56 protein-coding genes and 1 pseudogene (2 of these 57 cut by a window edge) are annotated in these 55,657 nt (G+C 66.0%); 35 read left to right on the forward strand and 22 right to left on the reverse strand.

All coding sequences use genetic code 11. The annotated features are described in order from the left end of the window. Window positions 1-167 carry the start of a tetratricopeptide repeat protein gene (locus ACPUER_RS03875; protein WP_175959815.1) on the reverse strand. 421 nt of this gene lie to the left of the window's left edge, so 167 of the gene's 588 nt are visible here — the first part of the coding sequence; the start codon lies at window positions 165-167; its stop codon lies off the left edge, out of view. A gap of 476 nt (window positions 168-643) precedes the next feature. On the opposite strand from ACPUER_RS03875, the gene ACPUER_RS03880 reads away from it, so the two are divergent. From ACPUER_RS03880 to ACPUER_RS03900, 5 genes are all read left to right on the forward strand, one after another. Continuing rightward, entirely contained in the window at window positions 644-1,255 is a 612-nt protein-coding gene (locus tag ACPUER_RS03880; RefSeq protein ID WP_425130401.1) for a TetR/AcrR family transcriptional regulator, read from the forward strand. Window positions 1,256-2,240: 985 nt separating this feature from the next. After that, the gene (locus tag ACPUER_RS03885; protein WP_072438009.1) at window positions 2,241-2,627 is read left to right on the forward strand and encodes an ectoine synthase; all 387 of its coding nucleotides are present in this window, start codon (window positions 2,241-2,243) and stop codon (window positions 2,625-2,627) included. Window positions 2,628-2,734: 107 nt separating this feature from the next. Beyond that, on the forward strand, window positions 2,735-3,955 hold the full coding sequence (locus tag ACPUER_RS03890; protein ID WP_175959819.1) for an MFS transporter: 1,221 nt from the start codon (window positions 2,735-2,737) through the stop codon (window positions 3,953-3,955). Continuing rightward, entirely contained in the window at window positions 3,945-5,468 is a 1,524-nt protein-coding gene (locus tag ACPUER_RS03895) for a class I adenylate-forming enzyme family protein (RefSeq protein WP_208457408.1), read from the forward strand. The genes ACPUER_RS03890 and ACPUER_RS03895 overlap by 11 nt, the downstream gene beginning before the upstream one ends. Then, window positions 5,363-6,502 carry a class I SAM-dependent methyltransferase gene (locus ACPUER_RS03900; protein WP_425130402.1) on the forward strand — a complete coding sequence of 380 codons (1,140 nt, stop codon included), beginning with the start codon at window positions 5,363-5,365 and terminating at the stop codon, window positions 6,500-6,502. Before ACPUER_RS03895 ends, ACPUER_RS03900 begins: the two co-directional genes overlap by 106 nt. Before the next feature lie 41 nt (window positions 6,503-6,543). On the opposite strand, the gene ACPUER_RS03905 is transcribed toward ACPUER_RS03900, so the two are convergent. Further along, on the reverse strand, window positions 6,544-6,681 hold the full coding sequence (locus tag ACPUER_RS03905) for a hypothetical protein (protein WP_233465565.1): 138 nt from the start codon (window positions 6,679-6,681) through the stop codon (window positions 6,544-6,546). Here ACPUER_RS03905 and ACPUER_RS03910 point away from each other — a divergent pair. The 4 genes from ACPUER_RS03910 to ACPUER_RS03925 all read left to right on the forward strand — a co-directional run bounded on the left by ACPUER_RS03910 (window position 6,667) and on the right by ACPUER_RS03925 (window position 9,507). Next, the gene (locus ACPUER_RS03910) at window positions 6,667-7,734 is read left to right on the forward strand and encodes an acyl-CoA dehydrogenase (RefSeq protein WP_425130403.1); all 1,068 of its coding nucleotides are present in this window, start codon (window positions 6,667-6,669) and stop codon (window positions 7,732-7,734) included. The genes ACPUER_RS03905 and ACPUER_RS03910 overlap by 15 nt on opposite strands. Then, complete coding sequence (locus tag ACPUER_RS03915; RefSeq protein ID WP_425130404.1) at window positions 7,731-8,291, forward strand: RidA family protein; 561 nt, start codon at window positions 7,731-7,733, stop codon at window positions 8,289-8,291. The genes ACPUER_RS03910 and ACPUER_RS03915 overlap by 4 nt, the downstream gene beginning before the upstream one ends. Window positions 8,292-8,534: 243 nt before the next feature. Continuing rightward, complete coding sequence (locus tag ACPUER_RS03920) at window positions 8,535-9,152, forward strand: LysE family translocator (RefSeq protein WP_425130405.1); 618 nt, start codon at window positions 8,535-8,537, stop codon at window positions 9,150-9,152. A gap of 106 nt (window positions 9,153-9,258) precedes the next feature. Then, a complete protein-coding gene (locus ACPUER_RS03925; RefSeq protein ID WP_175959823.1) occupies window positions 9,259-9,507 on the forward strand; it encodes a hypothetical protein in 249 nt (82 codons plus the stop codon). A 57-nt stretch (window positions 9,508-9,564) separates the two neighbouring features. Here the strand turns inward: ACPUER_RS03925 and ACPUER_RS03930 are convergent, their stop codons facing one another. From ACPUER_RS03930 to ACPUER_RS03960, 7 genes are all read right to left on the reverse strand, one after another. Then, window positions 9,565-10,923, reverse strand: coding sequence for an MFS transporter (locus ACPUER_RS03930; protein WP_425130406.1), 1,359 nt, complete (start codon window positions 10,921-10,923; stop codon window positions 9,565-9,567). Window positions 10,924-11,163: 240 nt separating this feature from the next. Next, window positions 11,164-11,550, reverse strand: coding sequence for a 4-carboxymuconolactone decarboxylase (gene pcaC / locus ACPUER_RS03935; RefSeq protein ID WP_096475453.1), 387 nt, complete (start codon window positions 11,548-11,550; stop codon window positions 11,164-11,166). Window positions 11,551-11,560: 10 nt separating this feature from the next. Beyond that, window positions 11,561-12,346 carry a 3-oxoadipate enol-lactonase gene (pcaD, locus tag ACPUER_RS03940; RefSeq protein ID WP_175959826.1) on the reverse strand — a complete coding sequence of 262 codons (786 nt, stop codon included), beginning with the start codon at window positions 12,344-12,346 and terminating at the stop codon, window positions 11,561-11,563. Continuing rightward, the gene (locus tag ACPUER_RS03945) at window positions 12,346-13,719 is read right to left on the reverse strand and encodes a 3-carboxy-cis,cis-muconate cycloisomerase (RefSeq protein ID WP_425130407.1); all 1,374 of its coding nucleotides are present in this window, start codon (window positions 13,717-13,719) and stop codon (window positions 12,346-12,348) included. Before ACPUER_RS03945 ends, pcaD begins: the two co-directional genes overlap by 1 nt. 88 nt (window positions 13,720-13,807) lie before the next feature. After that, window positions 13,808-14,464, reverse strand: coding sequence for a CoA transferase subunit B (locus ACPUER_RS03950; protein ID WP_047903702.1), 657 nt, complete (start codon window positions 14,462-14,464; stop codon window positions 13,808-13,810). 13 nt (window positions 14,465-14,477) lie between these two features. Beyond that, complete coding sequence (locus ACPUER_RS03955) at window positions 14,478-15,194, reverse strand: 3-oxoacid CoA-transferase subunit A (RefSeq protein WP_310130217.1); 717 nt, start codon at window positions 15,192-15,194, stop codon at window positions 14,478-14,480. Window positions 15,195-15,336: 142 nt separating this feature from the next. Next, window positions 15,337-16,569, reverse strand: coding sequence for a 4-hydroxybenzoate 3-monooxygenase (locus tag ACPUER_RS03960; protein WP_425130408.1), 1,233 nt, complete (start codon window positions 16,567-16,569; stop codon window positions 15,337-15,339). A 116-nt stretch (window positions 16,570-16,685) separates the two neighbouring features. Here ACPUER_RS03960 and ACPUER_RS03965 point away from each other — a divergent pair, with 116 nt between their 5' ends. From ACPUER_RS03965 to ACPUER_RS03975, 3 genes are all read left to right on the forward strand, one after another. Continuing rightward, window positions 16,686-17,612: a LysR family transcriptional regulator gene (locus ACPUER_RS03965; RefSeq protein WP_425130436.1), complete on the forward strand. Its 927-nt coding sequence runs from the start codon at window positions 16,686-16,688 to the stop codon at window positions 17,610-17,612. A gap of 98 nt (window positions 17,613-17,710) precedes the next feature. Next, the gene (gene folE / locus ACPUER_RS03970) at window positions 17,711-18,340 is read left to right on the forward strand and encodes a GTP cyclohydrolase I FolE (RefSeq protein ID WP_034181462.1); all 630 of its coding nucleotides are present in this window, start codon (window positions 17,711-17,713) and stop codon (window positions 18,338-18,340) included. Next, window positions 18,340-19,143 carry an SDR family oxidoreductase gene (locus ACPUER_RS03975; protein ID WP_175959830.1) on the forward strand — a complete coding sequence of 268 codons (804 nt, stop codon included), beginning with the start codon at window positions 18,340-18,342 and terminating at the stop codon, window positions 19,141-19,143. Before folE ends, ACPUER_RS03975 begins: the two co-directional genes overlap by 1 nt. 36 nt (window positions 19,144-19,179) lie before the next feature. On the opposite strand, the gene epsC is transcribed toward ACPUER_RS03975, so the two are convergent. Together epsC and ACPUER_RS03985 are read right to left on the reverse strand one after the other, a co-directional pair. Continuing rightward, window positions 19,180-20,100 carry a serine O-acetyltransferase EpsC gene (gene epsC / locus ACPUER_RS03980; protein WP_175959831.1) on the reverse strand — a complete coding sequence of 307 codons (921 nt, stop codon included), beginning with the start codon at window positions 20,098-20,100 and terminating at the stop codon, window positions 19,180-19,182. A 139-nt stretch (window positions 20,101-20,239) separates the two neighbouring features. Continuing rightward, a complete protein-coding gene (locus ACPUER_RS03985) occupies window positions 20,240-20,473 on the reverse strand; it encodes a hypothetical protein (RefSeq protein ID WP_034181465.1) in 234 nt (77 codons plus the stop codon). A 278-nt stretch (window positions 20,474-20,751) separates the two neighbouring features. Between ACPUER_RS03985 and ACPUER_RS03990 the strand changes: the two genes are divergently transcribed. The 3 genes from ACPUER_RS03990 to fnr all read left to right on the forward strand — a co-directional run bounded on the left by ACPUER_RS03990 (window position 20,752) and on the right by fnr (window position 23,078). Continuing rightward, complete coding sequence (locus ACPUER_RS03990) at window positions 20,752-21,162, forward strand: DUF3005 domain-containing protein (protein WP_175959832.1); 411 nt, start codon at window positions 20,752-20,754, stop codon at window positions 21,160-21,162. Window positions 21,163-21,760: 598 nt separating this feature from the next. Further along, window positions 21,761-22,228: a universal stress protein gene (locus ACPUER_RS03995; protein ID WP_425130409.1), complete on the forward strand. Its 468-nt coding sequence runs from the start codon at window positions 21,761-21,763 to the stop codon at window positions 22,226-22,228. Window positions 22,229-22,331: 103 nt separating this feature from the next. Beyond that, entirely contained in the window at window positions 22,332-23,078 is a 747-nt protein-coding gene (gene fnr, locus ACPUER_RS04000) for a fumarate/nitrate reduction transcriptional regulator Fnr (protein WP_034181468.1), read from the forward strand. Between the two features lie 48 nt (window positions 23,079-23,126). Here the strand turns inward: fnr and ACPUER_RS04005 are convergent, their stop codons facing one another. Further along, the gene (locus ACPUER_RS04005) at window positions 23,127-24,020 is read right to left on the reverse strand and encodes a LysR family transcriptional regulator ArgP (RefSeq protein ID WP_174416869.1); all 894 of its coding nucleotides are present in this window, start codon (window positions 24,018-24,020) and stop codon (window positions 23,127-23,129) included. Between the two features lie 109 nt (window positions 24,021-24,129). Between ACPUER_RS04005 and ACPUER_RS04010 the strand changes: the two genes are divergently transcribed. From ACPUER_RS04010 to ACPUER_RS04025, 4 genes are all read left to right on the forward strand, one after another. Continuing rightward, a complete protein-coding gene (locus tag ACPUER_RS04010) occupies window positions 24,130-24,750 on the forward strand; it encodes a LysE/ArgO family amino acid transporter (RefSeq protein ID WP_034181470.1) in 621 nt (206 codons plus the stop codon). A gap of 381 nt (window positions 24,751-25,131) precedes the next feature. Next, window positions 25,132-26,079, forward strand: a complete 948-nt coding sequence (locus ACPUER_RS04015) for an aldo/keto reductase (RefSeq protein WP_425130410.1) — start codon at window positions 25,132-25,134, stop codon at window positions 26,077-26,079. A gap of 249 nt (window positions 26,080-26,328) precedes the next feature. Then, a complete protein-coding gene (locus ACPUER_RS04020; RefSeq protein WP_425130411.1) occupies window positions 26,329-27,297 on the forward strand; it encodes a helix-turn-helix domain-containing protein in 969 nt (322 codons plus the stop codon). A gap of 152 nt (window positions 27,298-27,449) precedes the next feature. Continuing rightward, entirely contained in the window at window positions 27,450-29,015 is a 1,566-nt protein-coding gene (locus tag ACPUER_RS04025) for a GMC family oxidoreductase (protein WP_425130412.1), read from the forward strand. Window positions 29,016-29,100: 85 nt separating this feature from the next. On the opposite strand, the gene ACPUER_RS04030 is transcribed toward ACPUER_RS04025, so the two are convergent. After that, window positions 29,101-30,081 (reverse strand): helix-turn-helix domain-containing protein, encoded by a 981-nt coding sequence (locus ACPUER_RS04030; RefSeq protein ID WP_425130413.1) that lies wholly within the window; start codon window positions 30,079-30,081, stop codon window positions 29,101-29,103. 184 nt (window positions 30,082-30,265) lie between these two features. Between ACPUER_RS04030 and ACPUER_RS04035 the strand changes: the two genes are divergently transcribed. The 6 genes from ACPUER_RS04035 to ACPUER_RS04060 all read left to right on the forward strand — a co-directional run bounded on the left by ACPUER_RS04035 (window position 30,266) and on the right by ACPUER_RS04060 (window position 36,104). Next, a complete protein-coding gene (locus ACPUER_RS04035) occupies window positions 30,266-30,799 on the forward strand; it encodes a 2,4'-dihydroxyacetophenone dioxygenase family protein (protein WP_175959843.1) in 534 nt (177 codons plus the stop codon). An 18-nt stretch (window positions 30,800-30,817) separates the two neighbouring features. Continuing rightward, window positions 30,818-32,122, forward strand: a complete 1,305-nt coding sequence (locus ACPUER_RS04040; RefSeq protein WP_425130414.1) for an MFS transporter — start codon at window positions 30,818-30,820, stop codon at window positions 32,120-32,122. A 1-nt stretch (window position 32,123) separates the two neighbouring features. Beyond that, window positions 32,124-33,245 carry a 2,3-butanediol dehydrogenase gene (locus ACPUER_RS04045; protein WP_204422171.1) on the forward strand — a complete coding sequence of 374 codons (1,122 nt, stop codon included), beginning with the start codon at window positions 32,124-32,126 and terminating at the stop codon, window positions 33,243-33,245. Then, complete coding sequence (locus ACPUER_RS04050) at window positions 33,223-33,945, forward strand: SDR family NAD(P)-dependent oxidoreductase (RefSeq protein ID WP_425130415.1); 723 nt, start codon at window positions 33,223-33,225, stop codon at window positions 33,943-33,945. Before ACPUER_RS04045 ends, ACPUER_RS04050 begins: the two co-directional genes overlap by 23 nt. 176 nt (window positions 33,946-34,121) lie before the next feature. After that, complete coding sequence (locus ACPUER_RS04055) at window positions 34,122-35,213, forward strand: porin (protein ID WP_425130416.1); 1,092 nt, start codon at window positions 34,122-34,124, stop codon at window positions 35,211-35,213. A 318-nt stretch (window positions 35,214-35,531) separates the two neighbouring features. Then, complete coding sequence (locus ACPUER_RS04060) at window positions 35,532-36,104, forward strand: AidA/PixA family protein (protein WP_175959848.1); 573 nt, start codon at window positions 35,532-35,534, stop codon at window positions 36,102-36,104. 137 nt (window positions 36,105-36,241) lie between these two features. On the opposite strand, the gene ACPUER_RS04065 is transcribed toward ACPUER_RS04060, so the two are convergent. The 5 genes from ACPUER_RS04065 to ACPUER_RS04085 all read right to left on the reverse strand — a co-directional run bounded on the left by ACPUER_RS04065 (window position 36,242) and on the right by ACPUER_RS04085 (window position 44,375). Further along, window positions 36,242-38,479, reverse strand: a complete 2,238-nt coding sequence (locus tag ACPUER_RS04065) for a TOMM precursor leader peptide-binding protein (RefSeq protein WP_425130417.1) — start codon at window positions 38,477-38,479, stop codon at window positions 36,242-36,244. Window positions 38,480-38,570: 91 nt separating this feature from the next. Further along, complete coding sequence (locus ACPUER_RS04070; protein WP_425130418.1) at window positions 38,571-38,933, reverse strand: BMA_0021/BMA_0022 family TOMM bacteriocin; 363 nt, start codon at window positions 38,931-38,933, stop codon at window positions 38,571-38,573. Window positions 38,934-38,949: 16 nt separating this feature from the next. Further along, window positions 38,950-39,294 (reverse strand): BMA_0021/BMA_0022 family TOMM bacteriocin, encoded by a 345-nt coding sequence (locus ACPUER_RS04075; RefSeq protein WP_175959851.1) that lies wholly within the window; start codon window positions 39,292-39,294, stop codon window positions 38,950-38,952. 33 nt (window positions 39,295-39,327) lie between these two features. Beyond that, window positions 39,328-43,377, reverse strand: coding sequence for a TOMM system kinase/cyclase fusion protein (locus tag ACPUER_RS04080; protein ID WP_425130419.1), 4,050 nt, complete (start codon window positions 43,375-43,377; stop codon window positions 39,328-39,330). After that, window positions 43,374-44,375 (reverse strand): FHA domain-containing protein, encoded by a 1,002-nt coding sequence (locus tag ACPUER_RS04085; RefSeq protein WP_425130420.1) that lies wholly within the window; start codon window positions 44,373-44,375, stop codon window positions 43,374-43,376. Before ACPUER_RS04085 ends, ACPUER_RS04080 begins: the two co-directional genes overlap by 4 nt. 215 nt (window positions 44,376-44,590) lie before the next feature. Here ACPUER_RS04085 and ACPUER_RS04090 point away from each other — a divergent pair, with 215 nt between their 5' ends. The 4 genes from ACPUER_RS04090 (at window position 44,591) to ACPUER_RS04105 (ending at window position 47,202) form a co-directional block, all read left to right on the forward strand. After that, window positions 44,591-44,833, forward strand: coding sequence for a hypothetical protein (locus ACPUER_RS04090; RefSeq protein ID WP_425130421.1), 243 nt, complete (start codon window positions 44,591-44,593; stop codon window positions 44,831-44,833). A gap of 360 nt (window positions 44,834-45,193) precedes the next feature. Then, window positions 45,194-45,904 (forward strand): PadR family transcriptional regulator, encoded by a 711-nt coding sequence (locus tag ACPUER_RS04095; protein WP_175959854.1) that lies wholly within the window; start codon window positions 45,194-45,196, stop codon window positions 45,902-45,904. Between the two features lie 37 nt (window positions 45,905-45,941). Beyond that, a complete protein-coding gene (locus ACPUER_RS04100) occupies window positions 45,942-46,763 on the forward strand; it encodes a siderophore-interacting protein (RefSeq protein WP_175959855.1) in 822 nt (273 codons plus the stop codon). A 205-nt stretch (window positions 46,764-46,968) separates the two neighbouring features. Next, on the forward strand, window positions 46,969-47,202 hold the full coding sequence (locus ACPUER_RS04105) for a hypothetical protein (protein WP_034181811.1): 234 nt from the start codon (window positions 46,969-46,971) through the stop codon (window positions 47,200-47,202). A 26-nt stretch (window positions 47,203-47,228) separates the two neighbouring features. Here ACPUER_RS04105 and ACPUER_RS04110 read toward each other — a convergent pair whose 3' ends face one another. Next, window positions 47,229-47,810: an undecaprenyl-diphosphatase gene (locus tag ACPUER_RS04110; protein WP_425130437.1), complete on the reverse strand. Its 582-nt coding sequence runs from the start codon at window positions 47,808-47,810 to the stop codon at window positions 47,229-47,231. Between the two features lie 392 nt (window positions 47,811-48,202). Between ACPUER_RS04110 and ACPUER_RS04115 the strand changes: the two genes are divergently transcribed. Both ACPUER_RS04115 and ACPUER_RS04120 read left to right on the forward strand, forming a co-directional pair. Beyond that, window positions 48,203-48,943, forward strand: coding sequence for an acetoacetate decarboxylase (locus tag ACPUER_RS04115; RefSeq protein ID WP_166955753.1), 741 nt, complete (start codon window positions 48,203-48,205; stop codon window positions 48,941-48,943). 50 nt (window positions 48,944-48,993) lie between these two features. Next, complete coding sequence (locus ACPUER_RS04120) at window positions 48,994-49,779, forward strand: 3-hydroxybutyrate dehydrogenase (RefSeq protein ID WP_105391308.1); 786 nt, start codon at window positions 48,994-48,996, stop codon at window positions 49,777-49,779. Between the two features lie 61 nt (window positions 49,780-49,840). Here ACPUER_RS04120 and ACPUER_RS04125 read toward each other — a convergent pair. Continuing rightward, window positions 49,841-49,969, reverse strand: a pseudogene (locus ACPUER_RS04125) (RNA-guided endonuclease InsQ/TnpB family protein); the annotation flags it as partial. A gap of 86 nt (window positions 49,970-50,055) precedes the next feature. Here ACPUER_RS04125 and ACPUER_RS04130 point away from each other — a divergent pair. Together ACPUER_RS04130 and ACPUER_RS04135 are read left to right on the forward strand one after the other, a co-directional pair. Then, a complete protein-coding gene (locus ACPUER_RS04130) occupies window positions 50,056-51,270 on the forward strand; it encodes a patatin-like phospholipase family protein (protein WP_175959858.1) in 1,215 nt (404 codons plus the stop codon). 67 nt (window positions 51,271-51,337) lie between these two features. Beyond that, on the forward strand, window positions 51,338-51,802 hold the full coding sequence (locus tag ACPUER_RS04135) for a signal peptide protein (RefSeq protein ID WP_425130422.1): 465 nt from the start codon (window positions 51,338-51,340) through the stop codon (window positions 51,800-51,802). A 40-nt stretch (window positions 51,803-51,842) separates the two neighbouring features. Here the strand turns inward: ACPUER_RS04135 and ACPUER_RS04140 are convergent, their stop codons facing one another. Further along, window positions 51,843-52,727 carry a LysR family transcriptional regulator gene (locus ACPUER_RS04140; protein WP_175959860.1) on the reverse strand — a complete coding sequence of 295 codons (885 nt, stop codon included), beginning with the start codon at window positions 52,725-52,727 and terminating at the stop codon, window positions 51,843-51,845. A gap of 120 nt (window positions 52,728-52,847) precedes the next feature. Between ACPUER_RS04140 and argC the strand changes: the two genes are divergently transcribed. After that, window positions 52,848-53,786: an N-acetyl-gamma-glutamyl-phosphate reductase gene (argC, locus tag ACPUER_RS04145; protein ID WP_425130423.1), complete on the forward strand. Its 939-nt coding sequence runs from the start codon at window positions 52,848-52,850 to the stop codon at window positions 53,784-53,786. A 110-nt stretch (window positions 53,787-53,896) separates the two neighbouring features. On the opposite strand, the gene ACPUER_RS04150 is transcribed toward argC, so the two are convergent. Then, window positions 53,897-54,820, reverse strand: coding sequence for a LysR substrate-binding domain-containing protein (locus ACPUER_RS04150; protein WP_425130424.1), 924 nt, complete (start codon window positions 54,818-54,820; stop codon window positions 53,897-53,899). A gap of 116 nt (window positions 54,821-54,936) precedes the next feature. Between ACPUER_RS04150 and ACPUER_RS04155 the strand changes: the two genes are divergently transcribed. Then, window positions 54,937-55,657, forward strand: partial view of a tartrate dehydrogenase gene (locus ACPUER_RS04155; protein ID WP_425130425.1) — the 5' portion only. Its footprint extends 365 nt past the window's final position; only the first 721 of its 1,086 coding nucleotides appear in the window; its start codon is at window positions 54,937-54,939; the stop codon falls past the right edge of the window.

The following is a 55,657-nucleotide window of genomic DNA, read 5'->3' on the forward strand; positions in this document are numbered from 1 at the left end:
TCGCGATCTTCCGCATCGTCCTTCTTTTGATAGGAGACCTGATCTTTAGGACGATCGGAACAGCCGGTGTCGTCGCAGATCCGCACCGTGTTGCTGGTCACGGACGGATCCTGCGCGCATGCGGCCAGCAGCAACAGCAGCCCCGGTGCGAGTAAACGGCGGTACATGGGTCTTTCCTCGAGTTTTATTTGCGCCGACTGCTGCGCGCGATCCCGCCCCGCGAGCGCGCACCGGTTTGCGCGCGGCGCGGCGAATACCATCCGCCAGCACCGACACGTAGCCCAAGGCTCTCTCAGGTTCTCTTTTCGTCTTGCATTACCACTGCACCGTCAGAAGCCGGCGAGGCGCACCGGGCGCCGCTCCGGCATTCTTTCAATTCCGCCACGGTGCCCGCTGCGGCACCGTCGAGCGGTAAATCGACGGCTGGCGTTCCTGTTTTTTCAAAGCACGCATCATCGACCGTCATTTTCCAGTTTCAAATGATACATATCGGTCTATATCATAGTCAAGACAACTTGCGAACGCATATCAAGGCCAGGCCCGCCAAGTCAGGGAGGTCGGTGGCCAGACCGGATGTGACCGAGCGGTACGATGCTAGAATGTTCAATCTACGCAGTCGGAAGGATCAAGGAGGGAACCGTTCGTGCGAGCCAGCAAACGCCAGTTGGTGGTAGATAAAGCTACTGAACTGTTCTCGAAGCACGGTTTTCACCCGGTCGGCGTCGACTGGATCATCGACGATTCTCGCGTCGCCCGCATGACGCTATATCGGCATTTTCCGAGCAAGGACGAACTGATCCGGGAAGTGCTGGTCCAGCGTTACGACCTGATCGTAGGCAGTATCGACGCGCAGTTGCAGCACGTCGCCGATCCGGTCGAGCGGGTCAAGACGATCTTCGACTGGTACGAAGCGTGGTTCAATACGCGGGCATTCGCTGGTTGCCTGTTCGAGCGCGCGTTGGCCGAATTCGGAACGGCGTATGCGCCCATCTCGGATGTCGCGATCCGCTATCGCCGCAAGATGGTCGAATGGATCGCCGAACTGCTCGCGGATCTCGTTTCGCCCGAAACCGCACAACGGCTGGCGGCCGTTTATATGATGCTGCTGGACGGTGCGACAGTCGAAGCGAGAGCGTTCAACGATTCGGCGTCTGCGGGGCGAGCGTGGCAAGCCGCGAAAGCGCTTCTGGAACAGGAAATACGTGGCGGCACCGGACACGCGAAACATGCGGACGCCGATACGCAACGCGCGTGACGGGTTGTCCTGATAGGTAGATAACTTGCTTCGCTATGTTGTTCGCTCGAAGCAGCGGCGACCGGGTAACGCGGCAAACACGCTTTGCGGGTCTACAAAAAGACCACCTGTGGGCTCTCAGAAAAGGTGTCTTTGGCACCCTATTGAAATCAATAACTCGGACATCTTTTCCGAGATGACTCGATATCGCCCGTCTCAGAAATGACGTCCTTGGGTGCGGGAATTCCCAGAAAAGTTGTCTTTGGAAAAATCTCCCGCATAGTCACGCCGCCTCGCGGCTGATGACTGTCATCGGCCGTCAAAAGACGTCCACACCGTGAGATCTAATGACCGAAGCTCGGCGTAGGTGGTCCTGCAGTCGCGCGCGGTCCTCCCGCCTGATCTGCCACGGCCTCAGAATTCCGCTCACGCCCTTGTCGATCGTTTCCCGGAATCTGACTATCAGTTCTTCACCCGCTAACTGCATGTCCATGGTTTTCCCCCGCCAACGGAAGACGTTCAGGAAATGCGATTGTCGCCTATGTCGTCGCGGCGAATTGCGGCACGTCAGATCCGGCCACGCCATTCGATGCCAATCACTGGAGGAACTCCGAGTTGGCCTCGGCCGGCCGTGCCCACACGAGAACGTCTTGGTACGCACCGGAAATCGCTCTGCTTGTTCGCTACGTCGCGATCGCAAGGCAGTGTCGCTGCCAGGGAACACCGCCACGGATTATGTCGGCAAGCCAGGCAACCCACAAAAAATGTAGATAAACTACATTGCGCCTGCCCAGCCTCACCCCAAACACCTCCAAGGTAGATTTACACAATCACCGGAAATTCCCCCATATCCCGCTCTTGACCAGCCACGCCATCAGCGGTTAATGTTGAAAAACTACATGATTTAGCCGGCCATTCTGTTACGGGCACTGGCTTGCTTTTTCGTGGCTTCGCTTCCGCTGAGAGCAGGACAATAATTTCTTACACAAAAGAAAGGAGTGCGAATATGTTCGTCAGGAACCTGAGAGACGTCGAAAAGGATGGGCTGCTTGTCGAATGGGGCTCCGGCACAAGCCATCGCTTGTTGACGGAAAAGGACGGCATGGGCTACGGCGTGTGCCATACGGTGGTGCGTGCGGGTACAGAATCGCTCCTGCAATACCGCAACCATCTCGAAGCCTGCTATTGCATTGCAGGCGAAGGTGAGGTCGAGGACATGAACGGTAACGTCTTTCCGATCCGCCCGGGCACCATCTACGTGCTCGATCGACACGACCAGCATTACCTGCGCGGCGGCAAAGACGGGGATCTGGTGCTTGTCAGCGTCTTCAATCCCCCACTCAAGGGACACGAACGGCATAACCTGGGGTCTGCAGAAGCGTCCGCTTACTGAGGCTCGATACGCTCATTCCGGGAGGCCCCGGGGTACCAGACCTCCCGGCAACGTCCGCAGGAGCGCGCATGCATCGCGTGCTCCGCGCAAAAGAAAGGTGATTGTTCGTGCGCGCCCAGCATCAAGCCTTTTTCCATTCGCTTTTCCTTGCCCGCCTCGCCGACCAGATTCTGTTGTTTCTCGTGCCGCTGGTCATCTTTCAGATGACAGGACGCGTGTCCTGGTCGGGCATCGCGTTTTCGCTCGAAACACTGCCGAGATACCTGTGCTTCCCGTTTCTAGGCGCGCTTTGCGACCGGTATTCGCCCACGAAACTGATGCGAGTCAGTCAGGTTCTCCGCGCGGCAGTATGCGTCGCGGGCGTCGTCGCCTACGACCTCGTCGGCGGCATCGGATGGCTGATCGCGCTGTCCGCGTTGTGCGGCATGCTGACGAGTCAGGGCATCGTTGCGCGCGAGGTGATGCTGCCGCAGATATTCAGCAACCATCGCTTCGAAAAAGTGTTGTCGTATTCGCAATTGGCCGACCAGCTTGGTCTGGTGCTCGGCCCCATGCTCGCGGCGATCCTGCTGTCGTGGTGGCGCTGGGAATTCGTCGTGGTGGCCGCGGCCGTGCTGTTTGTCACAGCCGACGTCGCGCTCGCCTATTGGCAAAAGGCCAGCGCGTTCGAATTCGTGATGCCGGAAGGGACGCACGGCACCTGGTTCACGCCGATCAAGACGGCCTTGTCTCACGTCATCCGTCTCCCTGGCCTCAAGTCCGTCATCATGTTGGCTGCCGCGGAGAACCTCGTGATCGGCGTCACGCTCGCGACATCCGCCGCGATGGTCACCGGCTTTCATCACGAAAGCGGACGCTATTACGCAGGACTGCAAACGGCAGGCGCGTGCGTGACGATCGCGATTCTGCTGATGACGGCGAGGTTGCATGTCCCGAGGCGCGTCCTCGGCCTCGTCGGCTTCGGTTCGATCTGTATCGGCGGCGTTATCGCGGCAGCCAGCCCGGGAATTGCAGGGTACGTTTTCGGCTTCCTCCTGATCGTCGGATTCGACAAGATGTTCAACGTGTACATCCGGAGCACGCGGCAGAAGATCATCCCCGCGCGCGACTACGGCAAGACGACGGGAGTCGTCATCCTCCTCAACAACATGACACAGCCGCTCGCGGGCGTCGCGGTAGGCGCGTTCTCGACGCGTTTCGGACCAGACACGGTAATCATGGTGCTATCCGTGTGCATGGGTTGCCTCGGGTTGCTGGTCTCGCTCGCGCCCCGCATTCGAAAAGGCCACAGCCCCTCGTCGGCCTCGGTGTCCTCACATGAAGGCTGATGCCATGATTGAACGATTCCCGCAATACTTCGAGCGCAGCGCGAGCAGCCGGCGAGACAAAGTCGCGCTGGTGGTCGACGGACGTTCGGCAACCTACGGCGAATTGCTGGACGTGATGTTGACGATAGCCGATACGCTTCACCGTCTCGGCATTCCCGCCGGCGCGCGCGTCGCGATCTATTCGGAGATGTCCGTGCATGCGGTGGCGGCTGCATTCGGCATCCTGAAGGCCGGATGCGTACTGGCATGCATCAGGCACACGATCGACACCGCCGAACTGGAGCAGCAGATCGCGGATTGCGGCGCCAGCGCGCTCGTGGCATCGCGATCGACCTCGCCCCGCATCGCGTCCCGTCATCGCGCGGTCACGATCGACGCGACCCGCGGCGACCTGTCGGAATATGTCGTCTGCTTCGCGGCCGACGGCGCATCCGAAGCGGGCAATCCCTCCATGGATGACGCAGCAACGATCTTCTACACATCCGGCTCGACCGGCGATTCGAAGGGCGTGCTCGTCACGCACCGGAACATGATTGCCGCGTTCCGCTCGGTCTCCGGCTATCTCGCCAATAGCGAACGCGACATCGTGCTCAGTTTCTCCCCGGGCTTGAGCTCGGACTACGGCTTTTACAACACGGTCATGCCGCTGCTGTTCGGGGGCCGTGCCGTGGTCGAGACGGCGTTGCCAGCTTCAGCCGCCGCCATCGTCGACATCATCGAGCGACACGGCGTAACCGGCCTGCATGTCTTTCCGCCGGCGCTTTTCCGTCTGTGCGAATCGGGCGACCTGCCTGCCTCGAGGCTGCAATCGCTGCGGTATGTCTCGACCAGCGGACAGGCGTTGCCCGGCAAGTACATTCGCCTGCTCAGGCGTGCGCTGCCCGCTGTCCTGATCTACTGCAACTACGGTTCGACCGAGTGCAAACGCATCGCCTACCTGCCGCCCGCCGAACTCGATCGACGTATCGGCTCGGTCGGCAAAGCCATTCCGGGCATCAGAACCTACCTCGTCGGCAACGACAATGCGCTCGTGGTCCAGCCCTGGCAGGTCGGTGAACTGGCGGTAGCCGGCGATCTGCTGATGGAGAAATACTGGGGGCGCGAAAGCGATACCGCCCGCGTCATTCGCAAAGGATGTTTCGGTGAATCGCGCGTGTTCATGACCGGTGATCTGTTCGCGATGGACGAGGACGGATTCCTGTTCTTTCAATGCAGGAAGGGCGACCTGTTCACTCGAGACGGCGTGCCGGTGAATCCGCGCGCCGTCGAGCGGGTATTGCTCGACCACGAATCCGTTGCGGAAGCGCTCGTCGTACCGGTTTCTCGGTCAGACGGCGCACGCGTCCCCAAAGCCTATGTCGTTCCGGCTGCGATATCTGCGGCCAACGCAATCGAGCTGCTCGATCATTGTCGCCGCCATCTGGATTCCGCCGCGGTTCCGGCAAGCATCGACTTCCTGCGAGCGCTGCCAAGAACGTTCGGCGGCAAGGTGTCCGCCCAGGGTTTGAACTGATACCACATGCGAAGAGGTCAACCATGACGTCAAGCGGAATCGAGGACGGCGCGGAGCAATACCTGGAAAGCGCGCCGATGATCCGGATGGCAAGTTATTTTCACAGCCTTGCGACGGGCGCGACGCAGGTGCCGAAGCAATCGGTCGCGAGCCGCATCCGCCATTTGCTGCGCGATCCGGACGTGCTTGCGTATCACGACCTGATGGTCGCCGAAGCCGGTCCGCTGTTCACGCATTTTCTTGCCAGCGTGCCAGCCATACTGGAGGAAATGTCGCGCGTCGGCGTCGCGCTCACGCGGTATTCCGAACGTCGCAGGCGGCACGCGGATCAGCACTTCGAGTTTTACGAAGTCGATGCCTTCGACGGCACCAACGGCAGAACGCTGGCAAAACGATCGAACGGCCTGATCCGCACTTTCACGAACTCGCCCAATCCGGCCAACGAAACGGCGTTCAACCAGTTCGCCAATCACGACTTCTCGACGTTCCACCCGCAGGCATTCGCCCACGTCACCCCTCGGCTGTTCCGGGAGCATGCGCGCCTCGACCGCTTCTCCGGCACGTTCGACTACATCTACGAGACCGCCGCATTTCAGTTCTATGGCGTGGATCGCGCGGACCAGATTCGTCATGTCGCGCGTCTGCTCAAGCCGAACGGATTGATCTTCTTCCTCGAGAAGCTCAACTGCGATTCGCTCGACGAGTACGACAAGCGCGAGAGCGTCAAGGACGAACTGCACAAGAGTCGTTACTTCAGCCGCGAGGAAATCGACTGGAAGCGCAACCAGATGCTTTCGCAGATGCAAAACGGACAGGTGACGTTCGATACGCTCGTCGCGTCGATCCACGAGCGGTTCGAACATGTCTATCTGCTCTGGAACGGGACGAATTTTCACGAGTTCGTCGCCTCCAACGACGCACGATCGATCGAGGAATTCGTCTCGCTGCTCGGCGAACCCTGCATCGAGCCCGTGTTCTGCTTCGATCACCCCGTACCGCGCAGAGTGGCCGGGCCGCGAGGAGACGCGACGTGATGCAACTGCATGATGACCTCCTGTCAATGGATACGATCCGGTCATGCGTGGACGGGCTCGAACTCGAGCGCACGCAGATCGGCCGACGCATCGAACAACTGCTCCCGCGCTGGCAGGCTCGCGCACAGGCGGCCGATCAGTTCGCGCGCCTGTCGTCCGAGACAATGGCCGAACTGCACGACGCCGGGCTCCTCCACCTGCTGACACCGCGCCGCTACGGCGGATTGCAACAGGACTTCCCGACACTTGTCGAAGCTGCGCGGCTCGCAGCCACCGCGTGCGCGTCCACGGCCTGGATGTTAAGTGTCGTCGGCGGACATGTGACGACTGCGGCGCGCCTGCCCGCCGCCTGTCAGGACATCATCTTCGCGAACGGGCCGCGACAGCTGTTCGCGACGGCCACGGTTCAGAACGGCACGTTCGTCAGGGACGGCAGCGGATTCCGGTTGAACGGCATCTGGCGCTACAGCTCGGGCATCGATCACGCAACCTGGGTGATCGTCTCGGCACGACTCAGCGGGACGGACGCACCGGAGGCCCAGGAGATCTTCAAGGTCGTGGTTCGACGCGAAGACGTCCGTGCGCTCGACACGTGGCACGTGTCCGGCATGCGCGCGACAGGTTCCAGGGATATTGCATTCGACAATCTGTACGTATCGGACGAGTGGATCTTCGCTCGTTCGAACTATTTTGGCCCGCATCCCGCCGGCGCCGACCTGCATCCCGACGCGTATCTGTACGACGTGCCGCTCATCCCGTACAGCACGACGTGGATCATCGGACCGATTCTAGGCTGCGCACAGGGCGCGTACCGGCACTGCATCAATACGCTCCGCAGCCGCGGTAGAAGCTGCGACGCGATGCTTTGCGGGCACATCGCGAAAAGCGACGCGGAGCTCACCTGCGCGGGTCGTCTCTACGACGCGCTGGTCCGCACCTTGCACACGGCCGGCACCGCGCGGCGCGCGGTGTCGCCTGCCGAGACGGTCCGCATCAGGCGTGATCGCGCATTCATCGCGCAGCTTTGCGTCGACGCGATCCGACGACTGATCGGCAGCATGGGCACCGCCGCGGCATTCGACGCCCATCCTGCACAACGTCACTGGCGCGACCTGCAGGTCATGGCATCGCACATCGACGTCGGCTGGGACGCGGCGGCTGTTGCGTATGGCGGCCACGCGATCACGCATTCGACGGGCACCTCCCGCGATTCCCCGCCGGTGTATCAATGAATACCACAGCGCCGGACGGCGAAACGGAGATGATCGACATGAACCGGGACGCGATATTCCGCGGAATTGCCGATGCGCTGGGACTCGCCGTAGACGACGACTTTGGTGCGGCCGGGCGGTACGCTCCGCTCATGCGCTGTGACAACCAGATCTTCGTCAGTGGACAAATTCCGAAGCTTAACGGCGAAATCACCATTCGCGGTTTGATCGGATCGGAAGTGTCGGTGGACAATGGTCGGCGCGGCGCGATGATCTGTGCCGCACGCTGCATCGCGCTATTACAACGGTCACTCGGCACCCTCGATCGGGTCCGGGCAGTTCCGCGCATCGGCGTCTACATGCAAAGCGACCCTGCATTCGAAGAACACAGTGCCGTCGCCGATGGCGCATCGGAGGTGGTGTATTCCGTGTTCGGCGAAGCGGGCGTACACGCCAGAACGTCACTCAGCGCATTCCGGCTGCCTCGATACGCTGCGGTCGAAGTGGATCTGGTTGCATTCGTCTGGCAGGATTCCGCTGAAGGCGGCCTCATGGCGAGGGGTAAGGCGCAGACGTAAAATTCCAAAAATTGCGCGGGTTGAAGCGGATTATTCCAAGATGTTTTCATCATCAATTCAAAGACAACATATTGAGACTGCGGACATCTTTTCTGAGAAACAACAACACCCACCTCCCGAAAACCACCCCCACCCCCACCCTCGCCGTACAGGCAATCGTCAACCAAACTGTACCGGTACTGTACCGCAAACCGTCGCTAAACTGACCTCCATCCCAGTCTCGAACCGAATGGAGAATCCGCGATGGAATTCCTCACCCTGAGCGCGTTGCCCGCCGGCATGCTGTTCGCGCTCGTCACGTCGATCACGCCCGGCCCGAACAACACGATGCTGCTCGCATCCGGCGTGAATTTCGGTTTCCGCCGCACGATGCCGCACCTGTTCGGCATCAGCATCGGCGTCGCGATCCTGATGCTTTGCGTCGGCTTCGGCCTCGGCGAAGCGTTCAGGCGCCTGCCGCTGCTGTACACGATCCTCGAAGCCGCGAGCGTCGCGTACCTGCTCTATCTCGCCTGGCGCATCGGCACGTCGGGCGAAGTGAAAGCGCACGGCGCCAAGCCGCGACCGATGACGTTCATCGAAGCCGCCGCGTTCCAGTGGGTCAACCCGAAAGCCTGGATGATGGTGCTGACCGCCGCGACGACGGTCCGCCTGTCCGCCGACTACGGCATGAACGCCGCGTGGATGGCCGTCGTATTCATCCTGATCGGCTTTCCGTGCATCTGCCTGTGGGCCGCGTTCGGCCTCGGCCTGCGCCGCTTCTTGTCGAATCGCCGCGCGTTGCGCATCTTCAACGTGACGATGGCCGTGCTTCTGATCCTGTCGCTGTATCCACTCATCGCGCACCTGCTGCCGCAGTGAGCGCTCACAGCGCGCCCGTTGAGATTCATGTGATGCAGGCGTACCCTTTCGGTACGGGCGCGCGCAGCCGCTTCGCGGTCGCGCCGCTGCTGCCGGGAGAAAGCCGATGAAACCCATGCTGAGGACGGGCGAGCATATCGAGGGGATGCACTGGATCGCCGAGTATCGCCCGCTCACGCACGACATCCGCGTGCTGCGCGAGAACATCGAAGTCGGCACTTACTGCGCGCCGCCCACGCTGTTCGGCGACGAGGAAGAGATGGGCGCCGCGAACCTCGCCGATCATCGCGGCCGGGAGGCCGCGCTGCGCGCGTATCTGCGCAACTTCGTCAAGGAACACGACGCGGAGGAATAGCGGCGCGAATGGCGCCGTTCGCAAAGGGCCGGAGCATCGCACCGGCCCGCGCTGCGCTCAATGCCCGAGCGATTCGATCTTGCCTGCCGGCTGCGCGACGCCATGCGGCCGCGCCATCTGCTTGATCAGCAGCGCGACACACGCGAGCACGCCCGCGACGGCGATCGTCGCGAACACGCCCGCGAACGTGAAGTGCCGGCGCGTCAGTTCGGCGACGAGGAACGACCCGGCAATCCCGCCGAAGCGGCCGACGCCGAGCATCCACGCGACGCCGGTGCCGCGCCCCTCGGTCGGATAGAACGCGGCGGCAAGCGCCGGCATCGACGATTGCGCGGTGTTCATCAGCACGCCGGCCACGAACACGACCAGCACGAGCAGCCCGACGTTGCCGGCCGCCTGCCCGATCGCATACACGCTCACCGCCGTCAGCGCATAGCACACGGCGATCACGCGGTTCGCGTTGAAGCGGTCCATCAGCACGCCGCACAGCACGGCGCCCACGCCGCCGAGCGGGAACAGCGCCGAGATCAGCGTCGCGCTCTTCGGCGTCAGGCCGGCATCCTTCAGCAGGATCGGCATCCAGTTGATCGACGCGTAGAAGATCACGAGGCCCATGAAGTACGCGATCCACAGCATCGCGGAGCCGACGATGTACGAGCGCGACAGCACGACGCCGAGCCCCTTGCCGCCCGTCTGCGGCGCGGCTTCGGTCATCGCGAACGAGCCGGCATTCAGCGCGTCGCGCGAGATGCGCGCGAGCGTTGCGCGGATCTTGTCGACGGCCTGGCCGCTCGCGACCATGAAACGCACCGATTCAGGCATCTTCAGCAGCAACAGCACGCCGAGCAGCAGCGGCGTCACGCCGCCGAGCATCAGCACGCTGCGCCAGCCGAAATGCGGAATCATCCACGCAGCCAGGAAACCGCCGAACGCGGCACCGAGCGGGAAGCCGCAGAACATCAGGTTGATCACGGTCGCGCGGCGCTTGTCCGGGCAGAATTCGCCCATCATCGTGACCGCGTTCGGCATCGCCGCGCCGAGCCCGACGCCGGTGATGAAGCGCAGGATCGTCAGGTGTCCGATGGTCGTCGAGAACGCGGACACGAAACACGCGACGCCGAACAGGAATACCGAGCCGAGCAGCAGCGAGCGGCGCCCGAGCCGGTCGGACAGCGGGCCCGACACGAGCGCACCGCACGCGAGGCCGAACAGCGCGGCGCTCAACACGGGCGCGAGATCGGGCTTGGTCAGGTTCCATTCGCCGAGCAGCGACGGCGCGATGAAGCCGATCGCGGCCGTATCGAAGCCGTCGAGCAGCACGATCACGAAACACATGAGGAACACGAGCCACTGAAAGCCGCCGAACGGCTGCTCGTTGATGAAGGTCTGGACATCGACCGTGGTTGCGCGATTCATCGCGAGTCTCCTGTGTCGACCGGAGTTGGCGCTTCAGCGCTTACTCCGGTCCCATATATGTATGAGCAATGCGGCATGGCAGCCGCGCCCTTCCTTTGTTCGCCCACCGGCCATCCGGTGTGCCGCGCGCCGATGCTCTGCCGGCGCGTTCATCGATCCCGTCGTCGACGGCACGCTTGCGACAGCGGGCCACACGATCGGTTGCGGTCGCCCTCAGCCGGCCGCTCCTGACCGGCCGTCTTACGCGGCCTCGTCCTGCTCCTTGAAGATCTTGTCCGCGAGATGGAACGCGGAATTCGCAGCCGGCACGCCGCAATAGATCGCGGTCTGCAGCAGCACTTCCTTGATCTCGTCGCGCGTCACGCCGTTGTTGCGCGCGGCGCGCAGATGCAGCGCCAGTTCCTCGCCGCGGTTCAGCGCCACCATCATCGCGATGGTCAGCAGGCTGCGCGTATGGCGCGGCAGGCCGTCGCGCGTCCAGATCTCGCCCCATGCATAGCGCGTGATCAGGTTCTGGAATTCGTCGGTCACCTCGGTGCGGTTCTCGAGCGAACGGTCGACGTGCGCATCGCCGAGCACCGCGCGGCGCACCTTCATCCCTGCTTCGTAACGTTCCTGGTCGTCCATCGCCGGTGCCTCACGCAGTCAGGAAATCGAGCAGCGCGCGGTTGAAGCCGCCGGTGCACTCGATGTTCGAAATGTGCGCGGCGTCGAATTCGACGTGAAGCGCACCGGGAATCGCGGCAGCCAGCGCACGGCCCTGGTCGGGCGGCGTCGACATGTCCTTCGCGCCGGTCACGACGAGCACCGGCAGCGTGATGCCTTTCACCTCTTCGCGCAGGTCGGCCGCGTTCAGCGCGTCGCAGTTCGCCGCGTAGCCGTCCTTGTCGGTATGCACGAAGGTGTCGCGGATCGCGTCGAACAGGCGCGGCTCGCGTTCGACGAACGCGTCGGTGAACCAGCGCGGCAGCACGGCGTCGGCAAGCGCGGCCATGCCTTCGGCGCGCGCCTTCTGCGCACGCGGCGCCCACACTTCCGGCGAACCGATCTTCGCGGCGGTGTTCGACAGCACCGCACGAACGATACGCGACGGGTAGCGCGCGGCCAGCGCGGCGCCCGTCAGCCCGCCCATCGAGATCCCGCAGAAATGCGCGCGCGCGATGCCGACGTGGTCGAGCAGGCCGATCACGTCGCCCGCGAGCTGGTCGATCGTGTACGAACCGGCCGGCGCGTCGGAATGGCCGTGGCCGCGCGTGTCGTAGCGCAGGATGTTGAAGTGCTGCGTGAGCGGACGGATCTGCGGCGCCCACATCTGCAGGTCGGCGCCGAGCGAGTTCGAGAAGACGAGCCACGGCGCGTCGTCGCGCGCGGCACGGTCGATCCGGTAATGCAGTTTCACGCCGTTGACAGTGGCGAAAGGCATCAATGTTCTCCTGGTTGGGTCGTGCCCGCATGCAGCGCGAGCACGGCGTCGACATAGGCCTGCGCCTCGCCGACGTAATGTGCGGGATCGAGCAGCCGCGCGAGCGCGTCGCGCGACAGGTGGGCGGACACGGCTGCATCGGCGGCGAGCACGTCGAACAGCGTCGCGCCGGTGCGCACGGCTTCCTTCGACGCATGCTCGACGACATGATGCGCATCGAGCCGGCCGATCCGGTCGCCGAGCGCGAGCATCACGGCTTCGCCGAGGATCAGCCCGTGCGTCAGGTCGAGGTTCGCGGCAAGGCGTTCGGTATTGACGTCGAGGCCCGCGACGATCTGCGCGATCTGCGCGAGCGCGCCGCCCGTCAGCCGCGCGAGGTCGGGCAGCGCATCCCATTCGGCCTGCCAGCCGCCGAGCGCGCGCTCGTGCTCCTGGACCATCCCCGCGAACACCGTCGCGACGAGGTTCGGCGCGCGTACGGCGGCGGTCAGCACGGCCGCGCAGCCGACCGGGTTGCGCTTGTGCGGCATCGTCGACGAGCCGCCCTTGCCGGCGGCGGCCGGCTCGCCGAGTTCGCCGACTTCGGTCTGCATCTGCAGCGACACGTCGCGCGCGATCTTGCCGAGCGTACCCGTCAACATCCCGAAGCATGATGCGGCTTCCGCGATGCGGTCGCGCTGCGTATGCCACGGCACGGCCGGCACGGCGAGCTTCAGGTCGGCCGCGAGTGCGGCCGTGACGCCACGCGCGTGCTCGCGCAGGCTCGCGAGCGTACCGGCCGCGCCGCCGAATTGCAGCACCAGCATGCGCTCGCGCAATTCGGCGAAGCGCGCGCGATGGCGCAGCAGCGCATCGAGCCATTGGGCGAATTTCAGGCCGAGCGTGATCGGCAGCGCCTGCTGCAGCCAGGTGCGGCCGATCATCGGCGTCGCGCGATGCGTGCGCGCGAGCGCCGCGAGCGATGCGCACGCCTGGTCGAGCATCGGCTCGAGCACGTCGAGCGTGTCGCGCAGCTGCAGCACGGTGGCGGTATCGATGATGTCCTGGCTCGTCGCGCCCCAGTGCACGAATTTCGCGGCCTCGGGGTCGTCGGCCTTCACTTGCGCGGTGAGCTGCCTGACGAGCGGAATCGCAAGATTGCCGCCAAGCGCCGCGCCGTGTGCGAGCGCGTCGGCGTCGAGCCGGCTTGCGTCGCACGCCCGTTCGATCGGCGCGACCGCGGCGGCGGGAATCACCTGCTGCGCGGCGAGCGCGCGCGCGAGCGCGGCCTCGACGTCGAGCATCCGCTGGATCGTCGCGCGCGGCGACCAGATCCGGTTGAGCGGCTCGGTGCCGCAGATGAGGGAGGTCAGGCGGGCGCTGTCTTCGAGCATGGCATCAGATTGGGGAAACGGCGTGCGCCTATTGTCCACCCAAGCGCGCCGGCGTGCGCTCGATCGCGCGCGCCGGCACGCCTGCGGTTCAGGCAGCGGCCTTTTGCGTCGCGTCGATCAGCGGCACGCCGGTCAGCTTCTGCAGTTCGTCGAACGACAGGTCGGTGAAGATCTCGCTCACCGCGAGGCCGTCGGCCGTCACGTCGAGCACGGCGAGATCCGTATAGATACGGCTCACGCATTGCACGCCGGTGACCGGATACGAGCACTGCGCGACGATCTTGCTCTCGCCCTGCTTCGTCAGGTGCTCCATCATCACGAACACCTGCTTTGCGCCGATCGCGAGGTCCATCGCGCCGCCGACGGCAGGAATCGCATCGGGTGCGCCCGTATGCCAGTTCGCGAGATCGCCGTTCGCGGACACCTGGAACGCGCCGAGCACGCAGTAGTCGAGGTGGCCGCCGCGCATCATCGCGAACGAATCGGCGTGGTGAAAATACGCGCCGCCGGTGAGCAGCGTCACGTGCTGCTTGCCGGCGTTGATCAGTTCGTCGTCTTCTGCGCCCGGCGCGGGCGCGGGGCCCATGCCGAGCAGGCCGTTCTCGCTGTGCAGGAAGATTTCCTTGCTCGGGTCGAGGTGGTTCGCCACCAGCGTCGGCACGCCGATGCCGAGGTTCACGTACGCGCCTTCGGGGATGTCCTGCGCGACGCGCTTGGCCATTTCATCGCGGGTCAGTCGTTTCATCTGGTTATCTCCCTCAAGCGGCTTGCGATGCAGCGTGTTCGGCGGCCAGCTCGGCCGCATGGGCGGCCTGCGGCACCTCGACGATGCGCTGTACGAAAATGCCCGGCGTCACGATGTGTTCCGGGTTCAGCGCGCCGAGCGGCACGACTTCCGACACCTGCACGATCGCGACCTTCGCGGCGCTGGCCATGATCGGCCCGAAGTTGCGCGCGGTCTTGCGATACACGAGATTGCCCCAGCGATCGCCCTTGTACGCCTTCACGAGCGCGAAATCGGCGTGGATCGGCGTCTCGAACACATACGGCTTGCCGTCGATCACGCGCGTTTCCTTGCCTTCCGCGAGCTTGGTGCCATAACCCGTCGGCGTGAAGAAGCCGCCGATGCCGGCGCCCGCCGCGCGGATGCGCTCAGCGAGATTGCCCTGCGGCACGAGCTCCAGCTCGATCTCGCCCGCGCGGTACAGCGCGTCGAACACCTGCGAGTCGCTCTGGCGCGGGAACGAGCAGATGATCTTGCGCACCTGTTTCGCCTTGAGCAGCGCCGCCAGGCCCGTCTCGCCGTTGCCCGCGTTGTTGTTGACGATCGTCAGGTCGCGCGCGCCCTGTTCGATCAGCGCGTCGATCAGCTCGGACGGCATGCCGGCCGTGCCGAAGCCGCCGATCATGATTGTCGCGCCATCGTGGACGTCGGCAACCGCCGACTGAAGCGATTCGAAAATCTTGTTGACCATGTCTCTTCCTGATACGAACCCGCGGCACGATGCGCGGCCTGTCGAGGGGACACGCGCGTGCCGCGTGCCGCGCCGGGCCGATTTCGACCCCGGCATTTGTTCGCTATTCGAACCTAGATTCGATTAGCGAACGATGGGCCGATCATAGAGTCGCGCACAGCGCGTTGTCAAGGCGGGTTGCCTCGGGGGTCACTGCATCGTCGAACGGCAGCCCGACGTAGTTTTCGGCGAGCGACTGCGCGGCGGCCCGCGAGCGCGTCACGTATTTCAGTTCGGCAAACTTCAGGCGATTGACGAACGGCGAATCCTCCGGCGACGAATGCAGCATGTTCGTCATGAAGTACGAGAAGTGCTCGGCGCGCCATACGCGCTCGAGGCAGGTCGCCGTATACGTGTCGAGCGGCGTCGCATCGCCCGTCCGGTAGCGCGCGCCGAGCGCGCGGGACAGCGCGCGGACGTCGGCGACCGCAAGGTTCATCCCCTTCGCGCCGGTCGGCGGCACGATGTGCGCGGCGTCGCCGGCGAGGAACAGCCGGCCGTGCTGCATCGTCTCCGACACGAAGCTGCGCATCGGCGTCACGCTTTTCTGCGTGATCCGGCGCTCGGTCGGCGTCCAGCCCGTGTCGTTCGAGAAGCGCGTGTGCAGTTCGTCCCAGATTCGCGCGTCGGACCATTCGGCGAGGTTTTCGTCGGGCTTGCATTGCAGGTACAGGCGCGTGACGGTCGGCGAGCGCATCGAGAACAGCGCGAAGCCGTTGTCGTGATGCGCGTACACCAGTTCGTCGAGCGACGGCGCCGCGTCGGCGAGGATGCCGAGCCACGCGAACGGGTAGACGCGCTCGAACGTGTTCAGCCGCTCGGCCGGGATCGTCTGGCGCGCGATGCCGTGGAAGCCGTCGCAGCCGGCGATGTAGTCGCAGTCGATGCGGTCCGCGCGGCCGTCCGCGTGCTTGAACGTGACGAACGGGTGTTCGCCTTCGACGTCGTGCAGCGCGACGTCGCTGACTTCGAAGTGCATCGGGTGGCCGTGCTCGACGCCGGCCGCGATCAGGTCGCGCACGACTTCATGCTGGCTGTAGACGGTGATCGCGCGCCCGCCGGTCAGCTCGGACAGGTCGATGCGGTGGCGCTGCCCGGAGAACAGCAGCTCGATGCCGTGATGCTCGAGCCCTTCGCGGCGCATCCGGTCGCCGAGGCCGGCTTCGTTCAGCGTATCGACCGTGCCCTGCTCCAGCACGCCGGCACGGATGCGGTTCTCGCAGTATTCGCGCGAACGCGCTTCGACGAGGATGGAATCGACGCCTTGCAGGCGCAGCAGATGGGAAAGCAGAAGGCCGGACGGACCGGCGCCGATGATCGCGACTTGGGTGCGCATTGTTCGTCTCCAGAACATTAATTCGAATCGTGGAACACATTTGAGCGCTTTCCCGACTATGCGGCAACGCGATTCAGGAGATATGTTGTATACGTTTTGAAGATATTGGCCCGATGATGGATTCGCTCGATCTGAACCTCATTCCCTACCTCGTCGCGCTCGACGACACGCGCAACGTGAGCCGCGCCGGCGACCTGCTCGGCGTGAGCCAGCCGCGCGTGAGCACGGCGCTCGGCCGGCTGCGCGAGTATTTCGGCGATCCGCTGTTCGTGCGCACGTCGCGCGGGATGGAGCCGACGCCGCGCGCGCTCGCGCTGCTGCCGGCCGCACGAGACGCGCTCGCGCAGATCGAGCGCGGCCTCGTCGCGCCGCACGACTTCGATCCGGCCGCAAGCACCCATACGTTCTCGATCGCGCTGTCGGACGTCGGCGAGATCGTGTTCCTGCCGAAGCTGCTGCAGTCGTTCGCGACGCGCGCGCCGCACGCAAACCTGCGTTCGGTCTCGCTCGCGCACGACGAAGTCGGCCGCGGCCTCGAAGCCGGGTCGATCGATCTCGCGGTCGGCTACTTCCCCGATCTGGACGGCAACAACTTCTTCCAGCAACGGTTGTTCACGCACCGGTTCGTGTGCCTGATGCGCCGCGGCCATCCGCTCGAACAGACGCCGCCGTTCACGGTCGAGCAGTTCCTCGCGTGCGGGCACGCGGTGGTGCGCGCCGAAGGGCGCAGCCAGGAAGTGCTCGAGAAATACCTGGCGAAGCAGCGCATGCAGCGCCGCGCGGTGCTCGAGACGCCGCACTTCATGAGCCTGCCGTTCATCCTGAGCCGCACCGACCTGATCGCGACGGTGCCGCATGCGATCGGCTATGCGTACGCAGCCGAGCATGCGTTCATCGTGCCCGTCGAGCCGCCGCTCGCGCTGCCGCGCTTCGACCTGAAGCAGCACTGGCATCGCAAGTACCACAACGATCCGCGCACCGCGTGGCTGCGCGGCGTCGTCGCGTCGCTGTTCAACGACGAGCAGGACGAATGGCCGAAGTGAGCGCTAGGGCCTGTTCGCGCTAGCACGCACGACCCGCGAAAGCATGAAACAATTGCCGGATATCGGCCGCCGCAGGCGGCCTTCGATGGAGCCACTACATGGGTAAAAAATCCGCACGGCCCGAGCAGGCCGCATCCCGGCCGAGCCGCGAAGAAGCAGAGGCCGCCGTTCGCGTGCTGTTGCGCTGGGCCGGCGACGATCCCGCACGCGAAGGCCTGGTCGACACGCCCGCGCGCGTCGTGCGCGCGTACGAGCAGTTCTTCGCCGGCTATGCGGTGGAGCCGCGCGACATCCTCGCGCGCACGTTCAGCGAAGTCGACGGCTACGACGAGATGATCGTGCTGAAGGACATCCGCTTCGAGAGCTACTGCGAGCACCACATGGTGCCGATCATCGGCCGCGCGCACGTCGCGTATCTGCCGAACCATCGCGTGGTCGGCATCTCGAAGCTCGCGCGCCTCGTCGACGCGTTCGCGAAGCGCCTGCAGATCCAGGAAAAGATGACCGTGCAGATCGCCGATACGCTGTTCGACGTGCTGCAGCCGAAGGGCGTCGGCGTGATCCTCGAAGCCGCGCACCAGTGCATCTCGACGCGCGGCGTGCACAAGCCGGGCGTCGAGATGGTCACGTCGCGCATGCTCGGTTCGTTCCGCACCGATCCGTCGACGCGGCGCGAATTCCTGTCGATCGTCGCCAATCCTTCTTCAGTCAACCTGACGAATACGTAATGGAGTCGACGAAGCAAACGGCGCATGCGCCCGTCGTGCTCGTGACCGGCGCCGCGCGCCGGGCCGGGCGCGCGTTCGCCGAGTATTTCGCCGCACACGGCTATCGCACCGCGGTGCACTACGATCGTTCGGCCGATGCCGCAAACGCGGCGGCCCGCGCGATCGCCGAGCGCGGGCACGATTCGGTCGCGCTGCAGGCCGACCTGTCTGATGCCGCGCAGATCACCGCGCTGATCGACCAGGTGTATGCGCGCTTCGGGCGCCTCGACGTGCTCGTCAACAACGCGTCGGTGTTCTGGCAGGACCATTTCCCGAGCTTCGATCTCGCGGCATTCGACCAGGCATGGGCCGTCAACTGCCGCGCGCCGATCCTGCTCACGCGCGCATTCTACGAACGGGCGCGCGCCGCCGGCACGCAGGGTGTCGTCGTGAATGTGGTCGACCAGAAGATCAAGGAAAACTTTCACCGCGACCATTTCAGCTACACGGTCGCAAAGGCCGCGCTCGGCAACCTCACGCAGATGCTCGCGCTGTCATGCGCACCCGTGCTGCGCGTGAACGCGGTATTCCCGGGGCTGATGCTGCCGAGCGACGACCAGACGCAGGCCGACTTCGAACACGCGAGCCGCGCATCGACGCCGCTCGCGCGCATCGCAGGCCCCGACGACGTCGCGAGCGCGATCCTGCTGCTGACGGGCAACGCCTACAACGGCGTGGATTTCGTGGTGGATGCGGGGCAGAACCTGATCCGCGTCGACCAGGACGTGCTGTACAAGCACCGCTCGCCCGCCGGCAAGCACTGATGCACGCGCAGCGGCGGCCGGCGGCCGCGCGCCGCGTTACGGCTTGTCGGCGCTGCCGCCTTCGCGGGCCCTGGTCTGCGCGACGCTCGTGCCGGGCGGCACGCTGTGCGTAAGCCACACGTTGCCGCCGATCACCGAGCCGCGCCCGATCGTCACACGGCCGAGAATCGTCGCACCCGCATAGATCACCACGTCGTCCTCGACGATCGGGTGCCGTGCGTTGCCCTTGACCAGCGCACCTTCGCCATCGGCAGGGAAGCTCTTCGCGCCGAGCGTGACGGCCTGGTACAAGCGCACGCGCTCGCCGATGATCGCCGTCTCGCCGATCACGACACCGGTGCCATGATCGATGAAGAAGCTCGGGCCGATCTGCGCGCCGGGGTGGATGTCGATGCCGGTGGCCGAGTGGGCGATTTCATTGATGAAGCGCGCGAGCAGCGGCACGCCGAGCTGGTGCAGCGCGTGCGCGAGCCGGTGGTGCATCATCGCCAGCACGCCCGGATAGCACAGCAGGATCTCGGTGATGTGCTGCGCGGCCGGATCGCCTGCGTACGCGGCCTGGATGTCGCTGACGAGCAGCGCGCGGACCGCCGGCAACTGCCGGCCGAACTCGCGCGCGATCTCGAACGCGCGCTCGTCGAGTTCCGCGAACGGCGTGTCCGCATGCTCGGGCAGGAACGGCAGCGCGCGGCGAATCTGCTCGCACAGCACGCGCAGCGTGCTTTCGAGCGTGTGGCCGACGTAGTAGTCGACGCTTTCGTCGGTGAGATCCGGCGCGCCGTAATGCGTCGGAAACATCGACGCGCGCAGGCCGGTCACAATCTTGCAGATCGCATCGCGGGACGGCAGTTCGCGGATGCCGCGCGGATGGCGCGTGCGATGGAGTTCCTCGCGCGACTCGCGCAAGCCGGCTACGATTTCTTCGAGGCCCCACTGACGGACGGGTGATGTCGACATATGCAAATGCAGGCGGCCGCGCTCGGTCGCACGGCCGCTAATAAAGTGACGGGTTCCACAAGATTACCGCGTTTTTTGTCCGGGAGCGGCACACCGGGGGATCGGCCGGACGGCCGACGATGCGGGAAACGCGATGGCGTCAGATCACGATGCTGCTCGCGTCGATCCAGCGCACGGCCCAGTCGCGCGCGTGCGCGATCGCGGCGCCTTCGTCGTTGAACTGGAGCTCGGTCGGGAAAAAACGGTTCGCAACCAACTCCCCGTCGCTCGATCGGGAGATCACGACGTAGGGCTTGAACGAACCGTCACTGGCGCGCGCGGGCGCGCAATTCAACAGATAACCGCGGTGCGTGAAGGCAGTAGTCGCTTGCATGAATCCGCCACCTCTAGTCCCTTGCTTTGTTGTTCACTACCCGTCTTTAAGGGTGCTGCGGCGCCCCGGCGCGGGCAGAGGCGGCGAGATCGAATCCCCTGTCGCCGCTTCGCAGGAAAAGAATCATACTCTGTAGAAAACGCGTCTTCTAGCTGAAATAAATCATGACAAATCAGTGCGCGTCGCGCGACCGCGGCGGTCGCCCGCGCGCCTTTTCCCGTCGAACCCGGAACGGGATTTGCTTCGATCCGAAGCGCTTCGCCGCCAGGAGAGCCGTGATGGAATCATCCGGTCAAACAGGTCGTTTGCATCCGCACAGCGTCGAGCTCGACAACGACAACACCCACGACAGCACGGTCGACACCGACGGCAAGAACCGCGAGGCGTGGCTTCTCGCCGGCGGCGGGCCAATCTCGCCCGACCAGATCACGGGCAGCAACGCGTCGCTCGTCGATTCGATGCCCGAAGCCGGCGACGGCCTCGCCGGTTTCGACAGCCGCGCCGGCGGCAACCATCCGGCGTTCGCGCTGCGCGCGGGCTACGTGATGATCGAGAAAGGCTTCGCCGCGCCGTCGCCCGCGGACGATGCGCAGTTCGGCCCCGTCCACCGGATGTACGGCAGCGCGTACTGGCCCGGCCACGGACGGCGGCCGGAACGCGTGATCGAGTTGACGGCCGTACCGAGGTAGCCGGCGCGGCGTTTGAATCGATCGTTCGTTTGCGGATCGGCATCGGTCGACGATCGATGCCGGCGGATTGGCGCACGCGACGGGTGCGCAAGCGAACGATTCCGCGCGTCGGCATCGGCGGTTTTATGCATGCCGCGAATCGCGCCGACGCACATGCGTTGATCGAAGTCATGTCGAAACGGCGCGGTTGCGATTGAATGGCGATGCGCGCGGTTCATCGGCGCGGCTGTTGCACCGTGTCGGTGCGGCATGCACGCGCCGCGATGCGTGCACCTGTGCAACGCGCGATTCCGATACCCGCGCATCCGTTCCCGGCGACGATGCGGTCTTCATCCACCATCGCTCGGAACCGGCTGTCGCGAGCCGCGCGGCGGCCACGCGAACGACGGATGCGACGCAGCCATGCGATACGCGTCGCGCAGTGCGGCATGCATCGCGTGCATGGCCGTGCGCCGCGGCGCCGGAGGCGCTGCTGTAGCGCGGCAGGACAGGCACCACACTGCGAAGTCCCCGCCATTGGTTTACCCTGCCTCGCAGCATTGCTCAGACTGATCGGCCATCCGGCCGACTTCGTTTCAACCCGCCACTCGGAGACACTATGTACAAGCGTATTCTGGTTGCCGTCGACGGCAGCAACACGTCCCGCCATGCGTTCGATGCCGCGCTGGCGCTCGCGAAAGCACACGGCGCCGAGCTGCAACCGTTCTACGTCGTCGAGAACGCCGAGATCTACTACAACGTGCCGGGCTACGATCCGTCCGTGCTGCGCGATCAGCTCGTCGCGCAAGGCAACGAGCTCGCAAAGGATTTCACGAAGCTGATGCAGGCAGCGGGCGTGAAAGGCGATACGAAGCTGGCCGAAGCGACGTCGCTCAACGATGTGTCGCAGCTGATCCTCGAGGGCGCGAAGGCGTTCGGCGCCGATCTGCTCGTGCTCGGCACGCACGGCCGCCGCGGGTTCCGCCGTCTCGTGCTCGGCAGCATCGCCGAACAATGCGTGCGGCACGCGACGCTGCCCGTGCTGCTGATTCCGGCCGCCGCCAACACGGACGAGCAAGCCGCATGAACGGCGTTCGGCATCCGCGGCCGGTCGCGACGTTTTGTCACCCGACAGCGACAACTTGCGGTGGGACAATGATTCAGTCGATTCAATGCCGGAGTAAACGATCATGCTGACGCCCGTCGCCACACGTACCGCCGCCACGCCTCATGCCGGCAGCTGGGCTCCTCGCCAGGCCGCGCACTGCTCGTCGTGCGCAATGCGGCACCTGTGCATGCCGCAGGGCCTGGCGCCCGAAGCGCTCAGCCGCCTCGAATCGGTCATCTGCGCGGCGCGCCCCGTCAAGCGCGGCGAAGCGCTGTTCCGCGAAGGCGACGCATTCGACAACCTGTACGCGGTGCGCTCGGGTTCGCTGAAAACCGTCGCCACGCGCCACGACGGCCGCGAACAGGTCACGGGCCTGCATCTCGCGGGCGAAGCGCTCGGCCTCGACGGCATCTGCGACGACACGCATCCGCGCACCGCGGTCGCGCTCGAAGACAGCTCCGTCTGCGTGATTCCGTACAGCGCGCTGAAGGCGCTGTGCTCGGAAGCCGGCTCGATGCAGTTGCGCATGCACAAGCTGATGAGCGAACAGATCGTGCGCGAAACGTCGCAGACGATGCTGCTCGGTTCGCTGAATGCCGAAGAACGTGTCGCCGCGTTCCTGCTCGACGTATCGTCGCGCTACCTGAAGCGCGGTTACTCGCCGTCGGAATTCAACCTGCGGATGACACGCGAAGACATCGGCAGCTACCTCGGCATGACGCTCGAAACGGTCAGCCGCACGTTGTCCAAGTTCCAGAAGCGCGGCCTGATCGAAATGCAGGGCCGTCATGTGCAGATCATCGACTTCGACGGCCTGCATCACGTCTGATCCCGCACGGCGCGCGCATCTCGCGCGCCGCCCGCGTGACGTTACCGATCAGTCGAGAAACAGCGCGGCGCGCGCCTTCAGCGCCGCGCTGAAATCGTCGAGCCAGCCGATCGACAGACGCCAGCTCTGCCAGTAAAGATCGATGTCGACAGTGCGCCCGCGCGACATGTCGACCAGTTCGCCCGCCGCCAGTTGCCGGTCGACCATCCGGTCCGGGCACATCCCCCACCCCAATCCCGTTTCGCATGCGCGCAGATAGCCCGCGACGTGCGGTATCCAGTGCTGCGGCGGATCGAGATCCGCGCGCGTCACGCGCCGGATGAAACGCGCCTGCAGCCCGTCCTTCGGATTGAACATCACGCACGGCGCACGGCGCAGCGCATCGCGCGTGATGCCCGCACTGAAATAGCGTTCGTAAAACGCCGGCGAGCACACCGCGCGATAGCGGATACGCCCGAGCCGCTCCGACCGGCATCCCTGGATCGGCTCGGCCTGCGCGGTCACGGCGCCCTGCACGCTGCCGTCGCGGATGCGCGCCGCCGTGTAGTCCTGGTCGTCGATCACGAGGTCGAGCAACGTTTCGCGCTCCGTGCAGAACGGCCCGACCGCGTCGATGAACCACGTCGCGACGCTGTCGTCGTTGACGGCCACGCGCAACATCGGCCATGCGCTCGCAATCTGGCCCGGCAGCGCCGGCATCCGGCCGCCAAGCTCGGCCTCGAGCAGTTGCACGCGCTCGGTATGCCGGCACAGCAGTGCGCCCGACGTCGTCGCGACGCACGGCTGCCCGCGCTTGACCAGCACGCTGCCGACGCGCTCCTCCAGCAGCTTCACGCGCTGCGACACCGCCGACGGCGTGACGTTCAGCTCCTTGGCCGCACGCTCGAACGAGCCGTACCGGATCACGGCTGCGAGGGCATCGAGCAGGGCGTAGTCGAGCATTAGATTTCCTTAATCTGCATTAGGTAAATTAGCTTCTCTTATTCTCATGCTGACCGCAGACTAGCGCTACACGATTCATCCGTCTACTGCTTCTACTGCTGTCACCACCATGAACTGGCTCGCTTTTTCCCACGGCGCCGCACTGTGCGCGTCGCTCATCGTCACCATCGGCGCGCAGAACGCGTTCGTGCTCCGCCAAGGCATCATGCGCTCGCATGTCGGCAAGATCGTGCTGCTGTGCGCGCTGTCCGACATGATCCTGATCGGCGCCGGCGTCGGCGGCGCATCGGTGCTCGTCGAGCGTTATCCGACGTTCGTCCACGCGGTGCTGTATGTCGGCCTCGCGTATCTCGCGTGGTTCGGCATCAACGCGCTGCGCCGCGCGTTCAAGCCGGGCCACGCAACGCTCGACGTGCGCGGCGACGCGGTCGCGCCGCCGCCGCAGAGCGGGCTCGCGATCGTGCTGATGACGCTCGCGTTCACGTGGCTCAACCCGCACGTATATCTCGACACGTTCCTGCTGATCGGCACGGCCGGCGCGCGCGAGCCGGAAGGCGCGCGGCTCGCGTTCGCGATCGGCGCAATGGCGGTCAGCGTCGTGTGGTTTCTCGGGCTTGGTTACGGTGCGCGATTGCTGGCGCCGTGGTTCCGCAAGGCCGTTGCGTGGCGCGTGCTGGATGGCGCGATCGGCAGCATGGTGCTGTTTCTCGCGGCCGTGCAGTTGCGCTGACCGACTCGCCGTCGCACGGGCGGCTGCGTGCCGCCGGTGCGCCGATCCGTTCCTGCGCCACGTCGGGGGCGTCCCGCCTTCACGCCTGCTTCCGCCGACACGGCATCCCGCTTCCCGCAGCGCATCGCCGCCGCGAAATTCAGCTCCAGATCCAACGCAGTCGTACGGACCACCAACGTGACGGACGATGCGTCCGTCATCTGTCGCAGGCCGGCCATCATCGCGGCGACGCACCGCCTGCACGAATCGAACCGATCGGCGAGAATGTCCGCTGTCCTGCGACAACGGTGGAACCGCACCGCGCACCCCGCCGTCTCGTCGCGCTCGACCTGGCCAATCGCGCAGTTCAATCCCGTCACCCCACCGATATCGGAGCAGAACATGGCACTACGCACTCTCGGCACGTCGAACATCCAGGTTTCGCCGCTCGCGTTCGGCGGCAACGTCTTCGGCTGGACCGTCGACGAAAACGCATCGTTTTCGCTGCTCGACGCGCTCGCCGACACCGGCATCAACTTCATCGACACGGCCGACGTCTATTCGGCCTGGGCGCCCAGCAACAGCGGCGGCGAATCGGAAACGATCATCGGCAAGTGGCTCAAGCGTTCCGGCAAGCGCGAGCAGGTCGTGATCGCGACCAAGGTCGGCCTGCTTTCGACACGCGCGGGCCTGACGAAAGACAACATCCTGCAAGCCGCCGACGATTCGCTGCGCCGCCTGCAGACCGACTACATCGACCTGTATTTCTCGCACCGCGACCTCGCCGATACGGCCCCGCTCGAGGAAACGCTCGGCGCGTACCAGACGCTGATCGACGCGGGCAAGGTGCGCATCATCGGTGCATCGAACTACAGTGGCGCGCGCCTGCGCGAAGCCGCCGACATCAGCAAGCGCGACGGCCTGCCCGCGTACCAGGTCATCCAGCCCGAGTACAACCTGATCAACCGCGCCGACTACGAACGCGATCTCGAGCCGGTCGTGCGCGACCTGAAGCTTGGCGTCGTCAACTACTACGCGCTCGCGAGCGGCTTCCTGTCGGGCAAGTACCGCAGCGAGGCCGACCTGAAGAAGAGCGTGCGCGGCGATCGCGTCGCCGGCTATCTCGACGAACGCGGCCTGCGCATTCTCGTGGCACTCGATGCCGTGTCGGCGAAGCACGGCACGCAGCCGGCCGCGATCGCGCTCGCGTGGCAGATCGCGCGGCCGACGATCACCGCGCCGATCGCGAGCGCGACGTCGCTCGCGCAGCTCGAATTGCTCGGCGAAGCGATCCGCATCCGGCTCGATCAGGATGACATCCGCCAGATTGATGAGGCCAGCGCAACCTGAAGTCGGGGGCCGCAGGCCGGCGGTACCTGTCGGCAGCGCGTGGCGATACGCGCGCCACCTAGCCGAAAATCGCACTCGCGTTTTGACTGACACGGCCGCTTCCGTTGACCCAGCCGGACATCGATCGCACGTCCGGCCGCAACGCCCCGCTGCAAGCGTGTCGCGCACCGGCCCCGGTCTTTCACGGATTGACCGCGACATTCGACGTGCCCGAGACTGCGCCGCTCGGGCGGTCATTGGGAGAACGTCATGCCGGATACCAGCACGGGGATCGTCACGATCTCGACGCGCACTGTACGCGGCGCCGAGCGCGTCGACTTCTGGGTCGATCATGTCGCCCGCACGCTCGTGCGGATCGAATGCAGCGGAAAATCGTCCGAAGGCATCGACGCGATGCTGCGCAAGCGCGATCTCGGGCTGTTCAGCGCATGCGACATCGTCGCGAACCGGCACGCGGTCGTGCGTACGCCGCACAACATCCATGCCGACCAGCGCGACGCCGTGTTCATCTGCCTGATGCACGAAGGGCAAGGCTATACGTTCCAGGACGTCGACTGCATGCAGCACGCGTCGGGCGATATCGTCCTCTACGACACGTCGGTGCCGTACGGGCACGGCTTTCCCGCCGACATGGCGATGACCGTGCTCGACGTGCCGCGCGACGTGTTCGAAGCACGTGTCGGGCCGTGGCGCTACCGCAGCCTCGTCAAGATCGATCGCGACGACGGCGTGACATCGTGGGCCGTGCGGCAGCTGTACGCGCTGCTCGCCGCGCCGCAGGAGCCGGCGCCCGGCGCCCGCGAGCCGCGCGCCGTTGCGATACTCGAGCTCGTGCAGTCGATGCTGCGGCTGCGCGACGGCGATGCGTCGCCGACGAAGTCGACCGTCCACACGTTGTCGCGCGCGAAGGCGTTCATCGACAGCCATCTCGCCGACGACGATCTCGACAGTCAGTCGGTGAGCCGCGCGATCAACCTGTCGCCGCGCCAGCTCGCACGCGTGTTCGAGATCGAAGGGATGCCGCTCACGCGCTACATCCTCGCGCGGCGGCTCGAACGTTGCCGCGCCGACCTGCGCGACCGGTCGCTGAAGCATCTGACGGTCAGCGAAATCGCGTTTCGCTGGGGCTTCAACAACAGCGCGCACTTCAGCCGCAGCTATCGCGCACGCTTCGGCGAGACACCAAGCGACACGCGCGCGCCGGCCGACGCGCGGTAACCGGACGCCGCAAAACCCGCCACCCGCCGCCGTGTCCGTGCGAGGCAAGCACGGCGTCCGTCCCGGTCAAATGGGCCGCATATCGCTCGCTAAGCTGGCTTCCTGCGCGGCGGCACTCGTTCCGCCGCCCGACAGCAAGGAGAAGAAGCGGGATGGAGACATACGACCATATCGTCGTCGGCGGCGGTTCGGCCGGCTGTACGGTCGCGCATCGGCTGGTGAAGGCCGGCAGGCGCGTGCTGCTGCTCGAGGACGGCCCGAAGGACGACAGCCTGTTCATCCGGATTCCGGCGACGTTCATCCGCGTGCTCGGCACGCGGCGCACGGTCACGTTCGAAAGCGAGCCGCAGCCCGGCGCGGCGGGACGCAAGACCTACGTGCCGCAGGGCCGCACGCTCGGCGGCGGCAGTTCGGTCAACGCGATGCTGTACGTGCGCGGCACGCGCGACGACTACGACGACTGGGCCGCGCTCGGCTGCACGGGCTGGGGCTGGGACGACGTGCTCCCCGTGTTCAAGCGCGCCGAATCGCACCTGCGGCTCTCCGAGCCGTTCCACGGCACCGACGGGCCATTGAAGGTCGGCGACACGCGCTACCGGCATCCGCTGAGCCTCGCGTTCGTGAAGGCCGCGCAGGAAACGGGCCTCGCATACAACGACGACTTCAACGGCGCCGCGCAGCACGGCGTCGGCTTCTATCACACGACGATCTTCGACGGGCAGCGCGGCAGCACCGCGGCCACCTATCTCGCCGACGCGATCGGCCATCCGAACCTGCGCGTGCTGACCGGCTGCCGCGTGACGCGCATCCGGTTCGACGGCCGGCGCGCGACCGGCGTCGATTGGCGCACCGAAAGCGGCGCGACGGGTTCGGCGGCCGCGCGTGCCGACGTCGTGCTCGCGGCCGGCGCGCTGAGCACGCCGAAGCTGCTGATGCTGTCGGGCATCGGGCCCGGCGCGCACCTGCACGCGCACGGCATCGACGTGCTGCATGACAGCCCCGACGTCGGCGCGCACTACCAGGACCACCTCGAAGTATCGATCTACGGCTATAGCCATGCGCCGGTCAGCCTGTTGGGCGAGGATCGCGGGCTGAAGGCGTTGCGGCACGGGCTGCAGTGGATGCTGTGCCGCACGGGCCTGCTGACGTCGAACGTCGTCGAATCCGGCGCGTTCGTCGACACGACGGGCAGCGGCCGGCCGGACATCCAGTTCCACGTGCTGCCGACGCTCGTCGGCGACGTCGGCCGCGAGCCGCTTCCCGGCCACGGCCTGTCGATCAACCCGTGCCTGCTCAGGCCGCGCTCGCGCGGCTCCGTGCAACTGCGCGGCGACGATCCGGCCGCACCGATCCGGTTCGACAGCGGCGCGCTGTCCGACCCGGCCGACGTCGACGGCCTCGTGCGCGGCGTCGCGCTCGCCCGGCAGATCATCCGCGCGCCGTCGCTCGCGCGCATCGTTCGCGAAGCCGAGCCGCTGACCGATGCCGCACTTGCCGACTACGTGCGGCGCCGCGCGAAAACCGTCTATCACCCGGCCGGCACCTGCCGCATGGGCAACGACGAGAACGCGGTCGTCACGCCGCGCCTCGAGGTGCAAGGCATCGACGGATTGCGGATCTGCGATGCGTCGGTGATGCCGCGCATCGTGTCCGGCAACACGAACGCGCCGACGATCATGATCGCGGAGCGTTGCGCGGAGTTCATGCTGGCGGAGTGACGCGGCGCACGGGCGCCGCACTGCACTGCACTGAAAACAAAAACGGCGCGTGACACACGCGCCGCTGCTACCTCCACTGCCCGGATCAGCACTCCGCCGCGCGCGCCGCATCGCGCAGCGCCATCGGCGACGCGCCGTAGCGCTCGCGAATCGCGCGGCTGAAATGCGCCTGGCTCGAGAACCCCCAGCGGAACGCGATCTCGCCGACGCTCGTCTTGCGCAGCCGCGCATCCGTCAGCTCGCGATACGCGTGCGACAACCGTTCCGACCAGATGTGCTGCGTGATCGACTCGCCTTCGGCCGCAAAGAGCCGGCCGAGATGGCGCAGCGACAGCCCGACCGCATCGGCAACCGCCTGCGGCCCGAGCTCCGGCTCGCCAAGATGCGTCGCGATGTACTGCTTCGCGGTCAGCAGGTACGACAGCGACGCGCGCGATGCGCCTGCGCCGTTCACTTCCGCGCCGATGAGTTCCGCGATCAGCGTGCGCGTGTGCTCGGCGAACGCCGCGGCATCGCGCTCGACCGGATCCTTCATGAAGCGCTCGACGCTCGCGCGCAGCGTCGCGCCGAGCATCGCGCCCGCGCCCGGCTTCGGCGCGATCCGCAGCGGCAGCGCCGCCAGCTCCGCATCGAGCCGGTCGTCGAACGTCGCGATCGGGATATCGATCAGCAACTGCCGCATCGGCGTCAGGAATCCGAACAGATAAGGCACGCGCGTGTCGTAGACGACGACATCGCCGGCTTCCGCGAGCAGGCACCGGTCGCGCTGGATGAAGTACGCGCGCCCGCTCAGGATCTGGCATGCGAACAGCGATTCCTTCGGCAACTGGCGCACCAAAGCGGGGCTGCGCTCGATCACGTGATCCTGGCCGCTGATGTCGGCGATGCCGAGGCCCGGCAACGCGATGTCGGTCTTCTCGACTTCGAGCCCGGCCGGCGACAGCGACGAGCAGCGCAGGCCGACCAGCGTCGCCGCGTTGAACGCATCCCAGTACGCCATCCGGTCGCGCGCCGGCACGTCGGCCGTCGAGCCTCGCGTGCGTGAAAAAACGGTCGAATTCGTCACGTCGCCTCCTGCTGGCGCCCGTCGTACGGAGCGGCATGCATTGCGGAATTGGGGGATGGATCGTTTAAACGTCGTGCAGTGCGATGTCCGGCGCGGTCAAGCAATTCGTCCAGCCCAGTCAAGAGCGGCGCGCACCGGCTGGCTAAAGTCGAACCCACGACACCCATACACAAGGAGACAAGCCGTGGTCGACAAAGCCGTAGCCGAATTCTGGCAAAACATCCCGCCGATTGCCAATCCGTTCAAGCCCGATGCGCTGCCCGAGGCCTACATCGCGAACGCGGCCACCGACGACGAGCGCTATTACGTTCCGTTCACCGAAACGGTTTCGTCGCGGCCGCTGTGGATCTCGCCGTCGCAGAACAAATGGTGCGACATCCTGATGGCGAAGGAAGCGGGGCTGGTGAACCGGCACTATCACCCGCACGAGGTATTCGCATACACGCTGTCCGGCAAATGGGGCTATCTGGAACACGAATGGACCGCGACGAAGGGCGATTTCGTGTACGAGACGCCGGGCGAAGGCCACACGCTCGTCGCGTTCGACCATCCCGAGCCGATGCGCGCGCTCTTCATCGTCAAGGGGCCGCTGATCTGGCTCGACGACGAAGGCAACCCCGACGGCTATTACGACGTGCATTCGTACATCGCGATGTGCAAGGCGCACTACGAGAAGGTCGGCCTCGGCGCGCAGGCGATCGAGAAGCTGTTCCGCTGACGCGCGACGAGGCCCGCCATGACATCCCGCCCTTCCCCCAAACTCGCATGGACGTACGAGAACAGGCTGCTGCTGATTCTGTTCACGACGTTCGGCTTCGTGTTCTTCGACCGCCTCGCGCTGTCGTTCCTGTTCCCGTTCATGTCGGCCGAACTGCACCTGACGAATGCGCAGCTCGGCATGGTGTCGTCCGCGCTCGCGCTCACGTGGGCGCTGTCCGGCGCCGCGACCGGTGCGTGGTCCGACGCGCGCGGCACGCGCAAGCCGCTGCTGATCGCGGCCGTGCTCGGCTTTTCCGTGTGCTCGGCGCTGTCGGGGTTCGTCGCCGGCTTCGCGAGCCTGATCGCATTCCGTGCGCTGATGGGCATCGCCGAAGGCCCCGTGCTGCCGCTGTCGCAGTCGCTGATGGTGGAGAGTTCGACGCCGAGCCGCCGCGGGCTGAACATGGGCCTGCTGCAAGGCTCGGCCGCCGGCCTGCTCGGCGCGATGATCGGCCCGCCGGTCGTGATCGGCATCGCGACCGCATACGGCTGGCGCGAGGCGTTCTACGCATCGTGCATTCCGGGCTTCCTGATCGCTTTCTGCATCTGGCGCTGGGTTCGCGAAGTGCCGCCCGGCGGCGCACGGAATGCACAAGCCGACACCGTCGGCGCGGCAGCGGCGGGCGGCGCCGCGATCAACCGCTGGGCGCTGCTGAAGGAACGCAACATCCTGCTCTGCGTGTTGATCAGTTGCGTCTTCCTCACGTGGTTCGTCGTGGTCATCTCGTTCGCGCCGGTCTTCCTCGTCGACAGCCGCCATCTTTCGCCGTCCGACATGGGCGTCGTGATGACCTGCCTCGGCGCCGCATGGGTGTTCTGGGGCTTCGCGGTGCCGGCGATCTCCGACCGGATCGGCCGCAAGCCGACGATGATCGTGTTCGCGCTGGTCGCCGCCGCGTGCCCCGTCGCGATGATTCACGCGAATTCGCTGTGGGCGCTCTGCGCGCTCGTGCTCGCGACCTACACGGGCCTTGGCTGCTTCACGCTGTTCATGGCGACGATCCCGGCCGAAACGGTGCCGCCGCGCGCGATCGCCAGCGCGCTCGGGCTGATCATGGGCGCCGGCGAGCTGATCGGCGGCTTCGTCGCGCCGACCGTCGCCGGCTTCGCGGCCGACCGCTACGGCCTGCAGTTCGCGATGTGGACGTCGGCAACCGGCGCGATCCTCGCGGGCGTGCTGTCGTTCGGCCTCGTCGAAACCGCGCCTGCCGTGCTGCGCAAGCGCGCGCTCGCCGGCGCCGCCGCGAACCGTCTCGATGCGCAAAACCTCGGAGGACGCTGACATGCGCGCACTTCAATGGCATGGCCCGCGCGACGTCCGTCTCGTGGAAATCGACACGCCGCGCGCGGGGCCGGGCGAGGTGCGCATCGCGGTCGCCTATTGCGGCATCTGCGGCAGCGACCTGCACGAATATGCGGACGGCCCGCACGCGATTCCGGTCGACGCGCCGCATCCGCTATCGCGGCGCACCGCGCCGCTGACGCTCGGCCACGAGTTCTGCGGCACCGTCGTCGAAGTCGGCGCGGGCGTGACGACGCTGAACCCGGGCGACTGCGTCGCCGTCGAGCCCGAGTATCGCTGCCACCAATGCGCATACTGCCGCTCGGGGTCGTACAACCTGTGCGTGTCGATGGGCTTCGCCGGGCTGATGGGCGACGGCGGGATGGCCGACTTCGCGGTCGTGCCGGCCTACATGCTGCATCGGCTGCCCGACGGCGTCAGTCTCGAACAGGCCGCCGTGATGGAACCCGCCGCCGTCGCGCTGCATGCGTTGCGCCGCGCCGAACTCCGGCTCGGCGATACCTGCGCGGTATTCGGGCTCGGGCCGATCGGCCTGCTGCTGATCCAGCTCGCGAAGCTGCAGGGCGCGACGACCATCGTCGCGGTCGATGTGTCGCCCGAGCGCCTCGCGGCCGCCGCGCGTCTCGGCGCGACGCACTCGTTCAACGCGCGCTCGCTCGACGCGGCCGTGCTGCGCGATGCGATCCGCGAGGCGTCGGGCGGGCTCGGCGTCGATGCGAGCTTCGAGGCGGCCGGTTTGCCGGCCACGTTCGAAGCGGCGATGCACGCGCTGCGCAAGGGCGGCCGCGTCGTGATGGTCGGCCTGATGCCGCGTGCGGGCTTCGATGCGTTCCGCGCGGTCAACGACGAGCTGACCTTCACGGCAAGCGTCGGCTATCGGCATGCATACGAAGACCTGCTGCGCATCGTCGCGTCGGGCGCGCTCGACCTCACGTCGATCGTTACGCGCACCGTATCGCTCGAAGATGCCGTCGCCGACGGCTTCGACGCACTGCTCGCCGATCGCACACAGATCAAGATTCTGGTTTCCCCCGCGCAGCGGTACGCCCGCCGCGCACACACTGTCGGGAGCATCGAGCATGAGTCGTCCGTTGGCGTTTGAAGGCAAGACTGTCGTCGTGACGGGCGGCACATCGGGCATCGGCGCGCGCACCGCATGGCGGTTCGCGCAAGCCGGCGCATCGGTCGTCGCGCTCGGGCTCGACGCCGCCGGCCCGCATGCGCCCGTGCACGAGCGCATCCGATGCGTCGAACTGAACGTGATCGACAGCGATGCGCTGACAGGCACGATCGCCGCGCTGCCGCGGCTCGACGTGCTCGTCAACGGCGTCGGCATCAGCCGGCACGCGGACGAATACCGGATGGACCAGTTCGAGCTCGTGCTGAACGTAAACCTGACGTCGGTGATGCGCGCATCCGACGCCGCGTTGCCGGCGTTGTCCGCGCACGGCGGCAGTATCGTCAACGTCGCGTCGATGTACACGTACTTCGGTAGCAAGGACCGGCCCGCGTACAGCGCGAGCAAGGGCGGCATCGCGCAGCTCACGCGTTCGCTCGCGCAGGCGTGGGCCGAGCGCGGCATTCGCGTGAACGCGGTCGCGCCCGGCTGGATCGACACGCCGCTCAGCAGCGGGCTGATGGCCGACGGGCACGCGTCGCGGCAGATCCTCGAGCGCACGCCGCTCGGGCGCTGGGGCACCGCCGACGAGGTCGCGAACGTGATCCTGTTCCTGTGCTCGCCCGGCGCGTCGTTCGTCAACGGCGTGGTCGTGCCGGTGGACGGCGGGTATTCGACGGTATAGCGCTCAGCGCGCGGCGTGTCGGCGGGCAGGCAGCCGCTCCCGATGCGCCGTGCGCGACCCGGTCCCTTTCGGTTGCACCTGAATCCGGATCATTCAGGTTCGGGTTTTTCATATCAATCAGTAGTCCAATCAAAAAATATCCGACCCGATCGGAAACATGTGAGGAGCATTTGGAGATGACGAAAAAGACCCTTCTGGCACTCGCGGCCTGCGCGATTCCGGCGGCGGCGTTCGCGCAGAGCAGCGTGACGATGTTCGGATTGATGGACGCCGGCCTCAGTTTCGTCAGCAACGAAGGCGGTCGCGGAAACGCGAAATTCGACGACAACATCTTCTTTCCGAACCTGCTCGGTTTCGAAGGCAAGGAGGATCTCGGCGCAGGCACGCGTGCGATCTTCCGGCTCGTGAACCAGTATTCGCTCGGCAACGGCTCGATCATCGGCGGCGGGTTATTCGCGCGGCAGGCCTACGTCGGGCTGGAAAACGACCGCTACGGCAAGCTCACGCTCGGCAACCAGTACGAGTTCATGGTCGATGCGCTCGCCGCGAGCGGCAACGAGATCGCGCAGGATCTCGTCGGCCTGTACGGCTTCCGCAACGGGCCGTTCGACAAGCTCGCGCTGCCGAACAACCCGACCGGTGCGTTCGACTGGGATCGCGTTGCAGGCAGCAATCGCGTCGCGAACGCCGTCAAGTACACGAGCCCGTCGCTGTCGGGCCTGACCTTCGGCGCACTGTACGGTTTCGGCAACGTTGCGGGGTCGGTCGGCGCGAACAACACGGTCAGCGTCGGCGCGAGCTACGACAACGGCCCGTTCGGCGCGGGCGCGGCCTATACGAATCAGAAATACGGCGCGGCGGCGGGGCTGCCGCCGACCAGCGTACGCAACTGGGGGGCGGGCGTGCACTACACGCTCGGCACGGTCACGGGGAAGGCACTCTTCACGACCGTGCGCAACGCGCAGAACGGCGCGGGCGCGTGGTCGGCGGAGGCCGGTGCGGCGTGGCATCCGTCGCCTGCGTGGGTGGTCGGCACGAGCTACACGTACATGAAAGGCAACGACACGCTCGACAACGCGCATGCGCATCAGATCCTGGCGGCCGTCCAGTACTGGCTGTCGAAGCGCACGATGGTGTACGTGGCAGGCGTTCACCAGCGCGCGAGCCACGGCAGCAACGCGCTGATCAACGGCGTGATGGATGCGAACGGCGCGTCGAGCGGCGCGCTGCAGTCGATCGCTCGGGTCGGGTTCAGTACGCGGTTCTAGGTTCCAGCCTGTCGGCAAATCCTGCCGGCGATCCGCGGCCGGCCTGTCCGGCCAACTGCAGGACGCAGGTTCCGGCGACGCTGGTATATCCGTGTACCGGATGCGGGATTCACATGCACGCGCCGCACATCTCGTCACGCGTGCACTGTAACCACGTGTAATCGATTCGCGGATCAATTCCTCGTACGCTGTCGATGCTCTTCCACGCGCCCGATTTCTCCGCAGGCGCTGCTTCGCAGGATGGGGAGAGATGCCGGCGCCGCGGGCGTCGTCGCTCAACAGAGTGTTCTTCAACGATAAAACGTGAAAGGAACTGCCATGTCTCATACCTTGGATAGCTTCAAATTCATTGACGTCCTGATTGCGTTCGATGTCCAGGAGATTCTGAAACAGAACAACAATACGCTCGGCACGACGCCGGATAAGGCGACCCCGCTCGGGAACAACCCCGATACCGTCTACATGATCACCCCGCTGGCGGATGCGGCGTCTGGCTTTGGCCAAGGCTCGGTGCAAGGTATGTACCAGGGCGAGGGCGGCAGCAACTTGATGCTCAAGGCCAACGTCAACGACATGATTTACTGGCGCACCGTGTCGCTGACGGACACGGAAAACTACAAGTGCTTCCTGTACAGCATCCAAGCGATCAGCGGCAACCTTCTGGGCTATGTTTCGCACATGACCGAGAACACCACCGAGCCTTACCCGGCACAGGGCTGGCCCGACAACAACAGTGTGAAAACAGAGCTGCGCGCGGACTACTGGGCGCAAGCCACCGTGCTCAGTCCCGGCCAAGAGACCTATGCGTTTGTTGCTGCCGTTTACGACCGGCACGCGCACCTGAAGGGCTACGTCACCTGGAAGGCTTACCTCGCCATCAGCCACGGGTGATCTCGAACCGGCGCCTCGACAAGACCGCGGCGTGATCGGCGCGAGGCGCCCGGCAGCACCGGGCGGGAGCAATCGGCCCGCCCGCCGCTTTCCGCTGGCGAAGCCATCCCGCCGCGATGAAACGACAACCGGTCAAGTCACAGAAACAGCAGCGCCGGATTCAGTTCCTGTTCGCCGCACGGCTGCGCGCGCCATCCCAGTGCCACCGGAACCGAGTAAAGCCGTCGCGCGCCGAAACGCGGCCAGAAATGGCACAGCCCCGGCGCGATGACCTGCACCACGGATAAGCCGATGTCGGGCCGCGTCTTGTCGACGACGAGCACGTCCATGCCGGCCGCCGCGATGCGCCCGACGCAATGCGCGAGCGCCGCCGGCAACGACTCAGCGTCGCTCGGCCGCCACGTCGAGCGCGTCGTGCAGCGCACGCCGTTCGCCGGATACAGAAATCCGGTTGCCGACAGTTTGTCGCGATCCCACGGGTGCGGCGCCTCCGCTGCGACGTCGAGCAACTGGTTGACTTCGGTCAGCGCGCGCTGCACCGCGATTCGGCCGTCCGGATGGCAGCCGAAGCCGATCGAGAAACGCCCGTCCTGCGGATTTTCCGCCAGAGCGGCCACGGTCGGCACCCCGAGATCGGTAGTGATGTCGAGCCCCCACAAACGCCACCCGAACGTCGCGTATTCGCGCACGAGCGCATCGAAATACGGATCGTCGAAACTCGCGAGATCGATGCCGGGGCGCGGGATCCGGTTGTACCACCAGATCGCGACCGCATCGCGCTCGATCAATTCGAGCATGCCCTGCAAAATCGCCTCGTCGACGTTCGATCCCGCCGCGCAGCCGTTGGGATTGTGCACGCATGCGGCATGCACCCGCGCACTGTCGGGCGTTTCCGCATAGCAGTAGCTCAGCGGCACGAGATGGCGCTTGCCGGTCACGAGCGACCAGGCCGGCGTCCAGTCGATGACGTCGCGCGCGGTGAAACGCGGCGGCACCTGCTTTCGAACATCGCGGGTCAATGCGTTGATCGCGTCGCGCGCGTCGAATTGCCGTTCGCTGAACTGCTGAAGATCGTTCACGTGAATCGGTAGGGCATCGCATGCCGGATCGGCGAGCAGGCTTTCCATGCTTCCCGTCAACGTCGCCTCGTCGCCTTGATACACGCTGCTGAATCGTTCGAGCGCCTCGCATAGCGCGCTCACGCGGGCCTGATCGTCGGTGCGGCCTTTGCCCGAGCAGATCCTGTCGAACCGGTTGCTGCCCGGTACGGCGGCCGGGCACACGAGAAAACCCGACGCATAGACCTTGCGCAGGCCCGCGTGTCGCTTCGGCATCGGGTGCAGATACGCGATCGCGCCGCTGACCGGCGATATCAGATGGGCATAACGCTCGAACACCTGTTGCGGATCGGCGGTACGGTAGCCGCCGTCGGCGCGCGCCAGCGGCGCATGATCGGCGAGTTGCGGCGCCCGCGCCGCCTGCTCGCGCATCCATGCGGAATTGCCGCAGCACGGGCATTGCGGACGCTTCAGCACGCGGTGCCGCTCGGCGGCCAACGTGTCGGTGCGCTGCGCCACGATATGCGTTTCCAGCCGTTCCGATGCCGTGCGGCTGACCGCGATCTGCTCGACCGTCGCCGCCACGAGCGCCGCCGCTGCTGCTGCCCCGGCACGCGAGGCGGCCGGCGGCAGACGCGTCGCGTCGCTGCCGTGATGGCGCGCAAGCAGCGCCTCGACAGGCCGGTTGATGCGAATCCAGTAGCGCACGCATTCGATGCACGGCGCGTCGGCCAGCGCACCGCGGCCGGCCAGCAACGGCCCGATCAGCGTCTGCACGCCACCGGCCGCCACGACGAGCAATGCGCCGCCGCGCGCCGCCGCGCGGGCGGCGCACGCGGCGAGATCGTCGCGGTCGTGCGTATCGGTGATCGCGACGGTCAATTCGGCGTCCGGCACGACATCGATGCCGGCCGTGTCGAGCGCGCGCCTGAGCGCCGCATCGTCGGCGCCGAACGCCTCGACTGCGACGCGCAGTTGAGCGACGCGCGCACAAGCCGCGTCGCCGTCGAGTCCGGCGCGCTCGAAGAAACCACGCGCCGCATCGTCGTCGTGCGGCGCGTCGGCGCGTACGTACCCGCGGCGCACCAGATGATCGAGCCGCGCGAGCACGTCCCATTCTCCGAACGTGCCGCCAAGCGATGTCACGATCTCGGCGATCGACATCCGCGCCCGCAAACAGGCGGCGATCTGAACGAAGATCGCACCGGACAGCATCGCGCGTTTGAATTCGTCGACGACGAACAGCGTCTCGGGGCCCGCATCGAGCACGAGCAAATGCGGTTTGAAGCGCAACACGCGCGAAAGGTCATCAAGCATCGTCGGGTTCCGTGCGGCGGGTAAAAAAACATCGCGTGCCCCGGACAGCCGGCCCGGGGCACGCGACGGTGCGCGGCTCGGCCGCGGCAGGTCAGCAGCAGGTGAACAGGTAGCTCGGCCCGGCGTCGCAGTAGGCCGCGAGCGCGACGGCCTCTTCGTCCAGGTTCGTCGGTTGCTCCGGTATGCCGACCGTCATCACGTTGCGCGGCAGGTTCCAGCTACCGCTGCCGTTTCCGTGGCTCGTCCAGCCATGATCGCCGCCCGTTTTGACGACCTCGATGTCGATGATCCACGGGCACTGGTAACCGAAGTATTTCGCGAGCGTCTCCAGCGGCTTCTCCAGCAGCTCGCCCTTGAACTCCGGGTTCCGCCACGAAAGCGCGATCGCACGCAGATAGACCTTCTGAAACTCCAGCATCGATTCGAGCGTCGGATTAGCGTTGTCCTTTGCCATGTCGGTTTCCCCGAGGTCATTCCATGATGGTGATGTGGTTCGCGTTGTACGCGGCCAGCGCCTGCGCGAATTGCGCCTCGTCCGCCGGTGCGGGCGGCAGAAACAGGGTGAGCTTGTTTTTCCGGCCGCCCGTCCAGTCGCCGTTGACGCCCGGTGTCCAGGCCGACGATTTGGTCTGCACCTTCAGGTCGAGGCTGAACGGAAAGTGATAGTCGAAATGCTCGCGCAACGCGTGGACCGGATCGGCCTCGAGTTCGTCGAGAAACGCCGGGGAATGCCACGCGAGGGCGATCGCCCGGATGACGGTTGCCCGGTATTCGAGAAACTGTTCGTACGTCGGTAATCGAAGATCCTTGCTCATCGGTATGTTCTCCTGATTGACGAATGGAACCACTTACGGCAACGACTGCAACATCGCTTCGGCGAGCCTGGCAATGCGGCCCATGCCCGCCGTTGCTGCGACTTCGCATGCACGCCGGCACGCGGCCAGCGCGGCCACGCCGCCGCATCGCGGATCGGCCTGGCGCAAGTACTCGGACTTCTTCAGCAGCAGCTGTGCTTCGTAATACCGTTCTCCGGTCGACTCGCACCATGCGAGACACTGCTCGATCTGCGCGAGCGCGGCGTGGTAATCGCCGCGCCCGGCGTCCAGCTCGGCAAGCAGCGACGCATAGTAGGTCAGGCCGAGCAGGCCGCCCGACCGCCGCTGCGCATCGAGATGCGCGATGATGCCCGCACGACTCCCTTGCGCCCACGCATGAATGATCGCGGCGTAGTGCTCGACCGCGCGCAGCCGATGCACGTCCGACAGACGGAGAATCGCTTCCGACAGCGTTCGGGCCGCGTCTCGATCGCCCGCCAGCTGGTGCGTGCGCGCGAGGTACATCATCGTGACGCCGAGCGTCGGCAGATGATCGAGGCAGGTCGCGCAATACACCGCGTCGCGCGCCATCGCGAGCGCGGCTTGCGGATCGTCGTCCATGCACCAGCGCACGCTCGCGAGCGACGCCATCGTCCACGCGCGCGTATCGAGCCCCAGGATGCGCCGATGATCCGCGTCGCGCCGCACGTCGTAGCCGGCCAGCACCGCGTCGAACGCGGCGCGGGCGCGCGCATAGTCGCCGTCGACCCACAGGCTCATGCCGCGCATCGCGTCCGCCGCGACCTGGACGCCGGCATCGCCGCGCTCGGTCGCGAGCGCGTCGAGCCGCATGCCGATCCCGCGCACGGTGGGACGATCGCCGGCGACGTGGTAGTAGGTCGACAGCGTCCATAGCGCGCTGATCTCGAGCTCCGGGTCGTCGAGCGTCTGCATCTGCCGCAACAGTTGCTCCGCATGCTCGCGCACCTGCGGATCCGCCCAGCCGAGCCGCGCCATCATCGCGTGCGTCAACGTGGCGCGGATGCGCGCGCTGTCGTGCTCGCGGTGCGCGTAGTCGGCGTTGCCGAGCCAGTCGAACACGGCCTGCCCGTAGCGGATCGCGTCGTCGTACCGGGAACGTTCGAGTGCGCGGCGCGCCGCGTCGATGCCGTGGGCGATCGCGTCGGCGAAGGCACCCGCGCGCGCGAAGTGCCCGGCGACGCCGAACGCATGCGCACCGGCGCCGCGGTCGGCTTGCGCGACCAGCGCGCGGCCGACGCGGGCGTGGTTGCCGCGCCGCACGGCGGGCGGCATCGATTCATAGGCCGCATCGCGAATCAACGCGTGGCGGAACGAATAGAACACGCGATCGCGCCGATGTTGCGCGTACACGATCCGCTCTTCGAGCAGCAGCCGCAGATGCGCGTCGAGCGTGACGCGATCGTGCGGCGATGCGTCGGCGAGCAATTGCGCATCCACCTCGAGCCCGATGGTCGCGGCGAGCTGCGCGGTGTCGCGCGCGTCGTCGATCCGGTCGAACACAAGACCGAGCATGCCGCCCAGGCTGAGCGGAAGCGGATAAGGATCCGTTGCCCGCAGCCCCGCGAGCGCGCCGTCCGCGCCGTCCGCGCCGTTCATCATCAACTCGCGCGCGACGGCCTCGATGAACAGCGGGATGCCCGCCGTGCGCTGGGCGAGCTGATCGAGCCAGGCTGGATCGAGCACGCCCCGGCCCAGACACGCCGACATCAGGCGCTGCGCGTCGTCGCGCGGAAGGCGGCGCAGCACCACGCGTTCGGTCGTGCCGCGCCAGCGCCCGAGCTTGTCGGGGCGTGACGTAAACACGATGCCGAGCGCCGCCGCGTGCGGCGAGCGCTGCAGGTACGCAAGAAAGTCCTCGGTCGAGCGATCGATCCACTGGACGTCCTCGACAACGAGCAGTACCGGCGCGCCGTTGCCGAGCGACACGATCAGTTGCCCGAGGACGTCGAACAGCGCGTGCTGTTCGCGCGCACTCGACCACAGGAACCCCTTCGCATCGCAGGGCAGCCCCAGCCAGGTCGCGAGCGCGACACGGGCCGCCGCGTGATCGCATTCGAGCGGCGCGATCATGGCGTCGATCGCCGCGAGCGCGGGACCGGCCGGGCTGTCGGCGTCGATATGCCAATGCGCGCCGATGAATCGCAGGATCGGAAACAGCGCATGATTCTCCCGCTCGGGCAGGCACCCGCAATGCGCGAAGGCGTGGCCCTGAATCCGGACAGCCTCGCACAACTCGTGCACGAGGCGCGACTTGCCGATTCCCGCGTCGCCGACGACGAGCCGCGGCACACCGTGCGGCGCAGGCTCGCCGCGCATCACGCGACGATGCCGCGCGAGCGTCTCCCGCCACGCGCGCAACAGCGCGTCGAGTTCGCGCGTGCGGCCGACCATCGGCGCCCGCATGCCGGCGTCGAGCGAATCGAACGGCGTATCGGCGCGACGCTCGCCGAGCAATTCATGAACCGGCTGCGGCACGAGGCCCGCCCGCGCCAGCCGCAACGAGGTCGGCCGATAGTCGGCATGCCGTTCGAGCGCAAGCCGCGCATCGTCGCTGATCAGGATCTGCCCGGGCCCGGCAAGCCGCAGCAGCCGCGCCGCCGCGGCGGGCGTCGAGATGCCCGACATGCGCGACGCATGAGCGAGAACCTGCCCGACGTGAATCGCGGCGGCCACTTCGACGCGCCAGCCTTCGCCGCCGGCCGCTACCGACGCCGGCAGCCGTGCGCGCTCGGCCACCCGCACCATGTCGAGCGCCGCGGGGGCCGGGCGGGGCGCCGGCCGGGTGATGTCGCCGTGCAGGCCGAAATGGAACAGCAGCGTGTCGCCGAGCCGTCCGTCGACCTGCGCGCCATAACCGACGGCGATGTCGGCGCACTTCGTCAGCCATTGCTCCTCGTAGCCGTCGAGCAAGTCGCCGTGATCGGTTCCGGCATGGCGCCGCAGCCCCTCTCCGGAGATCGTCACGCAACAGCACAGCGTGGTGATCTGACGGTACTCGCCCACCGTTGCGATCGTCTCGCTGCGCGGCGCGAACGGGCGCGGACGCGTCTGCCCGCTTGCGCGGCCGGCATCGAACTGGCCGACGAGCGCGGCGAAGTTGAGCGCGCGAAACGGCTCTGCGAGTTCGTCGGCCGACGCGGCGCGCTGTTCCGGATTCTTGCTCAGCGCACGCCGCAATACCGAGCCGAGCGGATGCGACGCGATCGACCGAGGGAGCGCGACATCCACCGGGCTGAGCTGCTGATAGAGAATGTCGGCCACGCTCGCGCCGTGCATGACGACATCGCCCGTCAGGCATTCGATCACGATCAGGCCCCACGCATACAAATCGCTCCTGGGCGTCGGCGGCTCGTTGCGCAATTGCTCGGGCGCGCAGTAGGGCGGCGAGCCGAGCACCTCGGTCGCCAGCGTCGAAGTCTGACGCGCGATGTCCTCCGTGCCGGGCAGCAACGCGCCGATGCCGAAATCGAGAAGCTTCGCGTGCGGCCCGTCGTCGGCCATCGTGATCGCGATGTTCTGCGGCTTCAGGTCCCGATGCACGATGCCCCGCCGATGCGCGGCCGCGAGCGCGTCGAGCACCTCCGTCATCAGCCGGCCCGTGTCGACGGCCGACAGCGGCCCCTGAGCCGCGAGCCGATCGCGCAAGGTCCGGCCCTGTACCAGCTCGAATACGGCGAACAGCCGGCCGTCGGGCGCTACCCCCTTGTCCAGCAACGCCACGATGTTCGGGTGCCGCAGCGCTTCGCACAGGCTCGTCTCGCGCTGAAAGCGCACACGCTGGCGCGCGCGCTCCGTCGCGGTACGCGCGGCGTCGTCCCGCATCAGCTTGATCGCGACGTCCTGCCCCGTCTCGCCGCAGGTCGCGCGAAACACCACGCCATTGCCGCCTTCGCCGAGCAGTGAGCCGAGCCGGTAATGCCACTTGCCGGCAAGTTCCGCGAAAGGCGCGGCGCTCTGGCGGGGTTGCCGGGGTTCAAGTGCTTCCGGCACGACGGGCGCGCGGGACACGGTCGGCAACACGGCCGGTTCTCCCGTGCTCACGAGTAATGGGCGACCGGGTCGGGCGCCGGACGATGCACGCCGATACGCGGCAGGGCGGCCGGCACCGACTGGCATTCGAGATGCTCGCCGCGCATGACGCGGAACGGAAACTCGCCGAACCGGACGCTGCCGCGCCGGCGCTCGACGAGCTGGCTCGCGTCCAGCCCCGGCAGGGCCGCAAACTGGCTCCGGGCGCGGTGAATCTGCACGTTGACATGGGACGTGTCGATGCCGAGCATGCGCGCCAGCCGGTCGAGTTCGATCCAGCCTTGCGTGGCGGCGTCGTAGCCGGCCTGCATGTCGGCCGCGCGCGCCCGGGCGAGCGTGACGAGACTGTAGTGATGGGCGCGCTCGCCGAGGTCGACCACGCCGCCGCGGACATGCAACAGCATGCGCACGTGCTCTTCGTCGCGGCTGACGAAGAATTCGAGCAATTGCGCCGGCGCGGCCGGATCCGCGGGCGCGGCGAGCATCATTGTCGAGCCGTTGCGCACGACCGCCAGGCGCCACGTGACGTCGCCGGTCGATACTTCATCGCCGTCATGAAGCGCGCGCGGCGGCAACGTATCGTCGCACAGCCATTCGCCGGCCGGCGACCGGACGATCGTGACCGGCTGCGCGGCGCGTGTGGCCAGGATCTGGCGCGGCGCGAGCACGATCGGATGCGCGGCGCCTCGTATCGGCCACAGCGTATCGGCCGGATCGTCGAGCGCATCGACGCGCCATGGCGCGATACCCGCCCTGCCGAACCGGATTACGTCGCCTGGCTGAAGCACCACGTGCTCGCCGTGGCGCAACGGCACGCCCGAAACCGACGTGCCGTTGCTGCTGTGATCGTGGAGCTCCCACCGCCCGCCGATCCAGCGGATATGGGCATGGACTCGGGACACCGACGCGTCCCGGATGACCGTGTCGCAGCGCGCGGCATCGCGGCCGAACACGTGATAGGCGCGGAGCAGGCACGCTTCTCCGGATGAATCGTTCTTGAGTATCGCCATGGTCGCCCCGCGTCGGATTCGCCCGGATCGCTCGAGTGACGCATCGGCGCTGCCGGGCGAGCGATTGATTCAATGATCGCGAACAATATCGACTGTTCGCCGCCTCGTTACCTGATTTCTCGTCAGCTTCCTTTCGAATCGTTGCTCATCCGGCACCTGTTATTTCGGTCAATTGAATGGTCGACTGTTTTGTTGTTTTAATATCGAGCAACTTGTTGAAAATCCTGCCAAATAAAATCACGCGCCGCAACCGGAATACTCAATCACGGGTTTTATATTGCAATGCTTTACAATTTTCGATGAATTTTCGGGTTGCAAATAAAGGGTCGAAAATCTTCATCGACGCGCAAGCCATGGCCGACGTGCGTCGCATGGATGAGATCACATTGAATGACGGGGCGGATTTAAACACCTTTGCCGCCGCGGAAATTTTGTTTGATGAACCGAAAATAAATTAAATCATTTCAGTTATTTAAATAATAACCTTTGGCGTTTTGGTAATCGGCATTACTTCATTTATTGCGACATGCCGATGTATCAACGGCGAAAGTCTTGCGGTGTCATCGACAGGCAAATGAGGGTCGGCACGGCTGTGTCTCATGATCGATTGCGTCAACGACTGGGAAAGCGCACATGGCGCCCCCGGTCCGATCGTCAGGATCGACTCGCCAAAGAGATTGAGAGAACGCATCGACGGGAATTCTCATCGCAAGCAGACGGACGCGGACGCCCTCCATCCAACCCCAATAAATCCCTCTTGACGCCCTATCTTTCGATATATATCTTTAGATATGTTTTACGACATACAGGACACGATCATGCGACACACCCCCTCCCGCGGCCATGCCCGATGCGACGGTCATGGTGCGCATGCCCGCCCTGACTGGTTCGCCGGTCTCTGGTACGCGATCGGTCGCCACCGTCGCGGCCACGATCCGTTCGGCGGCGGCCCGTTCGGCGGCCGTGGCGGGCGCGGCGGCTTTGGCGATTTCGGCGACGACGGCATGCCGCGCGGCCGCCAGTTCACGTCCGACGATCTCCAGCTGCTGCTGCTCGCGCTGGTCGCCGAGCAACCGAGCCACGGCTACGAGCTGATCAAGGCGCTCGACACGCGTTCGAACGGTTTCTACAGCCCGAGCCCCGGCATGGTGTATCCGGCGCTCACCTATCTCGAGGAAGTCGGCTTCGTCGCATCGCAGGCGGAAGGCAATCGCAAGCGCTATGCGCTGACCGACGCCGGCCGCGCGCATCTCGACGCACAGCGCGAACGCGTCGACACGCTGTTCGCGCGCCTCACGCACCTCGCACGCAAGATGGAATTCATGCGCCGCGCGTTCGCCGGGGAATCGGCGGGCAACGAAGCTCAGGACGAATCGCAGGCCGGCTGGCTGCCGGAGTTCGTCGAGGCGCGCGTCGCGCTCAAGCGGGCGCTGCTGCACAAGAGCGCCGCCGGCCCCGACGAACAGCGCCGCATCGCGGCAATCATGCGCCGCGCAACAGCCGAAATCGAAGGCGGCACCGGCGCGTAATCCGCGCCGCCCCGTCAAACATCAGGAGAACGGATTGATGCAGAACACATCCGAGCGCACCGTGACCCGCGTGCGCCATACCCTCAAGTTCCGCCTGCTGCAGGTACTGCGCGTACATGCCGTGACGCCGCATCTGCTGCGCGTTACGCTCGGCGGCCCCGATCTCGCGGATTTCGAATCCGCATCGTTCGACGATCACGTGAAGGTATTTTTCCCGCCGCCCGGCGCCGAACGGCCCGCGATGCCGACGCTCGGCGCGAACGGCCCCGAGTTTCCCGAAGGCGAACCGAAGCCGGTCGCGCGCGACTTCACGCCGCGCCGCTTCGACCATGCCGCGTGCGAACTGGATCTGGAATTCGTGCTGAACCATCCTGGCCCCGCGTCGCAGTGGGCAGCGCAGGCGCGCGTCGGCCAATGGCTGGGTATCGGCGGCCCGCGCGGTTCGTTCGTCGTCCCGACCGGTTTCGACTGGCACCTGCTGATCGGCGACGATACGGCGCTGCCGGCTGTCGCACGGCGTCTCGAGGAACTGCCGGCCGGCGCGCGCGCGGTGGCCGTGCTGGAAGTCGCGGACCGCACCGCGCAGATTTCGTTCGATACGCGCGCCGACGTGCATGAAATCTGGCGCTTCCGCGCGGAAGCCGACGCGGCGGACGGCGACGTGCTGCTGAATGCGGTTCGCGACCTGCCGCTGCCGCCGTCCGGCGACGGCTACGTGTGGGCGGCCGGCGAAGCGCTGTCGATGCGCGCGGTGCGCCAGCACCTGACCGGCGAGCGCGGCGTCGACAAGTCGCGCATCCGCGCGGCGGCCTACTGGAAGCGCGGCGCGGCGGCCGTGCACGAAACGCTGGAAGATTGACGCCACGGGCATACGGGCATACGGGCATATGGGCATACGGCATACGGGCATCCGGCGTACGCGCACCCGGCCGGCGAACGGGTGATGCGACCGTGGCGCCGGCGCACCAACGGGCTTGGCATCGGCATCGCGGCTGGTATATATGTACGTCTGCGTCGCCGCTGTCACGCGACAGCCGCCGCAGCCCGTCCAGGAGCGCCCGGTCATGACAAAAGAAAGCCACGCTTCGCCGTTCCTTCGCAACCTGAAGATCGCCGGCTATTGCGGCCTCGCCGCGGTCGTACTCGCGCTGTTCGTCGCGATGTGCGCAATCCTGAAGGAAAGCGCCCTTGAACGCGACGCCGCGCAGCATCCGGCCGATACGCCCGAACTGCACGATGCGGGCGGCGGCCCGTCCGCATCGGCCGAATCGGCCCACACGCCGGGCTCGCCCGGCTGACGGCCTCCTGCCCGACGTCCTTCCGCTTACGGCGCGTGCCGGCGCCCCATCACGGCCGCGTGCACCGAATCGCCGAACCGTTCGAGCAGCGCGGTCACACGTTGCCCGTAGAGGTGCGCAGCCAGCGCGCCGGCCGTGCCGACCAGCACGCCGCCCGCCATGTCGAACGGCCAGTGCACGCCCGCATAGATACGCCCCCACGCAATCGCCGCGGCCATAGCGGCCATCACGAACCCGGTGAGCCGGGTCGTGCCGCCGAGCATCAGGCCAAGCGCCATGCTCCATGCGAACGTCATGTGATCGCTCGGAAACGAGCTGTCCGGCGCGTGCGGAATCAGCTGCGCGCCGACGCCGGCCATGAACGGCCGCGGCGAGAACCAGAAATGTCCGAGCAGCTGCGCGAGCGCGAGCGCCGCGCATACGCCGACGCCGGCTTCGATCGCCTGGCGCCACGTCGGGCGCGTGCCGAAGATCCAGGTCAGCAGCAGCATCGCGGGCAGCGCATAGACAAGCCAGTCGGCGGCGAAGATCGCAACGCGGGCCATACCCGGCTGCGGCGCATGCCCGGCGTTGATGGCGGAAAAGAGGGCGAGATTGAGGTTCTGCATGAATCCGGTTGCGTAGGGCATAAAGATTCGACCGGTTGCCCGGTCGGACACGAACGATGCTAGGGCGCGACCGCCGCGGCGAACGCACTTAGAGCCTGCAGCGCAATACAAGTTCACGAAATTGTCATATTCCCGCGCGACCGTCTCCCGGAAAGGCTCACCTGACATCCCGTAAAGACTCACCTTTTTCACATCGTGGCGTCATCGACGCGTGCGAGCATCGGGGCGCCGGGCGCCATTCAGGCCGTTTGCGTCGTTCGTCTCAATATTTGCGCGGTAAATCCGTCGAAATCGGCAACAATTAATTCCAAATGCGGCATCGCACAACGGCAACGCACAGGCATACGATTACGAGCACTCATCCACGAAGCGATCAACAACAAGGAGTCCGCATGAAACCCAGCGATGTCCGATCGAAAGCGTTTGCGATGCCGTTGACCAGCCCTGCCTTCCCGATGGGCCCGTACCGTTTCGTCGACCGTGAGTTTCTGATCATCACGTATCGCACCGATCCAGACCGTCTCCGCGAAATTGTCCCCGAGCCGCTGCAGGTCACCGAGCCGCTCGTGCATTACGAATTCATCCGCATGGCCGATTCGACCGGTTTCGGCGACTACACCGAAAGCGGCCAGGTGATTCCCGTCGAATACGACGGCCAGCCGGGCGGCTACACGCTCGCGATGTATCTCGACGATCACCCGCCGATCGCCGGCGGCCGCGAGCTGTGGGGCTTCCCGAAGAAGCTCGCGTCGCCCACCCTGCACGTGAACACCGATCACCTCCTCGGCACGCTCGACTACGGCAAGGTGCGCGTCGCGACCGGCACGATGGGCTACAAGCACAAGGAACTCGACATCGACGAGCAGACGAAGCGTCTCGCCGGCCCCAATTTCCTGCTGAAGATCATTCCGCACGTCGACGGCACCGCGCGCGTGTGCGAACTGGTGCGCTACTACATGCAGGACATCAAGATGAAGGGCGCGTGGACGGGCCCCGCATCGCTCGAGCTGGCGCCGCACGCGCTCGCGCCGGTGGCCGACCTGCCCGTGCTCGAGATCGTCGAAGCCCGGCATCTCGTCGCAGATTTGACACTCGGTCTCGGCGAAGTCGTCTACGATTACCTGGCTCAGTAACACGTCCGCAGTCCTTCTCCCTGTCAATCCTTTCACCACGGGAATTCGAAATGAGCAACCTGAATGGCAAGACCGCAGTCGTCACGGGCGCCGCAAGCGGCATCGGCAAGGAAATCGCGCTGGAACTCGCGAAAGCGGGCGCGGCTGTCGCGATCGCCGACCTGAACCAGGACGGCGCCAATGCGGTCGCCGACGAGATCAACAAGGCAGGCGGCAAGGCGATCGGCGTTGCGATGGACGTGACGAACGAGGAAGCCGTGAACAGCGGCATCGACAAGGTCGCCGAAACGTTCGGCTCGGTCGACATCCTCGTGTCGAACGCGGGCATCCAGATCGTCAACCCGATCGAGAACTACGCGTTCTCCGACTGGAAGAAGATGCAGGCGATCCACGTCGACGGCGCATTCCTGACGACGAAGGCCGCGCTCAAGCACATGTACAAGGACGATCGCGGCGGCGTCGTGATCTACATGGGTTCGGTGCACTCGCACGAAGCGTCGCCGCTGAAGTCGGCATACGTGACGGCCAAGCACGGCCTGCTCGGCCTCGCACGCGTGCTCGCGAAGGAAGGCGCGAAGCACAACGTGCGCTCGCACGTCGTGTGCCCGGGCTTCGTGCGCACGCCGCTGGTCGACAAGCAGATTCCGGAGCAGGCGAAGGAGCTCGGGATCAGCGAAGAGGAAGTGGTGAAGAAGGTGATGCTCGGCAACACGGTAGACGGCGTGTTCACGACGGTGCAGGACGTCGCGCAGACGGTGCTGTTCCTGTCGGCGTTCCCGAGCGCCGCGCTCACCGGCCAGTCGTTCATCGTCAGCCACGGCTGGTTCATGCAGTAACGTCCTCGCCTCCCTAAAGGGAGGCGATTCCCACACCTGGCGATGCACGTCCGCATCGGGACTTCCTGTTCCGCTTGAGCGTGTGCTTCCATGTGTCGTTGCAGAAGTTCCAGACGTAGTTCACCGCACGGCTCTGCTTGTTCAGGAGTCCGTTGAGCGACTTCACGCGATAGCGGTAGACAAGGATCATGCTGGTCATTCTAACGATGGAATGCCGTCTGTCGACGTCATTCCTTTCCTCTCCGCCATCGATGGCGGGATTTCTCGGAGCAACTGATGAAACCGCATGCCCGTACAGAAAAGCAGGCCGTCGATGAGACGGATCTGCACGAAGCCGGCGCGCCGACCGCTGCGCGGTCATTGCCGTACGAAACGATCGCGCTCGTCCTGCAGGGCGGCGGCGCGCTCGGCGCGTATCAGGCCGGCGTGTTCGAAGGGCTGCACGAGGCGGGCATTCCGCTCGACTGGATCGCGGGCATCTCGATCGGCGCGCTCAACACCGCGCTGATCGCCGGCAATGCGCCCGAGCATCGCGTCGAGCGGCTGCGCGAGTTCTGGGAAACGATCTGCCAGCCGGCGTTCTTTCCGGCGATTCCGGCCGCGTTCGAATTTGCGCTGTTCAACAGCATCGACCAGATCCGCACGTTCTTCACCGCGTCGCAGGCTGCAAGCGCGATGATGCAGGGCCAGCAGGGCTTCTTCTCGCCGCGCTTCCCGCCGCCGCTGCCGGGCGTATCCGACCATCCGGAAAAGATCAGCTGGTACGACACGTCGGCGCTGCGCACGACGCTGCTGAAGCTATGCGACTTCGACCGGATCAATTCGGGCGAGACGCGCATATCGGTTGGCGCGGTCAATGTCGGCACCGGCAACTTCGTGTACTTCGACAACTCGCGCATCCGTCTCGCGCCCGAGCATTTCATGGCGTCCGGCGCGCTGCCGCCCGCGTTCCCGCCGGTCGAGATCGACGGCGAGTATTACTGGGACGGCGGTGTCGTGTCGAACACGCCGCTGATGGAAGTGCTCCGCGCACGGCCGCGCCGCGACACGCTCGCGTTCCAGGTCGATCTGTGGAGCGCGCGCGGGCCGCTGCCGCGCACGATGGCCGACGTCGCCGAACGTACGAAGGACGTGCAGTATTCGAGCCGCACGCGTTTCGTCACCGATACGCTGCAGCGCGAACAGCGCTACCGCAACGTGCTGCGCCACGTACTCGAGCAGGTGCCGGAAGAGCAGCGCAAGAGCGACCCGTGGTGCGTCGAAGCCGACGCGATGTCGAGCGGGAAGAAGTACAACATCCAGCACCTGATCTATCAGCAGAAGGCGTACGAGCATCACTACAAGGACTATCAGTTCGGTCTGTCGACGATGCGCGACCACTGGTCCGCGGGCCTCGACGACATCCGCAAGACGCTCGCGGTGAAGGACGGCCTCGCGCTGCCCAACAACGACGCGGGCTTCGTGACGCACGACATTCACCGTCGCCGGTGACGCCGTGTGCGACGGATCGGTGCGATGCATGCGCCGGTCCGTCCTCTTCTCCGATCTCCGATTCGACATGCCGATTTTTATCGCACTGTTCGCGCTCATCGCTATTGGATGGGGCGCGGTTCGCCTGTTTCACGTCATCGCCGCGCAGTTCGGCCAGCCGGTCGCGATCGCGGCCGCCGTGCTCGCCGCCGCGGTCCTGATCGCGCTGGCCGCGTGGTGGCTCAAGCGCCGCCGCGACTTCGCTCCGAACACCAGGGAAGAAGGCTGGACGCATATCGTGCATCGCGCGTGGGGCGAGTTGCGCCTGTCCGCGACGCAAGGGCTGCTGTGGCTGTCGCACGACGGTGCGGACGGTCGTTATACGCTGTCGCAGCTCGAAGTCTGCCAGGTCGCGCCGATCGGCGGCCGCTGGCATCTCGTCGTGCGCGTGCGCGACGCGGTGCGCAGCGAATGGAAGCTGCCGATGACGGACAAGCGCGATGCCCAGCGCTGGGCGCGTGTGCTGACGCTGGCGAAGGACAACCGGCTCTGAACGCGCGGGCCGCCCGCACGGGCAGCCGTGCCACGATCCGCTATCGCGCGCCGAGCGCCCACAGCGCATCGAGCACGTGCTGCGTCGCCCGCTCGACCGGTCCCGCCCGATGGGCGATCCCCAGTTCCCGCCACAACGCCGGTCGCAGCGCGCGCATGACGATGCGCGCATCCGGCAGCGGCGCTCCGGCCTCGTGCGGGAGTAGCGTCGCGCCATAACCTGCGGCGACCAGGCTCTTGATCGCATCGTTGTAGTTGAGTTCGATCCGCGGCTCGGGCCGATGGCCGCCGAGCGCAAACCATTCCGTCGTGAGCCGCGACAGGCGTGTGGTCGCATCGTTGAGAATCAGCGGACGCGCGGCCAGATAGGCCGGTGTCACGCGAGCCGGAAGCCGCCAGTCCGCGGGCAGGAAGGCCATCACCGGATCGCGCCGCCATGCGCGGATCGACAGCCCCGCGACCGGCGCCTGCGGCAACGCGACCAGCCCGACGTCGAGCGTGCCCTGCGCAACGCGTGCCAGCGTGTCGTGCGACGTGAGCACCGCGATCTGGACGTCGATGTCCGGATGCTGTTCGCGCAGCCGCGCCACTGCCTGCGGCAACAGGTGCGCGATCGCCCCGGTCGATGCGCCGAGGCGCACCCGTCCGGTCAACCCCTGCACCTGTCGCTGCACGTCGTCCAGCGTGGATTCGACCTCGGCCAGCAGACTGCGCGCCCGCTCCACCAGCACTTCGCCGATAGCCGACGGCCGCACGTTTCCGCGCGTGCGGGACAGCAGCGGCGCGCCGACGCGGCTTTCCAGCTCGGCGACATGAAGACTGACGGTCGGCGGCGCGAGATGAAGCAATTGCGCCGCCGCCACAAAGGATCCCTGGTCCGCGATCGCGACCAGCGTGCGCAGGCGGTCCAGACTGATCTCGCGCATCACACACCTCTCGTTCAGAAATGCTGAATCAGATGGTCAGTAAATTCAACTTTTCCTATTCTAGGCGTTCGATGGACGATACGGTTTTCCTGACGACCGAGCGCAAGGAACGCGACCATCATGGGCTTCCCCATTGTCTATATCGACGGCGATCAAGGCACGACCGGATTGCAGATTCACGAGCGGCTGCGCGAGCGCACCGACTTGCGGCTCGTCACGCTGCCGGATGCCGAGCGCAAGGATCCCGTGCGGCGCGCTGAAGCGATCAACGCAGCCGACATCGCGATTCTGTGCCTGCCCGACGCGGCCGCGCGCGAAGCGGTCGGCTTCATCCGGAATCCCGAGGTACGCGTGATCGATGCGAGTTCGGCCCATCGCACGCAGCCGGAATGGGTCTACGGCTTTCCCGAGATGGCCGACGGACATGCGCGGAAGATTGCGCATGCGCGGCGCGTCACCAATCCGGGCTGCTACCCGACGGGCGCGATCGGCCTGCTGCGGCCGCTGCAACAGGCCGGCCTGCTGCCGCGCGACTACCCGGTGAGCATCCATGCCGTCTCCGGTTACTCGGGCGGCGGGCGAACCGCCATCGACGCATTCGAATCGGACGGCGCCGCGCACACGAAGCCGCTGCAGGTCTATGGCCTCGCACTCGCGCACAAGCACGTGCCCGAAATCCAGCAGCATGCCGGTCTCGCGCACCGGCCGCTGTTCGTGCCGGCTTACGGCGCCTATCGGCAAGGCATCGTGCTGACCGTGCCGATCGAGCCGCGCCTGCTCCCGGCCGGCGTGACCGGTGAGCAGCTGCATGCGTGTCTCGCTCACCACTACGCCAGCACGCGTCACGTCGACGTCACGCCGCTCGCGGACGCGCGCGCGATCACGCATCTCGATCCGCAAGCGCTGAACGGCACCAATGACCTGCGGCTCGGCGTGTTCGTCAATGCCGATCACGGTCAGGTGCTCCTGTCCGCCGTGTTCGACAATCTCGGCAAAGGAGCATCCGGCGCAGCCGTGCAGAATCTCGACCTGATGCTCGGTGCGTCGAGCGCGGCGTGAGTCTCCCGCGGGCACCGTCGAAGGCCTGCGCGGCAGGCCGATCAGCGTCGCGTGCGGCGATGCGTCGGCGCCTGCGCACGCCCCCCGTAAAAGCTCACCTTTAGCCGAATTCAGGCCGCATCGTCACCCGCTGCGGCATTCAGGCCGGCCAGCGTCTCCACCAGAAAATCCACGCACACGCGCACTTTCGCCGATGCCGCGACGCGTTCCGGATAAACCGCCCAGATGTTCGCGGGCTGGATCGCGTCCGGCAGCACGCGGCACAACGCGCCGCGTTCGATCAGCGGCCCGGCTTCCCAGATCGAGCGCAACACGATCCCGCGCCCGGCCAGCGCCCATTGCACGGCCACCTCGCCGTGGTTCGTCGACAGTGCGCCGCCGACCTTCACCGTGGCCGTTTCACCGCGCACGTTCAGCCGCCACACCCCGAACGGGTGATCGCGCTCCTTGATCGCGAGACAGTCGTGCGACGTGAGATCCGCGAGCGAACGCGGCGTGCCGCGTCGTGCGAGATAGTCGGGCGACGCGCACAGCACGCGGTAGTTCGCGGCGAGGCGGCGCGCGATCAGGTGATCGGAGATCTCGTCGCCGATGCGCACGTCGAGGTCATAGCCTTCGCCCGCGACGTCGACGAGCCGGTCGAACAGATCGAGCCGCACGTTCAGTTGCGGATAGCGTGCCGAGAAGTCGAGCAGCGCCGGCGCGACGACGTGCCGGCCGAAGCCGAAGCTGCTCGAAATGCGCAGCGTGCCGCGTGGCACGGTGCGCGTCGTCGACACGTCCTCGACGAGATGATCGACGTCGTCGAGAATCTTCTCGGCGCGCGCGAACACGCGTTCGCCGGCCTCCGTGACCGTCACGCGGCGCGTCGACCGATGCAGCAGGCGCGTGCCGAGCTGCGCCTCGAGCAGCGCGATGCGCTTGCTGACATAGGCGGGCGACACCGCGAGCTGCTCGGCGGCCGCGCTGAAGCTCGTCAGACGGACGACCAGGCCGAACACGCGCAGATCGTCGAGGTTCGGTGATTTATTCACGATTCGTGGAAAGTCGATTAACCTTTCGTGCGATTTTAATCCGAATGGAAATAAATAAAATGGCGTGACGTGCCACTGCATCCCCGGCAGCAGGCCGACCAGCCAAGGAGCTTTGCATGACCGACAGGACTTACAGAATTGCCGTGATCCCCGGCGACGGCATCGGCCGTGAAGTGATGCCCGAGGGCCTGCGCGCGCTCGACGCCGTGACCGCGCGCTTCGGCATCCGCTTCGATTTCGTGCAGATCGACTGGGCGAGCTGCGACTACTATGCGCAGTACGGCCAGATGATGCCGGACGACTGGAAGGCGCAACTGTCGGGCATGGACGCGATCCTGTTCGGCGCGGTCGGCTGGCCCGCAACGGTGCCCGATCACATTTCGCTGTGGGGCTCGCTGCTGAAATTCCGCCGCGAGTTCGACCAGTACATCAACCTGCGGCCCGCGCGCCTGTTCGACGGCGTACCGTCGCCGCTCGCCGGCCGCCGCCCGGGCGACATCGATTTCATGATCGTGCGCGAGAACACCGAGGGCGAATATTCGTCGGTCGGCGGCACGATGTTCGAAGGCACCGACCGCGAAGTCGTGATGCAGCAGTCGATCTTCACGCGTCACGGCACCGAGCGCGTGCTGAAATTCGCGTTCGAGCTCGCGCAGCGGCGCGCGAAGCGTCTCACCGTCGCGACGAAGAGCAATGGCATCGCGATCAGCATGCCGTGGTGGGACGCGCGCGCGGCCGAGATGGCCGAACGCTATCCCGAAATCGCCGTCGACAAGCAGCACATCGACATCCTGTGCGCGCGCTTCGTGCTGCAGCCGAACCGCTTCGACGTCGTCG

This window comes from Burkholderia sp. DN3021 (assembly GCF_049805555.1).
Taxonomy (GTDB): domain Bacteria; phylum Pseudomonadota; class Gammaproteobacteria; order Burkholderiales; family Burkholderiaceae; genus Burkholderia; species Burkholderia pyrrocinia_C.

Coding starts and splice junctions, on each gene's coding strand:
- pcaC (WP_096475453.1), bottom strand. CDS start 11,550: ATGGACGACCAGGAACGTTACGAAGCAGGGATGAAGGTGCGCCGCGCG.
- ACPUER_RS04065 (WP_425130417.1), bottom strand. CDS start 38,479: ATGCTTGATGACCTTTCGCGCGTGTTGCGCTTCAAACCGCATTTGCTC.
- ACPUER_RS03985 (WP_034181465.1), bottom strand. CDS start 20,473: ATGCAAGCGACTACTGCCTTCACGCACCGCGGTTATCTGTTGAATTGC.
- ACPUER_RS04005 (WP_174416869.1), bottom strand. CDS start 24,020: ATGCTCGACTACGCCCTGCTCGATGCCCTCGCAGCCGTGATCCGGTAC.
- ACPUER_RS04105 (WP_034181811.1), top strand. CDS start 46,969: ATGACAAAAGAAAGCCACGCTTCGCCGTTCCTTCGCAACCTGAAGATC.
- fnr (WP_034181468.1), top strand. CDS start 22,332: ATGCTGACGCCCGTCGCCACACGTACCGCCGCCACGCCTCATGCCGGC.
- ACPUER_RS04100 (WP_175959855.1), top strand. CDS start 45,942: ATGCAGAACACATCCGAGCGCACCGTGACCCGCGTGCGCCATACCCTC.
- epsC (WP_175959831.1), bottom strand. CDS start 20,100: ATGTCGACATCACCCGTCCGTCAGTGGGGCCTCGAAGAAATCGTAGCC.
- ACPUER_RS03975 (WP_175959830.1), top strand. CDS start 18,340: ATGGAGTCGACGAAGCAAACGGCGCATGCGCCCGTCGTGCTCGTGACC.
- ACPUER_RS03990 (WP_175959832.1), top strand. CDS start 20,752: ATGGAATCATCCGGTCAAACAGGTCGTTTGCATCCGCACAGCGTCGAG.
- ACPUER_RS04020 (WP_425130411.1), top strand. CDS start 26,329: ATGCCGGATACCAGCACGGGGATCGTCACGATCTCGACGCGCACTGTA.
- folE (WP_034181462.1), top strand. CDS start 17,711: ATGGGTAAAAAATCCGCACGGCCCGAGCAGGCCGCATCCCGGCCGAGC.
- ACPUER_RS03965 (WP_425130436.1), top strand. CDS start 16,686: ATGGATTCGCTCGATCTGAACCTCATTCCCTACCTCGTCGCGCTCGAC.
- ACPUER_RS04060 (WP_175959848.1), top strand. CDS start 35,532: ATGTCTCATACCTTGGATAGCTTCAAATTCATTGACGTCCTGATTGCG.
- ACPUER_RS03885 (WP_072438009.1), top strand. CDS start 2,241: ATGTTCGTCAGGAACCTGAGAGACGTCGAAAAGGATGGGCTGCTTGTC.
- ACPUER_RS04025 (WP_425130412.1), top strand. CDS start 27,450: ATGGAGACATACGACCATATCGTCGTCGGCGGCGGTTCGGCCGGCTGT.
- ACPUER_RS04055 (WP_425130416.1), top strand. CDS start 34,122: ATGACGAAAAAGACCCTTCTGGCACTCGCGGCCTGCGCGATTCCGGCG.
- argC (WP_425130423.1), top strand. CDS start 52,848: ATGGGCTTCCCCATTGTCTATATCGACGGCGATCAAGGCACGACCGGA.
- ACPUER_RS04050 (WP_425130415.1), top strand. CDS start 33,223: ATGAGTCGTCCGTTGGCGTTTGAAGGCAAGACTGTCGTCGTGACGGGC.
- ACPUER_RS04045 (WP_204422171.1), top strand. CDS start 32,124: ATGCGCGCACTTCAATGGCATGGCCCGCGCGACGTCCGTCTCGTGGAA.
- ACPUER_RS03915 (WP_425130404.1), top strand. CDS start 7,731: ATGAATACCACAGCGCCGGACGGCGAAACGGAGATGATCGACATGAAC.
- ACPUER_RS04010 (WP_034181470.1), top strand. CDS start 24,130: ATGAACTGGCTCGCTTTTTCCCACGGCGCCGCACTGTGCGCGTCGCTC.
- ACPUER_RS03995 (WP_425130409.1), top strand. CDS start 21,761: ATGTACAAGCGTATTCTGGTTGCCGTCGACGGCAGCAACACGTCCCGC.
- ACPUER_RS04115 (WP_166955753.1), top strand. CDS start 48,203: ATGAAACCCAGCGATGTCCGATCGAAAGCGTTTGCGATGCCGTTGACC.
- ACPUER_RS03960 (WP_425130408.1), bottom strand. CDS start 16,569: ATGCGCACCCAAGTCGCGATCATCGGCGCCGGTCCGTCCGGCCTTCTG.
- ACPUER_RS03925 (WP_175959823.1), top strand. CDS start 9,259: ATGAAACCCATGCTGAGGACGGGCGAGCATATCGAGGGGATGCACTGG.
- ACPUER_RS03930 (WP_425130406.1), bottom strand. CDS start 10,923: ATGAATCGCGCAACCACGGTCGATGTCCAGACCTTCATCAACGAGCAG.
- ACPUER_RS03895 (WP_208457408.1), top strand. CDS start 3,945: ATGAAGGCTGATGCCATGATTGAACGATTCCCGCAATACTTCGAGCGC.
- ACPUER_RS03910 (WP_425130403.1), top strand. CDS start 6,667: ATGGCCGAACTGCACGACGCCGGGCTCCTCCACCTGCTGACACCGCGC.
- ACPUER_RS04130 (WP_175959858.1), top strand. CDS start 50,056: ATGAAACCGCATGCCCGTACAGAAAAGCAGGCCGTCGATGAGACGGAT.
- ACPUER_RS04095 (WP_175959854.1), top strand. CDS start 45,194: ATGCGACACACCCCCTCCCGCGGCCATGCCCGATGCGACGGTCATGGT.
- ACPUER_RS04015 (WP_425130410.1), top strand. CDS start 25,132: ATGGCACTACGCACTCTCGGCACGTCGAACATCCAGGTTTCGCCGCTC.
- ACPUER_RS04120 (WP_105391308.1), top strand. CDS start 48,994: ATGAGCAACCTGAATGGCAAGACCGCAGTCGTCACGGGCGCCGCAAGC.
- ACPUER_RS04135 (WP_425130422.1), top strand. CDS start 51,338: ATGCCGATTTTTATCGCACTGTTCGCGCTCATCGCTATTGGATGGGGC.
- ACPUER_RS04085 (WP_425130420.1), bottom strand. CDS start 44,375: ATGGCGATACTCAAGAACGATTCATCCGGAGAAGCGTGCCTGCTCCGC.
- ACPUER_RS04070 (WP_425130418.1), bottom strand. CDS start 38,933: ATGGCAAAGGACAACGCTAATCCGACGCTCGAATCGATGCTGGAGTTT.
- ACPUER_RS03945 (WP_425130407.1), bottom strand. CDS start 13,719: ATGCTCGAAGACAGCGCCCGCCTGACCTCCCTCATCTGCGGCACCGAG.
- ACPUER_RS04075 (WP_175959851.1), bottom strand. CDS start 39,294: ATGAGCAAGGATCTTCGATTACCGACGTACGAACAGTTTCTCGAATAC.
- ACPUER_RS03950 (WP_047903702.1), bottom strand. CDS start 14,464: ATGAAACGACTGACCCGCGATGAAATGGCCAAGCGCGTCGCGCAGGAC.
- ACPUER_RS04040 (WP_425130414.1), top strand. CDS start 30,818: ATGACATCCCGCCCTTCCCCCAAACTCGCATGGACGTACGAGAACAGG.
- ACPUER_RS04110 (WP_425130437.1), bottom strand. CDS start 47,810: ATGCAGAACCTCAATCTCGCCCTCTTTTCCGCCATCAACGCCGGGCAT.
- pcaD (WP_175959826.1), bottom strand. CDS start 12,346: ATGCCTTTCGCCACTGTCAACGGCGTGAAACTGCATTACCGGATCGAC.
- ACPUER_RS04140 (WP_175959860.1), bottom strand. CDS start 52,727: ATGCGCGAGATCAGTCTGGACCGCCTGCGCACGCTGGTCGCGATCGCG.
- ACPUER_RS03955 (WP_310130217.1), bottom strand. CDS start 15,194: ATGGTCAACAAGATTTTCGAATCGCTTCAGTCGGCGGTTGCCGACGTC.
- ACPUER_RS03920 (WP_425130405.1), top strand. CDS start 8,535: ATGGAATTCCTCACCCTGAGCGCGTTGCCCGCCGGCATGCTGTTCGCG.